The sequence below is a fragment of the Allobosea sp. TND4EK4 genome (assembly GCF_900156025.1).
Classification (GTDB): domain Bacteria; phylum Pseudomonadota; class Alphaproteobacteria; order Rhizobiales; family Beijerinckiaceae; genus Allobosea.
Genome location: NZ_FTMO01000010.1, coordinates 1 through 55,899 on the forward strand (window position 1 = coordinate 1; position 55,899 = coordinate 55,899).

55 protein-coding genes (1 of these 55 only partly in view) are annotated in these 55,899 nt (G+C 67.8%); 22 read left to right on the forward strand and 33 right to left on the reverse strand.

Annotated features, from left to right (window positions below; translation table 11 throughout):
• Positions 1-277 precede the first annotated feature (277 nt).
• The 15 genes from BW981_RS15500 to BW981_RS15570 form a co-directional block, all read right to left on the reverse strand.
• Positions 278-799, reverse strand: a complete 522-nt coding sequence (locus BW981_RS15500; RefSeq protein WP_076440809.1) for a hypothetical protein — start codon at positions 797-799, stop codon at positions 278-280.
• Between the two features lie 17 nt (positions 800-816).
• Positions 817-1,752, reverse strand: coding sequence for a nucleoside hydrolase (locus tag BW981_RS15505; RefSeq protein WP_076440811.1), 936 nt, complete (start codon positions 1,750-1,752; stop codon positions 817-819).
• Positions 1,753-1,754: 2 nt separating this feature from the next.
• On the reverse strand, positions 1,755-2,519 hold the full coding sequence (locus tag BW981_RS15510; RefSeq protein ID WP_076440813.1) for an ATP-binding cassette domain-containing protein: 765 nt from the start codon (positions 2,517-2,519) through the stop codon (positions 1,755-1,757).
• A gap of 135 nt (positions 2,520-2,654) precedes the next feature.
• On the reverse strand, positions 2,655-3,596 hold the full coding sequence (locus BW981_RS15515; protein ID WP_076440815.1) for a sugar ABC transporter substrate-binding protein: 942 nt from the start codon (positions 3,594-3,596) through the stop codon (positions 2,655-2,657).
• A 40-nt stretch (positions 3,597-3,636) separates the two neighbouring features.
• Entirely contained in the window at positions 3,637-4,593 is a 957-nt protein-coding gene (locus tag BW981_RS15520) for an ABC transporter permease (RefSeq protein WP_076440817.1), read from the reverse strand.
• A 5-nt stretch (positions 4,594-4,598) separates the two neighbouring features.
• Positions 4,599-5,378, reverse strand: a complete 780-nt coding sequence (locus tag BW981_RS15525) for an SDR family NAD(P)-dependent oxidoreductase (RefSeq protein WP_076440819.1) — start codon at positions 5,376-5,378, stop codon at positions 4,599-4,601.
• Complete coding sequence (locus tag BW981_RS15530; RefSeq protein WP_076440821.1) at positions 5,378-6,190, reverse strand: BtpA/SgcQ family protein; 813 nt, start codon at positions 6,188-6,190, stop codon at positions 5,378-5,380. The genes BW981_RS15525 and BW981_RS15530 overlap by 1 nt, the downstream gene beginning before the upstream one ends.
• Entirely contained in the window at positions 6,187-7,737 is a 1,551-nt protein-coding gene (locus BW981_RS15535) for a xylulokinase (protein ID WP_076440823.1), read from the reverse strand. The genes BW981_RS15530 and BW981_RS15535 overlap by 4 nt, the downstream gene beginning before the upstream one ends.
• Entirely contained in the window at positions 7,734-8,489 is a 756-nt protein-coding gene (locus tag BW981_RS15540; protein WP_076440825.1) for a GntR family transcriptional regulator, read from the reverse strand. Before BW981_RS15540 ends, BW981_RS15535 begins: the two co-directional genes overlap by 4 nt.
• A 212-nt stretch (positions 8,490-8,701) precedes the next feature.
• Complete coding sequence (gene hemC, locus BW981_RS15545; protein ID WP_348521410.1) at positions 8,702-9,673, reverse strand: hydroxymethylbilane synthase; 972 nt, start codon at positions 9,671-9,673, stop codon at positions 8,702-8,704.
• A gap of 93 nt (positions 9,674-9,766) precedes the next feature.
• A complete protein-coding gene (locus BW981_RS15550; protein ID WP_076440827.1) occupies positions 9,767-11,248 on the reverse strand; it encodes a M81 family metallopeptidase in 1,482 nt (493 codons plus the stop codon).
• 28 nt (positions 11,249-11,276) lie between these two features.
• Positions 11,277-12,122, reverse strand: coding sequence for an ABC transporter permease (locus tag BW981_RS15555; RefSeq protein ID WP_076440829.1), 846 nt, complete (start codon positions 12,120-12,122; stop codon positions 11,277-11,279).
• Positions 12,119-13,051 (reverse strand): ABC transporter permease, encoded by a 933-nt coding sequence (locus BW981_RS15560; RefSeq protein WP_076440831.1) that lies wholly within the window; start codon positions 13,049-13,051, stop codon positions 12,119-12,121. Before BW981_RS15560 ends, BW981_RS15555 begins: the two co-directional genes overlap by 4 nt.
• Positions 13,052-13,081: 30 nt before the next feature.
• Entirely contained in the window at positions 13,082-14,650 is a 1,569-nt protein-coding gene (locus BW981_RS15565) for an ABC transporter substrate-binding protein (protein WP_076440833.1), read from the reverse strand.
• 44 nt (positions 14,651-14,694) lie between these two features.
• The gene (locus BW981_RS15570; RefSeq protein ID WP_076440835.1) at positions 14,695-15,573 is read right to left on the reverse strand and encodes a MurR/RpiR family transcriptional regulator; all 879 of its coding nucleotides are present in this window, start codon (positions 15,571-15,573) and stop codon (positions 14,695-14,697) included.
• A gap of 133 nt (positions 15,574-15,706) precedes the next feature.
• Here BW981_RS15570 and BW981_RS15575 point away from each other — a divergent pair, with 133 nt between their 5' ends.
• The 7 genes from BW981_RS15575 to BW981_RS15605 all read left to right on the forward strand — a co-directional run bounded on the left by BW981_RS15575 (position 15,707) and on the right by BW981_RS15605 (position 22,505).
• Positions 15,707-16,978 (forward strand): NAD(P)/FAD-dependent oxidoreductase, encoded by a 1,272-nt coding sequence (locus tag BW981_RS15575; RefSeq protein ID WP_210188676.1) that lies wholly within the window; start codon positions 15,707-15,709, stop codon positions 16,976-16,978.
• 125 nt (positions 16,979-17,103) lie between these two features.
• Positions 17,104-18,240 (forward strand): ABC transporter substrate-binding protein, encoded by a 1,137-nt coding sequence (locus BW981_RS15580; protein WP_076440839.1) that lies wholly within the window; start codon positions 17,104-17,106, stop codon positions 18,238-18,240.
• A 58-nt stretch (positions 18,241-18,298) separates the two neighbouring features.
• A complete protein-coding gene (locus BW981_RS15585; RefSeq protein ID WP_076440841.1) occupies positions 18,299-19,177 on the forward strand; it encodes a branched-chain amino acid ABC transporter permease in 879 nt (292 codons plus the stop codon).
• On the forward strand, positions 19,177-20,157 hold the full coding sequence (locus tag BW981_RS15590) for a branched-chain amino acid ABC transporter permease (protein ID WP_076440844.1): 981 nt from the start codon (positions 19,177-19,179) through the stop codon (positions 20,155-20,157). Before BW981_RS15585 ends, BW981_RS15590 begins: the two co-directional genes overlap by 1 nt.
• Positions 20,154-20,900: an ABC transporter ATP-binding protein gene (locus BW981_RS15595; RefSeq protein ID WP_076440846.1), complete on the forward strand. Its 747-nt coding sequence runs from the start codon at positions 20,154-20,156 to the stop codon at positions 20,898-20,900. The genes BW981_RS15590 and BW981_RS15595 overlap by 4 nt, the downstream gene beginning before the upstream one ends.
• 3 nt (positions 20,901-20,903) lie before the next feature.
• The gene (locus BW981_RS15600) at positions 20,904-21,641 is read left to right on the forward strand and encodes an ABC transporter ATP-binding protein (RefSeq protein ID WP_076440848.1); all 738 of its coding nucleotides are present in this window, start codon (positions 20,904-20,906) and stop codon (positions 21,639-21,641) included.
• 312 nt (positions 21,642-21,953) lie between these two features.
• Complete coding sequence (locus BW981_RS15605; protein ID WP_076440850.1) at positions 21,954-22,505, forward strand: HdeA/HdeB family chaperone; 552 nt, start codon at positions 21,954-21,956, stop codon at positions 22,503-22,505.
• An 85-nt stretch (positions 22,506-22,590) separates the two neighbouring features.
• Here the strand turns inward: BW981_RS15605 and BW981_RS15610 are convergent, their stop codons facing one another.
• Positions 22,591-24,942: a tetratricopeptide repeat protein gene (locus tag BW981_RS15610; protein WP_175624145.1), complete on the reverse strand. Its 2,352-nt coding sequence runs from the start codon at positions 24,940-24,942 to the stop codon at positions 22,591-22,593.
• Positions 24,943-25,063: 121 nt separating this feature from the next.
• Here BW981_RS15610 and BW981_RS23120 point away from each other — a divergent pair, with 121 nt between their 5' ends.
• The 4 genes from BW981_RS23120 (at position 25,064) to BW981_RS15630 (ending at position 28,900) form a co-directional block, all read left to right on the forward strand.
• Positions 25,064-25,441, forward strand: coding sequence for a hypothetical protein (locus BW981_RS23120; RefSeq protein ID WP_083712400.1), 378 nt, complete (start codon positions 25,064-25,066; stop codon positions 25,439-25,441).
• Between the two features lie 34 nt (positions 25,442-25,475).
• Positions 25,476-26,276, forward strand: coding sequence for a hypothetical protein (locus BW981_RS15620; protein WP_076440854.1), 801 nt, complete (start codon positions 25,476-25,478; stop codon positions 26,274-26,276).
• A gap of 23 nt (positions 26,277-26,299) precedes the next feature.
• On the forward strand, positions 26,300-27,733 hold the full coding sequence (locus BW981_RS15625) for an arylsulfatase B (RefSeq protein ID WP_076440856.1): 1,434 nt from the start codon (positions 26,300-26,302) through the stop codon (positions 27,731-27,733).
• A 141-nt stretch (positions 27,734-27,874) separates the two neighbouring features.
• Positions 27,875-28,900: a helix-turn-helix transcriptional regulator gene (locus BW981_RS15630; protein ID WP_175624146.1), complete on the forward strand. Its 1,026-nt coding sequence runs from the start codon at positions 27,875-27,877 to the stop codon at positions 28,898-28,900.
• Between the two features lie 90 nt (positions 28,901-28,990).
• Here the strand turns inward: BW981_RS15630 and BW981_RS15635 are convergent, their stop codons facing one another.
• The 7 genes from BW981_RS15635 to BW981_RS15665 all read right to left on the reverse strand — a co-directional run bounded on the left by BW981_RS15635 (position 28,991) and on the right by BW981_RS15665 (position 35,890).
• Positions 28,991-29,992 (reverse strand): NAD(P)H-quinone oxidoreductase, encoded by a 1,002-nt coding sequence (locus tag BW981_RS15635; protein WP_139333798.1) that lies wholly within the window; start codon positions 29,990-29,992, stop codon positions 28,991-28,993.
• 205 nt (positions 29,993-30,197) lie between these two features.
• On the reverse strand, positions 30,198-30,608 hold the full coding sequence (locus BW981_RS15640) for a helix-turn-helix domain-containing protein (RefSeq protein WP_175624147.1): 411 nt from the start codon (positions 30,606-30,608) through the stop codon (positions 30,198-30,200).
• 89 nt (positions 30,609-30,697) lie between these two features.
• A complete protein-coding gene (locus BW981_RS15645) occupies positions 30,698-31,600 on the reverse strand; it encodes a polysaccharide deacetylase family protein (protein WP_076440865.1) in 903 nt (300 codons plus the stop codon).
• Positions 31,601-31,610: 10 nt separating this feature from the next.
• The gene (locus tag BW981_RS15650) at positions 31,611-33,323 is read right to left on the reverse strand and encodes a dipeptide ABC transporter ATP-binding protein (protein WP_076440867.1); all 1,713 of its coding nucleotides are present in this window, start codon (positions 33,321-33,323) and stop codon (positions 31,611-31,613) included.
• Positions 33,320-34,198, reverse strand: a complete 879-nt coding sequence (locus BW981_RS15655) for an ABC transporter permease (RefSeq protein WP_076440869.1) — start codon at positions 34,196-34,198, stop codon at positions 33,320-33,322. The genes BW981_RS15650 and BW981_RS15655 overlap by 4 nt, the downstream gene beginning before the upstream one ends.
• Entirely contained in the window at positions 34,195-35,169 is a 975-nt protein-coding gene (locus BW981_RS15660) for an ABC transporter permease (RefSeq protein ID WP_076440871.1), read from the reverse strand. Before BW981_RS15660 ends, BW981_RS15655 begins: the two co-directional genes overlap by 4 nt.
• 19 nt (positions 35,170-35,188) lie before the next feature.
• Complete coding sequence (locus tag BW981_RS15665) at positions 35,189-35,890, reverse strand: creatininase family protein (protein WP_076440873.1); 702 nt, start codon at positions 35,888-35,890, stop codon at positions 35,189-35,191.
• A gap of 134 nt (positions 35,891-36,024) precedes the next feature.
• Between BW981_RS15665 and BW981_RS15670 the strand changes: the two genes are divergently transcribed.
• The 4 genes from BW981_RS15670 (at position 36,025) to BW981_RS15685 (ending at position 40,004) form a co-directional block, all read left to right on the forward strand.
• Positions 36,025-36,576, forward strand: coding sequence for a MarR family winged helix-turn-helix transcriptional regulator (locus tag BW981_RS15670; protein WP_083712402.1), 552 nt, complete (start codon positions 36,025-36,027; stop codon positions 36,574-36,576).
• Positions 36,573-38,162: an ABC transporter substrate-binding protein gene (locus BW981_RS15675; RefSeq protein ID WP_076440875.1), complete on the forward strand. Its 1,590-nt coding sequence runs from the start codon at positions 36,573-36,575 to the stop codon at positions 38,160-38,162. Before BW981_RS15670 ends, BW981_RS15675 begins: the two co-directional genes overlap by 4 nt.
• Positions 38,163-38,238: 76 nt before the next feature.
• Positions 38,239-39,276 (forward strand): ketopantoate reductase family protein, encoded by a 1,038-nt coding sequence (locus tag BW981_RS15680; RefSeq protein WP_076440877.1) that lies wholly within the window; start codon positions 38,239-38,241, stop codon positions 39,274-39,276.
• A complete protein-coding gene (locus tag BW981_RS15685) occupies positions 39,249-40,004 on the forward strand; it encodes an SDR family NAD(P)-dependent oxidoreductase (RefSeq protein ID WP_076440879.1) in 756 nt (251 codons plus the stop codon). The genes BW981_RS15680 and BW981_RS15685 overlap by 28 nt, the downstream gene beginning before the upstream one ends.
• Before the next feature lie 141 nt (positions 40,005-40,145).
• On the opposite strand, the gene BW981_RS15690 is transcribed toward BW981_RS15685, so the two are convergent.
• The 10 genes from BW981_RS15690 to BW981_RS15735 form a co-directional block, all read right to left on the reverse strand.
• Positions 40,146-41,111, reverse strand: a complete 966-nt coding sequence (locus BW981_RS15690; RefSeq protein ID WP_076440881.1) for a 2-hydroxyacid dehydrogenase — start codon at positions 41,109-41,111, stop codon at positions 40,146-40,148.
• A gap of 47 nt (positions 41,112-41,158) precedes the next feature.
• On the reverse strand, positions 41,159-41,836 hold the full coding sequence (locus tag BW981_RS15695; protein WP_076440883.1) for an RraA family protein: 678 nt from the start codon (positions 41,834-41,836) through the stop codon (positions 41,159-41,161).
• Between the two features lie 10 nt (positions 41,837-41,846).
• Positions 41,847-42,635: an ABC transporter permease gene (locus BW981_RS15700; protein WP_076440885.1), complete on the reverse strand. Its 789-nt coding sequence runs from the start codon at positions 42,633-42,635 to the stop codon at positions 41,847-41,849.
• Positions 42,632-43,474 (reverse strand): ABC transporter permease, encoded by an 843-nt coding sequence (locus BW981_RS15705; RefSeq protein WP_076440887.1) that lies wholly within the window; start codon positions 43,472-43,474, stop codon positions 42,632-42,634. The genes BW981_RS15700 and BW981_RS15705 overlap by 4 nt, the downstream gene beginning before the upstream one ends.
• Positions 43,471-44,526, reverse strand: coding sequence for an ABC transporter ATP-binding protein (locus BW981_RS15710; RefSeq protein WP_076440889.1), 1,056 nt, complete (start codon positions 44,524-44,526; stop codon positions 43,471-43,473). Before BW981_RS15710 ends, BW981_RS15705 begins: the two co-directional genes overlap by 4 nt.
• Positions 44,527-44,538: 12 nt before the next feature.
• Entirely contained in the window at positions 44,539-45,597 is a 1,059-nt protein-coding gene (locus BW981_RS15715; RefSeq protein WP_076440891.1) for an extracellular solute-binding protein, read from the reverse strand.
• 71 nt (positions 45,598-45,668) lie between these two features.
• Entirely contained in the window at positions 45,669-46,496 is an 828-nt protein-coding gene (locus BW981_RS15720) for a creatininase family protein (RefSeq protein WP_076440893.1), read from the reverse strand.
• A gap of 45 nt (positions 46,497-46,541) precedes the next feature.
• Entirely contained in the window at positions 46,542-47,360 is an 819-nt protein-coding gene (locus BW981_RS15725; RefSeq protein ID WP_076440895.1) for an ABC transporter permease, read from the reverse strand.
• On the reverse strand, positions 47,357-48,310 hold the full coding sequence (locus tag BW981_RS15730; RefSeq protein ID WP_076440897.1) for an ABC transporter permease: 954 nt from the start codon (positions 48,308-48,310) through the stop codon (positions 47,357-47,359). Before BW981_RS15730 ends, BW981_RS15725 begins: the two co-directional genes overlap by 4 nt.
• Positions 48,307-49,854 (reverse strand): ABC transporter substrate-binding protein, encoded by a 1,548-nt coding sequence (locus BW981_RS15735; protein WP_076440899.1) that lies wholly within the window; start codon positions 49,852-49,854, stop codon positions 48,307-48,309. Before BW981_RS15735 ends, BW981_RS15730 begins: the two co-directional genes overlap by 4 nt.
• A 309-nt stretch (positions 49,855-50,163) precedes the next feature.
• Between BW981_RS15735 and BW981_RS15740 the strand changes: the two genes are divergently transcribed.
• The 7 genes from BW981_RS15740 to chvE all read left to right on the forward strand — a co-directional run.
• Complete coding sequence (locus BW981_RS15740; protein ID WP_210188677.1) at positions 50,164-50,841, forward strand: GntR family transcriptional regulator; 678 nt, start codon at positions 50,164-50,166, stop codon at positions 50,839-50,841.
• A 233-nt stretch (positions 50,842-51,074) separates the two neighbouring features.
• Complete coding sequence (locus BW981_RS15745; RefSeq protein ID WP_076440901.1) at positions 51,075-51,800, forward strand: FadR/GntR family transcriptional regulator; 726 nt, start codon at positions 51,075-51,077, stop codon at positions 51,798-51,800.
• Between the two features lie 48 nt (positions 51,801-51,848).
• Complete coding sequence (locus tag BW981_RS15750) at positions 51,849-52,781, forward strand: dihydrodipicolinate synthase family protein (protein ID WP_076440903.1); 933 nt, start codon at positions 51,849-51,851, stop codon at positions 52,779-52,781.
• Between the two features lie 3 nt (positions 52,782-52,784).
• On the forward strand, positions 52,785-53,711 hold the full coding sequence (locus BW981_RS15755; protein ID WP_076440905.1) for a Gfo/Idh/MocA family protein: 927 nt from the start codon (positions 52,785-52,787) through the stop codon (positions 53,709-53,711).
• 2 nt (positions 53,712-53,713) lie between these two features.
• A complete protein-coding gene (locus BW981_RS15760) occupies positions 53,714-54,805 on the forward strand; it encodes an aldose epimerase family protein (protein ID WP_076440907.1) in 1,092 nt (363 codons plus the stop codon).
• A 23-nt stretch (positions 54,806-54,828) separates the two neighbouring features.
• On the forward strand, positions 54,829-55,728 hold the full coding sequence (locus BW981_RS15765) for an SMP-30/gluconolactonase/LRE family protein (RefSeq protein ID WP_139333800.1): 900 nt from the start codon (positions 54,829-54,831) through the stop codon (positions 55,726-55,728).
• Positions 55,729-55,815: 87 nt separating this feature from the next.
• Positions 55,816-55,899: the beginning of a multiple monosaccharide ABC transporter substrate-binding protein gene (chvE, locus tag BW981_RS15770; RefSeq protein ID WP_076440909.1), read on the forward strand. 981 nt of this gene lie beyond the right edge of the window; the window shows 84 of its 1,065 coding nt (coding positions 1-84); the start codon lies at positions 55,816-55,818; the stop codon falls past the right edge of the window.

The following is a 55,899-nucleotide window of genomic DNA, read 5'->3' on the forward strand; positions in this document are numbered from 1 at the left end:
GCACTCAAATCCACGCTGGAAAAACAGGCCGCTTAGCGCCAGAAATCAAACTCAGGACTCTCCCTCAGACCGGAGGAGAAAAGGGTCTCAGGTCACCGATCTTGCATCCTGAGCCAACGCCGGTCGCAAATCGGCGGTCGCGCCGCGGAGACTCATCGGCTACGGCATTGCCTCTGCAGGACAGCAACGGCCGTGACGGATCGTCACCGATCATGCGGGCGGAACGCGGGTTTCCCATCGTATCGTTCCTGAGCGTATTTCCTTGAACCCCGCCGCCCTAACGACAGAAATCGGCGCAGCCGGCTTCCCAGAACGGGGCATCGGTGCGTGGAGCCGGGATGGACGGCCGCGGCTTGCCGCCGGGCAGGTCGGGCGGCGTCGGCACGACGAAGTCCCACCAGCCATGGGCGCATTGCGAGCGAAACGCCATCTGATCGGCGATGGAGGTACCTTCCTGCGCCAGTGCGGCCTCGAGCCCCTGGGCCGTGGCGGCGACGCGCGCATCATGGGCGTCGCTAGGATCGTTGGCGTAGTCGTGGAAGGCCTCGGTGAAGGCCTCCATCTCGCGGGCGATATGGGGCCAGTCGCCGCGGCCGAGATTCCAGGCATCCATCCATTCGCGCACGACCGTCTCGACGGCCTCCGCCTTCGGCCGGTCCTTGACCTTGCGGGTCGTGGTCAGCATGTGGCGCATCAGCTCGGCGCGGGCATGCAGGCGGCGGGCCTCGAACGCGGCCTCGCGCATGCGGGCGATCGCACTGGCGGCTTCCTGCTGCAGCGTCTCGACGAAATGGGGCATGACGATCTCCGTCGATCTCAGGGCAGCGTCGCGAAGCGGGCGATCATGCGCTCGAACAGCTCATGAGCCTGCACCGTCGCGACGACATGGGCGTTGGGCTGCCGCTTCAGCCGGCCGTTCCAGTCGATGGTGGTGCGGCCGCGCAGCGGGCCGGCGCCGGTCTCGACCTCGACGAAGCAGTCGCGCCCCGCAAACAGCTCGGGCCAGAGCAGGAAGGCGATGACGCACGGGTCGTGCATCGGGTGGCCGGCCGTGCCGAGCCCACCGGGGCGTGGGCGAGTCAGCATGCCGTGGACCGCCCGGCCGGTAGCCGTGCCGAGCGCCCCGATCCGCGCCACCTGTTCATGGCTGGCGATGGCCTGCAGCGTCACGCCGAGCCCGAACATCACGACCGGACGGCCCGAATCGAAGACGATGGCGGCGGCGTGCGGATCGACATGCACATTGAACTCGGCCGCCGGCGTCATGTTGCCGAGGCCGATCGCGCCGCCCATCAGCACGATTCGCTTTACTTTGGGCAGGATGTCGGGCGCCAGCCTGAACGCCAGAGCCAGATTGGTCAGCGGCCCGAGCGGGCAGAGCGTGATGCCGTCATCGGGTGCGGCGCGGCAGATGGCGATGATCGCCTCCACCGCATGACCGGCCGCCGGCTCGCTGCGAGGCGGCGGCAGCTCGGCGCCAGCGAGGCCATCCGGCCCGCAGACGAATTCGGCCGTCTCAAGCGGGAAGAGCAGCGGCCCCTCGGCACCGGCATGGACGGGCACGCCAGCCGCCTCGGCCCCGGCGAGATCGCGGATGCGCAGCGCGTTGGCGGTGGTCTGCGCCACCGGGACATTGCCGGCGACCGTGGTAATGGCGCGCAGATCGAGCCGGTCCGCGCTCGCGAAGGCGAGCAGCAGTGCGACGGCGTCGTCCTGCCCTGGATCGGTGTCGATGATGATGGCTTCGCGCATCGTCACGCCGCCTTGGCGTTGCCCGCCATGATCATATGCGCGATGTCGTCGGCCGTGAGGTCGCCCACCGGCCGGTCCACATATTTGCGGCCCGCGCCCATGATCACGACACGGTCGGCGAGCGCGACCACATCGCGCATGTTGTGGCTGATCAGGATGACGGTGCGCCGGTCGGCCTTGAGCTTGCGGATCAGGTCGAGCACCAGCGCGCTTTCCTTGACGCCGAGCGCCGCCGTCGGCTCGTCCATGATGATGATCTCGGCATTCCAGCGCAGGGCGCGCGAGATTGCCACCGCCTGGCGCTGGCCGCCCGAGAGCCGCTCGACCGGGCGCGTCATGTCGGTGACGGCGGCCGAAAGCTGCGAGAGGTAGCGCTGCGACTCGGAGATCATCCGCTTCTTGTCGAGGATGCGCAGGAAGGGCAGCAGGACCGGCCTCGTCAGCTCCGAGCCCATGAACACGTTCTGGGCGATGGAGAGCCGGGGGGCCAGCGCGAGGTCCTGGTAGATCGTGGCGACGCCCTGCTCCAGCGCATCATGCGGCGATGCGAAGGAGACCGGCTTGCCACGCATGCTCATCGCGCCCGCCGTCGGCTCCTCGGCGCCCGAGATCACCTTGATCAGGCTCGACTTGCCGGCGCCGTTGTCCCCGCAGATCGCGACGACCTCGCCCGGGAAGATGTCGAGATCGACCTCGCGCACGGCGACGACGGGGCCGTAAGCCTTGCCGATCCCGCGCAGGGAGAGGAGGGGGGTGGGGTCGCTCATGATCTGTCCGTCCGGCTACGGGGCCACGCGGCGTCAGTCTCGGGCGGAGCGAAGCTCCGACCCGAGAACCTCAGGCCGGGAAGGCGCTGTTTTCCGAGATGCTCGGGTCTTCGCCCGAGCATGACGCGGCTGGCTTCACTTCAGGAACTGCTGGACATTCGTTTTGTCGACCAGCACCGCGTCCGTGAACAGATACGGCCCGCTGGTGATGCTCTCCTTCGGCTTCTTGTCGACGACGATGGCCTGGATCGCGTCGACCGCCTGCTTGCCCATCTCCTCGAAGGGAATGGCGACGGTCGCCATGAAGGTCGAGGCCGGGTCGGCGATGCGGGCATAGGTCTCCTTGCCGCCATCGACCGAGACGAGCGGGATCTGCCCCTTCTTCACACCCTGGGCCTGCAGCAGGTCGTCGATGATGTAGGCCTGGCCGTCGAAGGAGGCCCAGATGCCGTTGATCTTGCCCTGGTTCTGCAGCAGTAGCGCCTGCATGCCGGCGCGGACGTCGTCGCGCCAGCTCTGGGTGCGCGCCATCGAGAACTTGCCGACATCCTTCACGGCCTGGTTCTCGGACAGCACGATGTCGAGCACCTTGCCCCGGATGCGCGAAGCGACGTTGAGGTCGAAACGGGCGGTGAGGATGTTGCCCTGATAGCCGAGCTGGCCGAGCAGATAGAGCGCGGCATCGGCGCTGATCTTGTACTCGTTGCTCTGGATGTCGAACAGCGCATGGGGGCTGGCGCCCGACTGGACGGTGATCACCGGGATCTTCGCATCCTTGGCGGCCTTGAACTGGGCGTCGGCCTCGACCGGCTTGCCCATGGCGATGATGATGGCATCGACCTTCTTGGCGATCAGCGCGTCGAACTGCTCGGCATGCTTGGGCAGCGCGCCCTCGGAGTTCAGCAGCGTCACGCCCCAGCCCTTGGCCTTGGCGGCGGCCGCGGCCGCATTGGCGACGCGCGCATGCGTCTCCGAGGAGAACTGGAAGCCGATGATGCCGACCTCGAAGGCCTGCGCCGAATGGCCGAGCCCGAGCAGCGCCGCGCCCACGACCAGCATTTTCCTGAACCCGAACATGATGATGTCTCCCCTCTTATTGTGATGGTCAGCGAAACCGTCAGACCTTGAACGCCGCCTTTTTCATCGCGCTGGCCGAGAATGCGACCGAGCCGATGATGATGACGCCGAGCACGATGTCCTGGATGTAATAGGGCGCGCCGAGCAGGACCAAGCCGTTGCCCAGCACCTTCAGCACCAGCGCGGCGAAGACCGTGCCGGGAATATTGGGCTTGCCCGGTTCGAACATGGTCATGCCGAGCAGAACGGCGGCGATCGCGTAGAGCAGGTAGTCGCCGGCCATGTTCGGTGCGGCCGAGGACAGGTTGGCCGCGAGCAGCGCCGCCATCAGACCCGCGAAGACACCGGACAGGAGCAGGCCGATGCGCTTCATGCGGGCAGTCGCGATGCCGGCGAGCCGCGCGGCCTCGTCAGCCTCTCCGGTCGCGACCATATGCGCGCCGGTGCGCGTCCATTTCACCAGCCCCCAGGCGAAGAGGGTGGCCGCCGTCATCCAGAGCACGAGATTGGGGATGCCGAAGGTGTAGCCGCGCGCCAGCCCGGTGAAGCCGACCGGCCAGCGCCCGACGAAAGCGACGCCCTGCGTGATCATGAAGGCGAGGCCCTTGGCGATGGCGGCGGTCCCCAGCGTCATGATCAGCGAGGGGATGCGCAGCACGGTGACGCCGTAGCCGTTCAGCCCGCCTAGCACGACGCCGACGCCGAGCGCCGCCGCAACCGCGACCGCCGGCGGATATTGCGCATGCACCATCCAGCCGCAGACCACCGCCGCCAGGCTCGCCATCTCCGCGATCGAGAGGTCGAGTTCCGCGACGGTGAAGGCGAGGGCAAAGCCGAGCGCGAGGATGGCGAGGAAGCTCGTATCCTTCAGCACGTTGACGATGTTGGTCGTGCTGGCGAAATTCGGCGCGAAGATCAGAAAGAACAGGATCAGCGCGAGCCCGGCCAAGGCCGTGCCGTAATGGCCGATCAGGCTGCGCGCATCGATTCGGCTCATGCCCGTCAGGCTCCCTTCGCGATGGTCGAGATCGGCGACAGGATCTCGATGCCGCCCGTGATCGGGATCAGCGCGCCGGTGACGAAGGCCGCGCCGGCTGAGAGCAGGAAGGCGATCACGGCAGCGACATCCTCCGGTTGGCCCAAACGCCCCAGCGGCGTGCGCACCGCGGCGCCCTCGACCAGCGCATTGAACTGCGCGGCGAAGCCACGACGCACCATTGGCGTATCGATGATGCCGGGCGCAACCGCATTCACGCGAATCCCATGCGGTCCGAGCTGCTGGGCCATGCCATAGGTGAGGGTCGCGACGCCGCCCTTGGCCGAGCCATAGGCGAGGTTGGCGCCGCCATTGGCATGGGCGATCGAGGAAATGTGGACGATCGCGCCGCCTTCGCCCTGAGCGATCATCCGGCGTGCGGCCGCCTTGGAGATGCGGAAGACGGCGGAGAGGTTGATGTCGACGAGCTTGTCCCACTCCTCATCGTCCATCTCCACCAGCGGCACGGGCCTGGAGGCGCCGGCCCCGGTGACGAGGTTGTCAAGGCGTCCGAAGCGCCCGGCCGCGAGGTCAATGCAGGCCTGGGCGAGATCGCGGTCGCGCACGTCGCCTGCGATCGTTTCGACCTCGCCGCCGCAGGACCGGACCTCCTCGGCAACGGCATCGAGCCCCTCCTGATCGAGACCCGAGAGCGCGAGACGGTGCCCCTGCCGCGCCAGCATGACGGCGAGAACCCCGCCGATACCACCCGAAGCGCCGGTGACGAGCGTGACGGGGCCGGCCATCAGGCCGCCTGCCTATGTTCATAGGCGCGCACCAGCGCCTGGGCGCGGCGCGGCTCGACCGGATTCAGCGTTTGGCGGTCGTATTTGATCGAGGTGCCGACGATGAAGATCTCGGCGGCCTCGGCGAGGCGCGCGATGTTCTCCTCCGAGACGCCGGTGCCGACCGCGACAGGTGTATCGGGCACCTGCCTGGCGACGCGCTCGATGACCGAGATATCGGCCTCCTTGCCGGCGGCCGGGCCGCCGACGCAGACGACATCCGCGAGGCCGATGAAGACCGCGCCCGAGGCCTGCTGCTCGACGGAGCGGGTATCGAGATTGATCGAGAAGCCGGGGGTGACGTTGCAGATGATGCGGATGTGCTCGGCGCCGAGATTGGCGCGCAGGCGCAGCGCGCGGGCGCCGTCCGGCGTCATCATGCCGATGTCGCCGGTCAGCGCGCCGGTCAGGAAGGCGCGCACGAAGCGCCCGCCGGTGGCATGGGCGACCGCGATCGAGGCCGGCGGGTCGATCAGCATGTTGACGCCGTGCGGCAGCGTGGTCTGCGCCTGGCATTCGGCGATCACCTCGGTCATCGCGGCGACAACCTCGATCGGCATGTTCGCCTCGTAGGGCATGTCCGATTCATTGGTGTAGAGCAGGGCGTGGAAGCCGGCCTCCTCGAGGATCTTCGACTCCTCCTTCGCCTGCTTCACGATCTTCCGCATGCCGCCGCTGCGGTCGTAGAGCGGAGTCCCCGGCAGGGCGAGGGTGTGGACGCAGCCGACCAGGAGATGGTCGCGGCCAAAATCGGTCTGGACGAGGGTCTTCATGCAGGTCGGTCCTTCGAGACGGGTGACATCGGGGCGCGGACACCCGGCAGGGCTCCGGCGCCGCGCGACAGGGCGGCAAGATCGGCCGAGATCGGCGCCAGCGCGGCCTCGCTGCGCCGATACAGCGCGAAGAGCGCTGCGTAGGCCGCCTTCCGGGACGGGTCCGGCGCGAAGCGCGCCGCGGGCCTGACCAGCGCGTCCTGCGCCTGGGCAAGCGAGGCGAAGCGGCCAAGTCCCGTCCAGGCCACGATGGCCGCTCCGAGAAGGCCCGGCTCCTTCGAGGCGCCGACCACGACGGGGCGCCCGCAGATATCCGCCTTGATCTGGCTCCAGACGGGATTGGCGGCCGCGCCGCCGCCGAACCGGATCTCACCGACGGGTACGCCCAGCGCCGCTTCCGCCCGATCGAGCACGATACGGTTGAGGAAGCCGACCCCTTCCAGCACGGCGAAGGCGACGTCCGTCGCGCCGTGCTGCCGGTTCAGACCGACCAGCGCGCCACGCAGCGATGGGTTCCAGTAGGGCACGCGCTCGCCCTGCAGATAGGGCAGGAACAGCAGAGGCTGCGGATGTCGCCGGCCGGCCAGAAGCGCGCCGATCTCGCGGCCGATCGCGCCGGCCTCTCCGCTGTTGCGTCCCAACAGCGAGAGCAGCCAGGAGACGGTGTCCGCGCCGTTCTGGCTGGGGCCGCCGATCTGCCAGAGCCCACGCCAATCGACCGTCAGCAACCCTTCGGCTTCGACAGGCTCGGGCCCGACGGCGCCCAGGACTTCGGTGGTGCCCGAGATGTTGTAGGCATAGCCCTCGCGCAGCGCTCCGAGGCCCGCGACCGCGACCCAGGTGTCGCTCGAGGAGCAGAACACGGGCACGCCGGCCAGCCGGTCGAGCGGTGCGGGCAAACCCCGGAGAACCGGGCCGACCGCGTCGGTCGGCTCGATCACGGCCGGCAGGATCGAAGGAGCGAGGCCGAGCGCAGCGAAGGGATCGATGCCGGCGGCCGGCTCGCGCGAGGCCATCAGCCGGGCCATCGAGACCGGATCGCCGGCCTGCCGGCCGGTCAGCCGGGCGTTGAGATAGTCCTTCGGCTCCAGCACGCAGGCGAGGGCACGGAAACAGGCTTCCTCCTCCTCGCGCAGCCAGGCAAGGCGCGCCAGCGGGTGGAAGGCATTGATCCGGCCGGTTTCGGGATGGGCGTCGGACAATTGTTCGCGCAGCCTTGCGGCAGCGGCCTCAGCGCGGCTGTCCTTCCAGGTCATGGCGGGTCGGAGCTGGTTCCCGTCGCGCCCGATGAAGACCTGCGTGCGGGTCACGCCGCAGATCGCAATGGCCTCGACAGCGCCGAACAGGTCGGGCTCGGCCTGCGCCAGACGACCTGCTGCGGCGACCAGGATGCGCCACCATTCGGTCGCGTCGATCTCCGACCAGCCCAGGCGGTCGGCCGCCATCGGCCCCAGGATCACCGTTTCGGCGCGCGTCGCGCCCTGCGCGTCGATCAGCGCCGCACGGAAACTGGTGCCGCCGAGGTCGCAGGCCAGGACGACGCTCACGACAAGGCTCCCGTGTTCTGTCCAGCCGATCCATCGGCCGCGGAGCTGTCGACAGAGCGGTGGAAGGTGAAGCGGTAGATGTCGCCACGGATCAGGTTGTCGCTGACCTCGATCACCGCGCCGGCGAGATCGCGGGCGATGCGCCGGGAGCGGAAGACGGCGGTGCCGGCTGCGATCTTCAGATGGTCGGCGGCGTCGGCGTCGATGGCGAGGGGCTCCAGCGTCTCCTCGACGGTCGCGACATGGATCGACCGGGATGCGGCGAGGTAGCGGTAGAGCGAGGTGTCCACGAGGTCCCGGGCCGAGACCTCGCCGAGAACCGAGGCGCCCAGGCGCGAGCGCTGCAGCACCGCCGGCTCGTCATCCAGGCAGCGGAGGCGCACGAGATCGACGATTCCCCGAGACGCGATGGCTTTGCCGAAGAGCGCGGCCTCGTCGGGCGTTGCCGTGCGGGCCGACAGCGACACCACCCGCGTCGTGGGCAGCCGGCCGGCCATCCGGGCCTCGCTGTGAAAATCGACGAGGCTGCCGAGATGCTTGGCGATATGCCGCGGCCGGTAGAAGGTGCCTTGGCCCTGCCGGCGTTCGATCAGGCCCTGGTCCTGCAACTGCTTCAGCGCGGCGCGGATCGTCGTGCGGCTCGCGCCATAGCGCTCGCAGAGCTCGTGTTCGGACGGAATCGCACGGGAAACGCCGCCTGCGGCCGCAAGGCCCAGTTCGAGGCTATGAGCGATTTCCTGGTAGCGAACCACGCGGCACCCTCGTCGAGAAGGGCGATGAAAGATACAAATTCAATACAAGTCAAGCCGCGGTTGGCCGGCAACCTCTGCTCGGTCGGCGGCCTTCCGATGCGTCCACATCTCAGCTGCCGGGTTTCGCGCTCATCTCGCCACGCCGCCTGCGATCGCAAGGTTCGCTTGCCGCCAGAGGTCGCTGATTAGGCCGAGCCTGGAGGAGGCGCTTGTCAGGACTGCGGTGTCTTGAGCTCGCTGAAGAAGCCCCGGTAGCTCGCTTCGAGGATTTTGGCGCCGCCGAGCTGCTTCAGCTTTTCGGCGACCGCTAGCCCCAGCTCCTTCGCCCGGCCCGCCGGCTCTTCCTGCGCCGCGACGACACGATCGGTGCCGTCGAGCGAGGTCACCTGGGCCTGCAGGCTCAGGCGGTCGCCCTGCCATTCGCAGAAGGCTCCCACCGGCAGGCTGCAGCCGGCCCCCAGTGCATGAAGCATCTCGCGCTCGGCATCGACCTCCGCCCGGGAGGTCGGGCATTCGATCGCGCGCAGGATCTCGCGAAGCTTGGTGTCTTCGGCGCGCGCCTCGATGCCCAGCGCGCCCTGTCCGACCGCGTAGGGAAAACGGCGCGGATCAAGGAAGTCCGATGTCCGCTCGCCGAGGCCCAGGCGCTCCAGGCCCGCATGAGCGAGAATGACGGCGTCGAGGCCGTCCTCGCCTTCGATCCGGGCCAGCCGCGGGCCGACATTGCCGCGGATCGGGACGACGCTGACGTCGGGACGCAGGCTCTGGATCTGGGCGCGGCGGCGCAACGACCCGGTTCCCACCTTCGCGCCCTGCGGCAGCGCGTCCAGCGTCGAACCACAGAGCACATCGCGCGGATCCTCGCGCCTGGGCACCGCGGCCAGCACGAGCCCGTCCCGCAGCAGGGTCGGCAGGTCCTTGAGGGAATGCACGACGAGATCGACCTCGCTGCGCAGCAGCTGCTCCTCATGCTCCGAGGTGAAGACGCCGATCATCTTGAACTGATGGAATTCCGAGACCCTGTCCCGGTCGGCGACGCTCGCCAGCGGGCGCAGCTCGAACTCGATCTCCGGGAACTTCTCCCGGATCGCGCCAATGACGAAGTTCGTCTGCGTCATGGCAAGAGGGCTGCGGCGTGTCCCGACACGAAGAAGCATGATTTTTTCGGCCTTTGGGCGCCGCATCCGCGCGGCGTTGCTGCCGTGTAGCAGCTACGCCATGGGCAAGAAAGTGCGGCGCTTTGCCTTTGCGGTGGCTGTGCGCCGCCGCCGGCCCTTTTACCGGTCGAGCGGGAAGATCGGCCGCCGGGCGCGCCGGTAAGGCAACTTGGAGAGGTCCGGCGTGCAGAGCGCCCCGCTGTCGCAGACGATGACCTTGCCGGCGATGGGCTCGAAGGCGGCGCGGAAATGCTGCATCGACTTCAGTCCGACGACACGCTTTTTGGCCGGGTCGATGCCGAAGGCACGGAACTGCTGGAGGTCGTTCATCTGCGCGCGGATGGTGGTGACGAGAATCTCGATCCCGCCGACGCGCAGCACGGCGCAGGGTCCCCAGCTCGACCGCAGCCCGCCCATCATCGGGCCGTCGCCGACATAGTCGCCGTCGCTGACGCTCACCAGCGTCCCGGTGAGCAAAAGCGGCCCGCCGCCGATCTGCGGATTGACCTTCCCGCCGAGCCTGACGGAGACCGTGGAGCCGGGCTGTGTCCTGCGCAGATCGGCGGCGACCTCGGGATCGACCATCGGGCCGAAGCAGGCGTCGTCGAGATCGGCCGCGATCATGGCCGCGAGCAGGCCGGTGGCGTCGCCATAGCCGCCACCGCCGGGGTTGTCGGCATAGTCGGCGATGATGAGCGGGCCGGAGGTCGCGACATAGGATGCCGCCTCGGCCACGGCCTGCTCCACGGAGAGGAAGTCCGTCACGGTGTCGAAGCGGCGGACCCACATATCCTCGGCCATTTCTTCGGCGAAGGCGCGGTGGCGCTCGATTTCGCCCTCGCAGGTGACCAGCACCGTCGGGCCCACCTCCGCGATGTCGGCATTGCCGAAGCCGCCATTGACGCTGACCGCGAAGACGCCCGGCTCCTGCTCATAGGCCTTGGCCCTGGCAATGCGCTCGACCATCGGGCCGATATCGGTCCGCCCGCCATTGACCTCCTCGAGCATCGGCCTGTCGGCGCGCAGCGTCACCGGGCTGATCTCGCCGGCCATGGTCCGCTGCAGGATGCCGGCCGCAAGGCGCCCGGTCTCGCGGATGTCGACATGCGGATAGGTCTTGTAGGAGACGACGATCTGGGCGAGCTCCGTCATCCTGCGGGTGACGTTGGCGTGGGGGTCGAGCGTCACGCCGATCGGGATCGCCGGGCCGAGGACCGCGCGCAACCGCGCCAGAAGCTCGCCTTCGCCGTCCTCGCAGAACTCGGTGACCATGGCGCCGTGCAGGCCGAGCAGGACGCCGTCGATCTGCCCCGCATGGGCCTTGGCCGCCGCGACGATGACGCCGGCGATGCGGTCGAAGGCATCGCGCGTCACCGGGCCGGAGGGCTGTGCGGCGGCGCTGATCGCGTGGATGATCCGCCAGCCGGCGGGACGGCCGATGTCGAGAAAGCCGGCGAGCGGCGTGTTCGCCGCGCCGCGCGCCGCGATCGCCGCTTCCCCTTCGCTGACGCCGCGATCCTCGAAGGCGGCATAATCGGCCGGGCAACGGCTGAAGGTGTTGCTCTCATGCGAGAACTCGGCGGTGAGCACGGTGAAGGTCATGGCATGGTCCCGGATGCGTCGGACGGCCTCAGCCGTCGCGAAGGGGGCGGCGGATATCGAGCGCCTCGATCAAGGCGTCGCCGAAGAGGTTGATGGCGATGACGGTCGTCGCGATGACGAGGCCGGGGAAGATGATGATCCAGGGGGCGATGAAGATCTGGGCCGTGCCCGAGCTCATCATTGCTCCCCAGCTCGGGACGGGCGGCTGCGCGCCGAGCCCGAAGAAGCCGAGTGTCGCCTCCAGCACGATGGCGTCCCCGGTTGCCAGCATGCCGGCGACGATGACCGGCGTCATCGCATTGGGCAGGAGGTGCAGGAACAGCACCCGCATCGGCCTCGCGCCGGCTGTCACGGCGGCATCGACGAAGAGCTCGCCCTTCAGCGCCATCACCTGAGCCCGCGTCAGGCGGGTGAACTGGGCGAGATAGGCGATGGCGATGGCGATGGCTGTCGAGTGCAGGCCGGGGCCGAGGATAGCGATCAGCAGCAGCGCCAGCAGGATTTCCGGAAACGACCAGGTCAGGTCGACGACCATCGTGACGATGCGGTCGAAGATGCCGCCGAAATAGCCGGCGGCCGCGCCCAGAGCCGCCCCCGCCAGCACCGACAGCGCAATCGACAGCACGCTGACGCTCAGCGATGTCCTGGCCCCCTGGATGATGCGCGAGAGCAGGTCGCGTCCGAACTCGTCGGTGCCGAGCCAATGGGCGGCCGAGGGCGGCGTGTTGGCGATGGAAAGCTTTTGCGCGGCGTAGTCATAGGGCGCGATCCAGGGGGCGAAGACCGCACAGAGGACAAGCGCGGCGAGGAACAGCGCGCAGAGCAGGCCGCGCGGCGAGCGGGCGATGCGGCCGATCAGAGAGGTCCGGTTCATCGGCCCCCCATTGCTTCGCGCAGCCGCGGATCGAGCGCCGCTTGTGCCAGATCGCCGAGCAGCGTGCCGAGCATCACCGCGATCGCCAGCATCAGGAGGCAGCCCTGCACCAGCGGATAGTCGCGCTGGCCGAGCGCGGTGATCAGCAGGGAGCCCAGGCCCGGACGGGCGAAGACATATTCGACCGTGACGGCGCCGCCGAGGATCCAGCCGATGCGCAGACCCAGGATGGTCATGACCGGCAGCATTGCCTGCTGCAGCACGTGACGAAGCTGGATGCGCCAGAACGGCAGGCCCTTGGCCTGCAGCACGCGCACGAAGTCGCGCCCCGCGATCTCGACCATGGCGGCGCGGGTGACGCGGGCGATCAGCGCCGTGCCGCCGGTGCCGATGGTGAGCGCCGGCAGCACCAGCGCATCCCAGCTTCTCGCCCCCGAGACCGGAAACCATTCGAACTGGACGGCGAATATCAGGATCATCAGCAGCGCCAGCCAGAAGCTCGGCAGCGTCGAGCCGAGCAGGATGAAGCCCATCACCGCCCGGTCGAACAGGCTGTCGCGGAAGGAGGCGGCGAGCACGCCGGTCGTGATCCCCACCAGCGTCGAGAAGGCGAGGGCGGTCAGGCCCAGCGCCAGGCTGTGGGGCAGGTTCTCGGCGATGAGGTGCGCCACAGGCTGGCGCATCACGATGGCCTCACCGAGATCGCCGGTCAGGATCTTGCCGAGCCAGCGCCCGTACTGCACCAGCAGCGGCTGGTCGAGGCCGTAGCGGGCGATCATCTGCGCCCGCTGCTCCGGCGTAGAGCCGACCTGGATCAGATGCTCCAGCGGGTCACCGGGCACGAGGTGGATGACCATGAAGATCACCAGCGAGACGGCGAGGAACACCGGCAAGAGCATGGCGAGCCGCCGGATCGCGAAGCGCAGCACAGGGTCCTCCCGCCTCCCGTCGCCTCCGCCTCAGTTGGCCGGGGCGATGTCGATGAGCGACTGGCTGGAGAAGCCGACGCCGCGGATCGTCTCCGGCATCGTCACGCGCTTGCCGTAGGCGAGGCTCTGCACCGGCTGGTAGATCGGCGCGAAGGCGTACCGCGACAGCACGTATTCATGGTATTTGGTGAAGTTCGCGACGCGCTCGTCCCAAGTCTTGGACTGGTTCATCGCCACGTCGTTGAGCCGCTCGGCTTCCGGATCGTTCAGCATCGACACGTTGGGATAGCCCAGCCGCTTGGCGCTGAAGAACCAGTCGATGATGTCGGCATTGGACCACTGATAGGAGCGCACGGCGAGCTGGTGCTCGGTCTTCTTGCGATATTGCGCGTTGATCGAGCCGGAATCGACGATGCTGATTTCGGCCTGCATGCCGACCGCCTTGAGCTGCGCCTGCACGATCTCGGCGAGGCGCTTGAACTCGGTGCCGTTCTGGGCCCAGAGCTTGACCTCCAGCCGCTTGCCGTCCTTGACGCGGATGCCGTCCGGCCCCGGCTTCCAGCCGGCCGCCTCGAACGCCTTTCTCGAGCGCTCGGGATCGTAGGAAATCTTGTATTTGGGGTCGACCTGCGCCTCCTTCAGCGTGGAGATCAGGAAGGTGTCCGCCACCGCGCCATTGCCGCCATAGAGGCTGGTCAGCACGTCCTTCTGGTTGACGGCGAAGACGGCTCCCTCGCGAACCTTGATATCGGTGAAGGGCTCGACGCTGGTGTTGACCGGCATGTAGACCACCTCGTTGCCGGGGATGGTCACGAGCTTCACCGCCTTGTCGGCCTGGATGCGCGGCAGGAAGTCGGTCGGGACGTTCACCAGCACGTCGGCGCCGCCGGTCTTGAGCTCGAGATAGGCCGTCGATTCCTCGCCGATCTCGCGGAAGGTCAGCTTCTTGAACTTGGCCGGCCCCTGGTTCTTCGACAGGTCTGAGGCCGATTTGTAATCGTCGTTGCGCACGAGGACGGTCTGCTGGCCGACCGTGAAAGACTGCATCTTGTAGGGCCCGGTGCCGACCGCCTCGGTCACGCCGAACTTGTCGCCCAGCGCTTCGTAGGATTTCGGCTCCGGAATGCACATGAAGGAGCTGGCGAGGTTGAACAGCAGGTTCGGGTCCGGCCGCTTCATCCGGAAGCGCACCGTCAGATCGTCGACGACCTCGACCTTGTCGATCGCCTCGACGGTGAAGGCGTTCTCCGTCCCCTTGAACTGGGGCACCCACCATTCGATCGTCTTGGCGTTGAAGGGCTCGCCATTGTGGAACTTGACGCCGGGCTTGAGCTTGAAGGTCCAGAGCATGCCGTCCGGGCTCGATTCCCAGGAACTGGCGAGTTGGCCATGGAAGCTCTGGTCGGCATCCTGCACGACGAGCCGATCATAGATCAGCGTCGTCGCCGTATTGAGCTTGGTCGCCTTGATCGGGTTGTAGGTCGGTGCGCCGACGAGGCGCGCGGTCATCACGAACGTCGCCTCCTGCGCAAGGGCCGTAGTCGTGGCGAGCGCCGTCAGGCCCAGCGCCAGGAGGCTCCCCTTCATCATCGTCTTCATCTCTTATCCCCTCTTGTTCGAGATGCTGCGAAAGCTGCGGCAGGTCAGGTGAGCGGCCCGGAGCCGTCGCCGACATGTCCCGTGAAGCGGCCATAGAGCGTCGCCATGCGGTCGAGGCGCCGCTCGACCTGCGGCCCCATCTCGACGAACACCGCATTGACCAGCAGCGTGCTGAGGCTCGCCATATGGGCGGTCGAATCCCAGAACTGGTTGAAGTCGGTCGAGACCACGAGCATCTCGTCCACCAGCCCCCGGCCCCAGTCGCAGAAGGAGTCGGTGACCAGCGTGGTCGGGATGCCGGCCTGCTTGGCCTGCTCGGCCAGGACCTTGGCCATGCGCGAATAGCGCCGCGCCTCGAAGATCACGAGGCAGCGGCCCTCCTCCTCGGAGAGCAGGACTTCGGAGAAGTTTCCCGCGGCGAGATCGACGAGGTGCACGCCATCGCGCAGATACTGGAGCTGGTTGGCGAGATACTGCGCCAGGCCGCGCTCGGTCTGGAAGCCGGTGACATAGACGCGCGGGGTCTGCGCCAGTCGGCGGGCGACGCGCTTCCATTCCTCGCTCTGCGCCAGTTCATAGAGCCGCACCAGCCCCGCGATCTCGAGCTGGAGGCTGCGCGCGATCTGGTCGTCGCCGGCGAGGCTGCGCTGCTGGAAGTCGCGCAGTCGGTCGCTGATCAGCCAGGGCCGGTCGCCGATCTCCTCGGCGAGGCTGGCCTTGAGGTCCTTCAGGCTCCGGTAGCCGAGCGTGCGGCAGAAGCGTCCGACGGTGGGCTCGCTGACTGCGACCTTCTCGGCCAGGCTCGCGGCGGTCTCGAAAGGCAGGCTCGCCATCTGCGCCAGCATGTAGCTCGCCAGCGCCTTGTCGGCCTTCGAGCCGGTGGCGAGGCAGGCCTGCAATCTCTGGCGTAGCGTCTGCGGCATCGGGCCTCCAACTGGCTCAATCAAGAAATCTTTCTGTCATTGAGTCAACGCATTTTTATTTTCTTGCAAAAAAGGCGGGTTACTGTTGGGTTGACCGGATCGCCTCCGGCCAAGGGACAGGCTTGCCTCGACGATGACGACAGCAGAACGAGCCGACGTGATGGTGCTGGGCGCCGGCATCATCGGCGTCAGCATCGCCCTTCATCTGCAGGAGCGCGGGCGCACGGTCATCCTCGTCGAGCGGGGCGAGCCGGGCGGCGAGACCAGCCACGGTAATGCCGGGCTGATCGAGCGCTCTTCGGTCGTGCCCTACGCCTTCCCGCGCGATCTGACGACGCTGGCCGCATTCGCCTCCAACCGTTCGATCGCCGTCCGCTACAGCCCTGCGACCTTGCTGCGCATGGCGCCCTGGCTTGCACGCTATTGGTGGAACTCGGCACCGGCGCGGCTCGGCAGCCTCGGCCGGTCGATCCTGCCGCTGATCGAGCGCAGCATCGCCGAGCACCAGCGCTGGACGCGCGACGCCGGTACGCAGGATCTGTTGCGCGAGGGCGGGTGGATCGACCTCTACCGCCGCAAGGCTGGGCTGGAGCAGGCGCTGCGCTCCGCCAAGGCGCTGGCCTGCCACGGGCTCGCCTATGACGTGCTCGGGCCGGGCGAGCTGGCGGCCCGCGAGCCGGGGCTCATGCAAGGCGCGGCGGAGGGCGCGATCCACTGGCGCGATCCGGTCACGGTCAGCGACCCCGGCGGGGTGACGCGTGCCTATGCGGCGCTGTTCGTCGCGCGAGGTGGCAGGCTCGCCCGGGGGGACGCGCTTTCGGCGCGGCAAGGCGATAAGGGCTGGCAGATCGAGGCGGACGGGCGCGACTGGCGCGCGGGCGACGCCGTGCTCGCCCTCGGGCCCTGGTCGAAGGAGTTCTACGAGCGTCTGGGCTATCGGTTTCCGCTCGGCTTCAAGCGCGGCTACCACATGCATTACGAGGTCGCGCCGGAGAGCGCGCCGCGCCACCCCATCTGCGATGCGCAGGCCGGTTTCGTGCTGACGCAGATGCAGCGCGGGGTGCGCCTGACGACGGGCATCGAGCTCGCCGACCGCGATGCGCGCTCCGACCCCTGGCAACTCGACCGGGCCGAGCAGGTCGCACGGCGCCTCATCCCGCTCGGGCGGCGCCTCGATGCCGAGCCCTGGCGCGGCGCTCGGCCCTGCCTGCCCGACATGCTCCCCGTGATCGGCCGGGCGCCGCGGCACCCGAACCTCTGGTTCGCCTTCGGCCATGCCCATCACGGTTTCACGCTGGGTCCCGCGACCGGGCGGCTGCTCGCCGAGGCCATGACCGGCGAGCCGACCTTCTGCGACATGACGCCTTTCGAGGCGGCCCGTTTTTCGCCGGGCCATCGCGCCTGATGACCGGGCTTACCGCCCTCCAGGCCAAAGCGCAGCGCTTCCGATAATCTCGCCCATCCGATGGCTGGCGCTCACGAGAGACGCCGTCTAAGAGCTGTCGCTATAAGAAGATTGGGAGGATCGTCATGAAGAGTTACGCAGTGTTGCTCGGCGTCGCTTTCGCGCTGTCGGCAGGTGCCCCGGCGCAGGCCGCCGATACCATCAAGCTCGGCATGGTGGCGGAACTGTCCGGTGCCGGCGCGCCGGCCGGAACCAACTGGCGCGACGGCGCCAAGCTCGCCGTTTCCGAGATCAACGCCGCCGGCGGCATCCTCGGCAAGAAGGTCGAGATGCCGGAGTTCGACACGCAGACCGATCCGCAGGTGTCCCGCGCGCTGGTGCAGAAGGCGATCGACGACGGCGTCGTCGCGATCATCGGCACGGTCTATTCGGGCTCGACCATGGTCAACATGCTGGTCGCCAAGCAGAACAGCATCCCGCAATTCGTCGGCTCCGAAGCGCCTGCCATCGTCGAGAAGGGCAATCCCTTCGTCTACCGCACCTCTTCGGGCGCGCAGAAGGGCGTGCCGGCGCTGACGCCCTATTTCAAGGATACGCTGAAGGCCAAGAAGGTCGGCGTGGCCTGGGTCAACAACGAGTTCGGCAAGGGCGGACGCACCGTCTTCCTCGCCGAGATGAAGAAGGCCGGCATCGAGGTGGTCGCCGACGTCGCCTCCGAGCAGGCGCAGACGGACTATGCCGCCGACATCGCCAAGCTGAAGAGCGCCGGCCCGGACGCCGTCTTCGTCTACATGAACCAGGAGGAATCCGCCCGCTTCCTGATCGAGGCCAGGAAGCAGGCGCTGCCGATGCCGCTCGTCGGCGAGGTGACGCTGACGGAGGCCAAGGTCATCGAGCTCGCCGGCCCGGCCGCGGAGGGCGCCATCGCCCATGTCGGCGTCACCGCCACGGCCACCGAGGTCCCCGGCATCGCGGCCTTCTCCAAGGCCTTCGAGGAGAGCTTCAAGCGCAAGCCGACCCATGATGCGATCAAGGGCTATGTCGGCGTCTGGGCGACGAAATACGTCACCGAGAAGGTCGGCAAGGTGGATGGCGAAGCCTTCGCCAAGGCGATGAGCGGGCTGTGCCTCAAGGTCGCCGACCATCCGAAGATGCTGCTCGACACCTGCTGGGACAATCGCGGGGAAATGTCCCGCCCCAGCTTCATGGTGCAGGTGAAGAACGGCGCGCCCGTCGTGATCGGCACCGTGCCGGCGAACTGAGGGCCTTCCTCTCCGGCCGCGGCAGCCGAAGCCGCGGCCTTTCGGGCGAGAAGACGCGATGTCCCAATTCCTGCAGGTCCTGCTCTCCGGCCTCGCGACCGGCGCCGTCTACGCGCTCGTCGCGATCGGCTTCACGCTCGTCTGGCAGGCCGCCCAGACGGTGAATTTCGCGCAGGGCGAGTTCGTCATGCTGCCCGCCTTCTTCGTGCTGGTCGGCATGAACTGGCTCGGCCTGTCCTTCTGGATCTCGCTTCTGTTCGGGCTTGCGGTGTCGGTGCTGCTGCTCGGCCTCGTCTTCAAGAAGCTGGTCGTCGAGCCGATCCTGCCTCATGGCGGCATCACGCTGATCATCGCGACGATGGCGCTCGGCATCCTGCTGAAGGAGAGCGCCAAGGAATTCTACGGCGCCGAGGCGCAGCCCTTCCCGGCGCTGTTTCCCGGCGATCCCATCAACATCCTCGGCGCCGCCGTCTCCCTGCGCGACCTGATGAATCTCGCGATCTCGCTGGGTGTCGTGATGCTGCTGACGCTCTTCCTCAACCGTACGCGCACCGGCCGCTGCATGCAGGCCACGGCGCAAAACCCGGGCGTCGCAGAAATCCTCGGCGTCGATGTCAAGCGGATGGTGCTCTACACCTTCCTGATCAACGCCGCGCTCGCCGCGCTGGCCTCATTCCTGATCACGCCGGTCTATCTCGCCAAGTTCTCCAACGGAGAGACGCTGGGGCTGATCGCCTTCATCGCGGCCATCGTCGGCGGCTTCAACCAGATTCGCGGCGCGCTCGTCGGCGGCCTGCTGATCGGCGTGCTCGACAATCTGACGGCGACCTATGTCACCGCGCAGTACCGTGCAGCCCTGCCGCTGATCCTGCTCATTGCGATCATCCTGCTGCGTCCGCAAGGCATCATGGGCACCTCCGAGGGGAGGACCGTCTGATGCGCGTTCCCTGGCGGCTGCTCGCGGTCCTGCTGCTGCTGGCTGCGGCGATCCTGATCCCGCTCGGCCAGAAGAACTATCTGATCTATGTGCTGACCTCCTGGCTGATCTTCTCGATCGCGGCGATGGGCCTGAACCTGACGCTCGGCTATGCCGGGCAGATCTCGCTGGCGCAGGCCTCCTTCATGGCGATCGGCGCCTATACGACGGCGCTGATGACCCTGGCCGGCTGGCACTGGCTGGTGGCGCTGCCGATCGGGCTCGTGCTGTGCTTCGTCGTGGGGCTCGTGCTCGGCTACCCTGCGCTGCGGGTGAAGGGCCATTTCCTCGCCTTCGTGACGCTGGCCTTCAACACGCTGGTCTTCCTCCTGCTGCGCAACGAGGAGTGGCTGACGGGCGGGACCTATGGCCTCTCCGGCATGCCGAGGCCGGATCTTGGCCTGTTCTCCACCGACAAGCAGCTCTCGTTCTATTACTTCACGCTCGGCGTCGCGGTCATCGCGGCCCTGGCCATGTGGGGCATCGTGCGCTCGCCCTGGGGGCGGGCCTTCAAGGCCTTGCGCGAGAACCCGGTGCGGGCGGAAAGCCTGGGCGTCGATACGCGGCGGGTGACGCTGCTCGCCTTCGCGATCGGCTCGGCCTATGGCGGGCTTGCGGGCGCGCTGGTCACGCCGCTCGTGCAGTTCATCGAGCCCGGCTCGTTCGGCCTCGCCCATTCGCTGCGCGTCCTGCTGATGGTCGTGGTCGGCGGCGCGGGCTCTTTCTTCGGGCCCTTTATCGGCGCGGCCGTGGTGATCCTGCTGCCCGAGGTGCTGCGCTTCACCGAGGGCTACTACCTCATCATCTATTCGGGCCTCGTCATCGTCATGCTGGTCTTCGTGCCCTCGGGCCTGATCGGCATCTGGGGCCGGCTGCGCGACAGGTTCCGGCCGCAGCGCCAGATGCGCGGCGACATGCCGGAGGGGGCGCGCCTGCCATGACCGGCCCGGTCCTCTCCGTCCGCAACATCGAGAAGAGCTTCGGCGGCATCCGCGCCGTGCGCGGCGTCTCCTTCGACGTGCGCAAGGGCGAGGTGCTGGGGCTGATCGGCCCCAACGGCTCGGGCAAGTCGACCCTGTTCAACTGCATCCTTGGGCAATTGCTGCCGGATGCCGGCGAAGTCTCGGTGAATGGCCGGCCGGTCTCGGGCCTGCGGGCTTCTCACCTCAACCGCCTCGGTGTCGGCCGCACCTTCCAGCAATTGTCGGTGTTTCCGAAGATGACGGTGCTCGACAACATCATCCTGGCCGGGCAGGAGCACCATGGCACGATGCTCTCGCGCCTGTTCGGGGCCCCGGATGCCGGGTTGACGCAGGAAGCGGAGCGCATGATCGCGTTCTTCCGCCTCAATCACCTGCGCGACGAGCTCGCCGGCTCGCTCTCCTACGGGCAGCAGAAGCTGGTCGATGCGGCGATGGCCTTCATGGCGGGCCCGAGCCTCGTGCTGCTCGACGAGCCGGCGGGCGGCGTCAACCTGACGATGCTGTCGCATTTCAAGGACCGGCTCGCCGCCTACAACGCCGAGCACGGGACGACCTTCGTGGTAATCGAGCACAACATGGAATTCGTGATGAGCCTGTGCACGCGCATCATCGTGCTCGCGGAAGGCGCGATCATCGCCGAGGGCACGCCCGAGGAGATCCGGTCGAACCCGACCGTCATCGACGCCTATCTCGGGGGCTGAGCCATGCTCGAACTCCGCGATGTCCATGGCGGCTACGGCAAGATCACCATCCTGAACGGGGTCTCCTTCGCCATTCCGAAGGCCTCGATCACCACCGTGATCGGCCCGAACGGCGCCGGCAAATCGACCGTGTTCAAGGCGATCTTCGGCCTTCTCGCCATCCAGTCCGGGCAGATCCTGCTGGAGGGGCAGGATGTCACGCGCCAGACGCCGCGCCAGATGATCGCCCGCGGGGTCACCTACGTGCCGCAGGGCCGCAACGTCGTCCCGCAGCTCTCGGTTTACCACAATCTGGAGCTGGGCGGCATCACGGCGCCCGATCAGGGCAAGGTCAAGGCCCGGATCGAGCAGGTGATGGACCAGTTCCCGATGCTGCGCGAATTCAAGGATCGCAAGGCGGTCGAATTGTCCGGCGGGCAGCAGAAGCAGCTCGAAGTCGCGCGCGCCCTGCTGCTCGACCCCAAGCTCATCCTGATCGACGAGCCCTCTATCGGCCTCTCGCCCAATCTCGTTCAGGAGGTGTTCCGCACCCTGACGCGCCTGCGCGACCAGGGCGTCTCGGTGCTGATGGTCGAGCAGAACGCCAAGGCCGCCCTCGCCATGTCCGATTACGGGCTCGTGCTCGAGCTCGGTCAGACGCGCCTGCACGACAGGGCCGACAAGCTGCTTGCCGACCCACGCGTGGGGCAGCTTTTCCTCGGCGGCCATGTCGCCGCCGCCGACGCGGCTGAAGGCGTCTAGTCCATCACCTCGGTGCCTGCGGCTGCCCGCCCGCCCGCTGTCGCGTGCAGCCGAGGCAGGCGAGGCGTCACCGCGGCAAGGTCCCGATGGCGAAGGGGCGAAATCACCAGGGTTGCAGAGCGGGGGTGGGCCGGGGGCGGGCTCCAGGCATCCGGCGGATCCAAAAAACCCGGCTTCCTTTGCGGCAGGCGTGTCGCCGGTCATCAGACCATCTCCGCGGAGCGAGCCGCTGGCACGAAATGGCAAGTCCCGGCGAAGGCTGGAGGCTAATCGCAAGGCGGGCCCTACCGCTTCTCAAGAGGATGCCGTTTCATGAAAATCTCGACCACCGGATGGAGCGCCGCTGCGCTGATCTGCGCCATCATGTTCGCCTCTGGTGCCTCGGCGCAGGTGCGTTACGACATGAGCAAGGCCACCTGCTCGGACTACGAGGCTATGGCGCCGGGGGCCAAGCGCGACTTTGCTGCCTGGATGAGCGGCTGGTTCAACGGCAAGGCCGGGCGGACCGAGATCAATCTTCAGGTCTACCATGCGAATATCACCACGATGCAGCAATGGTGCGCGTCCAACCGCTCCGCTCCCGTGATGTCGCTGATCGAAGCGGCGTCCCGCAATGCCAAGCCGAGCCAGGGCGGCCCGGCCTCGATCGACGTTGCGGCGATTTCCTGCGGGGACTTCCTCGGCACCGATCCCGAAGCCCAGCTGATCGTCACGGCCTGGACGGCGGGCTATGCCGCCGCGAACAGGAATGCCGCTGTGATCGACGCGAAGGGCTTCGCCAAGCAGGAAAAGGCCGTCCACACAGCCTGTGCCAAGAACAAGAAGCAGTTGCTGCTGACGGCCGTCGGCAAGAACTGGAAGTAGCAGCCCCGTTCCAGGGCGCGTGCCGCGCCGCCCTCCTACTCGAGGGGTGACGATCGAGCCGGGCCGGCCTTGATGCCGGCTCGGTTCATCTGCCGAGCCGGCCGGCGAGGTCCTTGAAGCGCGGGTCGTCGGGCCGCAGCGCAGCCAGGCGCCGGGCAAGATCGAGCGCCTGCGTTCTGTCCTGGCGCTGCAAGGCCTCCTGAAGCAGAGCCGACAAGATGTCGACGTCGGCCGGGTGACGCGTGGCTGCCGCGGCCAGCAGTCGGCTCGCCAGCTCCGGCTGGCCGAGCGATCGCAGCGCGACCGCATAGATGAAGGCAAAACGCGCATTGGCCGGGTCGGCCTCGGCGGCGGCCTTCAGGTCGATCAGCGCCTCCCGCGGCCTCTTCTGGCGGATCAGGGAGAGGCCGAGCGCATGACGCGCACCGGCTGAACCGGGGTCGACGGCGAGGACAGCCCGCAACACGCGCTCGGCATCGGTCTCGCGCCCCGTGCGGCGATAGAGGTCGGCGAGTTGTGCGGCAATGGCGGCTGCGGCGGGATCGAGCCTGAGCGCGGCGAGGTATTCGCTCTCGGCATCGGCGGGCCGCTGCTGCTTCAGCCGCAGCAGGGCACGGTTCGCGCGTGCCTCGGGCCGGTCGAGATCGATCGCCAGGGCCGCTTCGAACTCGGCGATGGCAGCCGACAGCGCCTCGCGCAGGTGCTGCGGCAGCGTCTCGAAAGACAGGTCCGCGAGCAGGTAGCCTGCGGCGATCCGCACCAGCCTGACCGGATCCGCCAGGAGCGGCAGGGCGATCCGCCGTCGCTCGGCCGGCTGGCCTTCGAGATGTCGCAGCGCTGTGGCCCGCACCACGGGATCGGGGTCGTCCAGCGCCCTGGTGACGGCGCGTTCGCTCGCTGCGGCGGGCCATGAGGATAGCTCTTCCACCGCGGTGGCTCGGGCCGGTGCCGGCACAAGGTTGTCGGTGGCCAGGCGTTGCAAGGTGTCGCGGGAGGACGGATCGCCGGTTCGCGAGCGATGGAAAGCGTCAGCATAGGTCTGAAAACCCTTGCGCTGCGGGCCGTGCCAGCGCTCCACCGCCGCCGCAGCCCAGTTCGCCGGCTTGTCGGCATGGCAGGCGGAGCAGGTGTTCGGGACACCCAGGGCCGCGCTGAGGTCCGGCCGTGGAGTGCGGAAGGAATGATCGTGGCGGCGGTCGACCTGCATGTAGGTCCGCGCCGGCATGTGGCAGCCGATGCAGTCCGGCGCGCCCGGACCGGGCGCGTGGCCGGTGTGGCCGATCGCGGCGAACCGCTCGGGCTGATGGCATTGGGCGCAGATCGCTGCCCCCTCGGCCCTGACCTTTCCGGAATGCGGCTCATGGCAGTCGCTGCAAACGACGCCCTTGGCGTACATCAGGCTCTGCTTGAAGGCGTGGTCGTTGAAGACCTCGTCCTTCATCTGCCCATCGTCCTCGAACAGGCCGGCGGCCAGGGTAACGGGGCTGTGCGTCTGGGCGATGGGCTGGCCCGGACGCCAGTCCGTGCCGATCTGCCCGCGCCTGGAATGGCAGCGCGCGCAGGTCTCGACCTCGTCTCCCGGCGGGCGGGCCACACCTGCGGCCGGGCTGCCCGTCCCTGGGTCCGGCGACCAGTCCGGCGCGGGGCGCCGGTGGGCGAGGGCGGCGAAACCCCTCGTCGCGTTCCCGCCATCCGCGCCCGCCCTCGCCCAGGCGATATGGCCGCTGCCGGCACCGTGGCAGCCCTCGCAGCCGACTCCGAGTTCGGACCAGCGGGTCCGGAAGCTGTCGGCCTGCGCGTCATAGCCCTTGCGCAGGTCGGTGGTGTGGCACTCGGCGCACATATGGTTCCAGTTCTGCTGGAGCCTGGTCCAGTAGCGGCTGTCAGCCGGGCCGATCGGCTCGTCGCCATAGACCAGGAACCAGCGCTGCCCGCCTTCGGTCGCCGGCCGGGTATCCCAGGCCCAGGGCAGGGTCTGGATGCGCCCGTCCGGGAAGGTCACCAGATACTGCTGCAGGGGCTCCCAGCCGAGGCTGTGACTGATGGTGAAGACCGCCTGCTTGCCATCGCTGCCCGCTGTCTCGACGAGATAGGCGCCGCCTTCGCGGAAGAACCGGGCACGGATGCCAGCCGCTTCGGCCGACCGGCCTGCGAAGTCGCCCCGCATCGTCTCCGGACGGGCATGATCCATGGCGTGGGCGTGATGGGATGCCGCCCAGGATGCCGCCTGCGACGCGTGGCAGCCGGCACAGGCCTGGGAACCGACATGGACAGGCGCGCCGGCCCCCTGTGCTACCGTCGTGATCGGAGCGCCGGACTTGACCCAGGCCGTCGCCAGAAAGGCTATGGTCACCAGCGCCATGACCGGCGCCAGGAAACGCCATTCGATATCGCTTCTGGTCGAATTGCGCCCCATTTCGGCCGGATAGCACGGCACGGACCGCGTGTCGTGCCGGCCGCAATCAGGAACGCGCGCAGCGGTTTGGCGCGAAATGGCAAGTCTTGAGCGCCGCTCGCCGCTAGGAATCGGGCTCGCACTGCACCCGCCACGGCCTTCGATGACATATAGCCTCTCGCCCAAGCGATCCGGCATCCTGCTGCTCGCAGCCATCACTTTTTCAGGGCCGCCCGCTGCCGATATCGCGGTTGCGCAGGCCGTCTATCCCCGCGCGCACCACCGCGCTGTCCGGCACGCGCCGCCTCGGACGGTCCATCATCATCGCACCGTCGTCGTCGCGCCGGTCAGGCCCGTGCCGGCGGTGCGGCCCTGGTATTGGGGCCGGGTCGTGGCCGGCGTGACCATCGGCACGATCATCACGGTGGCCGCCGTCAACAGCGTGCCGAAGGCGCCGTCACCGGAGCTCTGCTGGAACTGGTCCGATTCCAGCAAGACGCGCGGTTACTGGAACTATTGCGTCGCGCCCAAGCAACCCTGATGGAATGACTTTACGGCATACAAGGTTCGATCGAATGATCCTGCGCATCTCTCGCATCCGGCACGCCGGCTTGGCACTCGCCGCTCTGCTTCCGGCCGGTCTCGCCCAGGCGGCGGACCTGCCGTCGACGAAGCTCGAGCCGGCGCCGCCCATGCCGGTGCCGCCGAGCTTCACCTTCACCGCGGCCGCATATCTCTGGGCGACCGGGCTGCAGGGCCGTCTGCGGACCCTGCCGCCGCTGCCGGCGGCCAGGGTTTCGATCGGCTTCGACCAGGTCATGAAGAATTTCGACGGCGGGATCATGGGCGCCGGCGAGCTGAAATACGACCGCTACCTGATGTTCTTCGACCTCATCGCCTCGAAGATCTCACCGAACAAGACGGTTTATCCCGTCGGTTACCCGGCCGGGGTGAAGGTCGATAGCGGCTCCTTCATCGGGCTGGCCGCCGGCGGCTACCGCCTGATCGACGCCCCTGCCTACAGTCTCGACGCCTTCGCCGGCATTCGCGGCTTCGCGATGAAGAACACGCTGCGCGTGCAGCTTATGCCGGCGACATTGAAGCTCGCCGAAAGCGAGCAGTGGGTCGACGGCGTCCTCGGCGCGCGGCTCAAGGTCAACATGACCAAGTCGTTCTACGCCACGACGATCGGCTTCGTCGGCAAGGGCGGCTCCCGTTACGAATGGGACGTCTTCGGCGGGCTCGGCTACGCCTTCACCGACAAGGTCTCGGCTTTCGCCGGTTACCGCGCAATGAAGGTCAGCTATCGCAACGGCAACTTCGTCTACAACGCGCTTCAGCAGGGCCCGGTGCTCGGCGTGAACGCCAGCTTCTGACCGCATCGACAGGACACGCTCCGATGTTTCGTTCCCTCCGTTCAGCCTGCGTCGCCCTCGCGCTGCTCGTTCCTGCCGCGGCCATGGCGCAGTCCGCCCAGAAGCCGACCGCCCAGAAGCCGAATATCCTCTATATCGTCGCCGACGACCTGGGCTGGGCCGATGTCGGCTTCCACGGCTCGGAGATCAGCACGCCGACGATCGACCAACTCGCCAATGAAGGCGCGGCGCTCGACCAGTTCTACGTCCAGCCGATGTGTACGCCGACGCGCGCCGCGCTGCTGACCGGCCGCTACCCCATGCGCTACGGGCTGCAGAGCTTCGTCATCCTGCCCGAACAGACTTACGGCATCCCGCTCGACGAGAAATTGCTGCCGCAATTGCTGAAGGAGGCCGGCTACGACACGGCCATCATCGGAAAGTGGCATCTCGGCCATGCCGACCGCAAGCTCTGGCCGAGCCAGCGCGGGTTCGACTACCAATATGGCGGCCTGATCGGCGAGATCGATTACAACACGCACAAGATCCAGGGCGTGACCGACTGGTATCGCAACGAGAAGAAGGTGGACGAGCCGGGATACGTCACCACCCTGCTGGGCAAGGACGCGGTGCGCTACATCCAGGCTCATGATACCGCCAGGCCGATGTTCATGTATCTCGCCTTCACGGCGCCTCACACGCCATTCCAGGCGCCGAAGGAGTATGTCGATCGCTTCAAGTCGATCGGCGACCCGAACCGCCGCACCTATGCCGCGATGGTCAACGCCATGGACGACCAGATCAAGGCCGTCCTCGCCGCCCTGCAGAAGAAGGGCATGCGCGAGAATACGCTGATCGTCTTCCACAGCGACAATGGCGGAACGCGTTCGGCAACTTTTGCAGGACAGATCCATACCGAAGGAAAGCTCCCGGCGAGCAACGCGCCGTTCCGGGACGGCAAGGGCTCGCTCTACGAGGGCGGCACCCGCGCGGTCGCACTGGCCAACTGGCCGGGCCATATCAAGGCGGGCAAGGTCGATCAGCCGCTGCATGTCGTCGACATGCTGCCGACGCTCGTCGCCCGTGCCGGGGCCAGCACTGCGGGGACCAAGCCGCTCGACGGCAGCGATGTCTGGCAGACGATCAGCACGGGCGCGCCGTCGCCGCGCAAGGAGATCGTCTACAATATCGAGATGTTCCGCGGCGCCGTCCGTCAGGGCGACTGGAAGCTGTTCTGGCGCACTACGCTGCCTTCTCAGGTTGAGCTCTACAACATCGCCAAGGATCCCGGCGAGACGAAGAACCTCGCCGCAGAGAATCAGCCGATCGTCGCCGAACTGCAAAAGCGCATCGACGATCTCGCCAAGGAGATGAAGCCCTCGCTGTTCTTCCAGGCGACGTTCAAGTCCTATCTCGGCCGCAACGCCCCCGCTCCGGCCTTCCCCAACGACGATGCCTTCTTCACCCAGGGAGACTGACGGCGAGCGCCCGGCTGACCAGCGAAACAACGCTGTGAAATTTACTTTGCATCCCTGTCCGGATGAACGATGATGAATGCCTGCCTCTGCGTCAGCGGAGGCAGGCATTCATGCGACGGCATGGGCCGGGGGGCCGCCAGAATGTCACGCGCCGTAGCTCGTGCGGCCTTGCTTCATATGCTGCCGGATTATCTGGCGTCGGCCGGCGTCAGTCCCGACAGCATTTTCCGACAGGCCGGGATGAGCCTGGACGACGTGGCTTCGGCAGCCGTCGTCTCGCGATCGCAGATCCATCACGCTCTGGCGCTGTCGGCGCGCTGCGTCGGGATCGCCGAAGTCGGGTTGTTGCTCGCCCGATCCGCCGATCCGGCCAAGCTCGGTCCGATCGGCAAGGTCCTGGCGACGGCGAGGGGAGCGACGGCCGAAGCCTGTCTGCAGGCACAGATCGATCTGATGCCGACCATGCAGTCGCATGTGTCCATCGCGCTGTTGAAACGCGACACTGAGATGATCTGGACCCATCGGCTCGTCGGTGACGATGAGACCGCATGGCTTCTTAACGAGGGAGCGGTCGCCTTCAATGTTGGCATGCTGCGCAACCTCATGGGTGCTGACTGGGCCCCGGAGCATGTGAGCTTTCCTCACGCCTGCAAGGGCCTGCGCAGGAGCTATGAAGACCACTTCCAGGCGCCCGTGAGTTTCGGAGACCAGGGCGAAGCGCGTATCCACATGGCGCGCTCCCCGCTGTCCAGGCCTCTTCAGAGGGCGAGCCACCCCGACCGTGAGCGGGACGTCGGCCCTGCCAGCACCGGGCCTGTCACGACCATTCGGCGAGGTGCCAGCGATATCGAGAGCGCGGTCGAGCGGATGATCGACGCGACGCTGGCCGATCGGCCGGTGACCCTGCAGATGGCTGCGCGCATTCTCGGCCTGTCTCCCCGCACCTTGCAACGGCGACTCGATGACAATGGCCGGCCCTTCGAGCAACTCCTCGACGACCGGCGGCGGGTCTTGGCGATGAGCTGGCTCAAGGATGGAGGGACGAGTGTCACCGGCGTCGCGATGCGACTCGGCTACTCGGACGTTGCGCATTTCAACCGCGCATTTCGGCGCTGGGAGGGACGATCGCCGATGGGCTTTCGAAGGGCGAGCAAGGCTCTCGCCTGAAGCCCACGAGAGAGCCGGCACCAATGGACCGGCGCGCCTCCGGGAGCCTCGCAGCCTGGCGAGCGATGTCCTTGCCCGGCAGCGGGTGGGTTACGAATCAATCTCCAGGATGATCTTCCCGAGATGAGCGCTCGATTCCATCAGCGCATGCGCCTCCCGCGCGCGCTCGAGCGGGAAGGTGGCGTGGACGATCGGCTTGACCGCGCCAGCTTCCAGCAGCGGCCAGACATGGCGGCGCAACTCCTCGGCGATCTGCGTCTTCAACGCGACGGAGCGGGCTCGCAGGGTCGAGCCGGTGATGGTAAGCCGGCGCAGCATTACGTTCATCAGGTCGAGATCGACCTTGCTGGTCTGCAGGAATGCGATCTGCACGAGCCGCCCCTCGACGGCCAGGATGTTGAGATTGCGCTGGACATAGGGACCGCCGACCATGTCGAGCACGACGTCCACTCCCTTGCCGCCGGTCAGCCGCTTGGCCTCCGCGACGAAGTCCTGCGCCCGGTAATCGATGGCTTCGTCGGCGCCGAGCGACAGGCAAAAGGCGCATTTCTCGGCCGAGCCGGCGGTTGCATAGACCGTCGCACCGGCCTCCTTGGCGAGCTGGATCGCGGTCGATCCGATGCCGCTGGAGCCGCCATGGACCAGGATCGTCTCGCCCTTGCGCAGCCGGCCGCGCGTGAAGACGTTGTCGTAGACCGTGAAGTAAGTCTCCGGCAGGCCACCGGCTTCGACGAGCGAGAGGGGCTTGGGCACCGGCAGGCAGAGTGCGTCGTCCGCGACGGCGTATTCGGCATAGCCTCCGCTGATCACAAGCGCGCACACAGCTTCGCCGATCCGGCTCTGCGGAACGCCGTTGCCGACGGCGACGACATGGCCGGCGATCTCGAGACCCGGGACAGCAGTCGCGCCCGGCGGCGGCGGGTAGCCCCCGGCCCGCTGAAGGCAGTCCGGCCGGTTCACGCCAGCGGCCGCGACCTTGATCAGGACCTGGCCGTCACCTGGGCTGGGAACCGGTGCGGTTTCGATCTCGATCACTTCGGGGCCGCCCGCGCCGGAAAAGCGGACCTGCTTCATCGTCTGCGGCCAAGTCATCGTCATCACTCCCATCAGCGGCATCGTGCTGGAACGTTGGGCAGCCTGCAAGGATCCGTCTTGCCTGAAGTGAGGCGTCTTGCCTGAAGTGAGGCGCTCGGCTCGCAGCGAGGCGATGGCGATATCGTCCCGAGCTGCCGCCGCATGTTTCGGAGCATACGTGCAGGTCCCCGTGTGCGGGCGGTCGGCTTGGCGGCCGGTCCGCTTACTCGGCCAATTCGTCCGAAAAATTCTTGGCCACCAGCTCCACCAGCGCGACCGCGTGGCCCCGCGCCTTGCGCGACCGGATGCGCGAAAAGGCCTGGTCCAGCCGTGCCGCGTCGCTCAGCGAGGCCGGCTGCGTTCCGTAGGGCGCCGGTTGCTCGGCGAAGCCCGCCGCGCCCGCGGCATGGCCGGTGAGCCCTTCGAAGAAATAGGCCACGTCGACGCCGAGGCGCCGGGAGAGCAGGAAGAGCGCTTCTGCGCTCAGGCGGACGGCGCCGCTCTCGTATTTCTGCGCCTGCTGGTAGGTCACGTCGAGGATCGCACCGAGCTCGGTCTGGTTAAGCCCCAGCTTCTCCCTCAGGAGCCGCAGCCGCGCGCCGATATGCCTGTTGATGGGGCTGGTGTCCTTCATCGCCCGCATTCCCCCTGCGTTGTCTCAGGCCTCCCTGACCGCCGGGTCGCATCGACACTGTCGCAGTCCCGGACCCGACGTCGCGCACCCTAGAGGCCGGCCTCCTCTTTCACATAGGCCGCGATCTCGGCATGGGTCGCGAACCAGCAGTCGCCCTTGGCCTTTGCCAGCCGGACCAGTTCCTCGACGATCCAGAAGCGCGAGCGGTACGTGATGACATGCGGATGCATGGTCAGCAGGAAGAGGCCGCCTTCAGCGTAGGCGCCCTCGAATTCGCGCCGGAAGATGTCGAACACCGCTTCCGGCGACGTGTAGGGGCGCAGGGCCTGGAAGCGGTTCATGCTCAGATAGGGCGCGTCGTCGCGGATCCATTCGACCGGCAATTCGACGATGCCCGTCGGCTCGCCCTTCTCGACGATCTCGTAGGGGTCGTCATCGGCGAAGAGGGAGGAATCGTAGAGCAGCCCGAGTTCGCGCTCGATCGACAGAGTCACATCCGAGAAATCCCAGGACGGTGTGCGCATGCCCACCGGACGGATGCCGGTCACTTTTTCCAGCGTGTCCGCGGAGCGCAGGTGCAGCTCGCGCTCGTCGGCGGGCGGCACGGCCGTGTTCACCTCGTGGATCCAACCATGGAGGCCGATCTCGTGGCCCTCGGCGACGATGCGGCGCTGCTCGTCAGGGTAGAGCAGGGCGGTGACGGCCGGGACGAAGAAGCTCGCAGGGATGTCCTGCCGCTTGAGGAGGTCGAGGATGCGCGGGATGCCGACGCGGTTGCCGTACTGCCCCCAGGAGAGGCGGCCGACCGATTTGCCGCCGTCGCGCAGTTCGTTGGTCTCGTGGTCGACGTCGAAGGAGAGAGCCACGGCGCATCGGGCGCCGTTCTTCCATCTGGCCGGCTTGAGGTTGCGCCCGGCCCGCACCTGCTCGACCTTGCCGCGCCAGATGTCCTCGGGCCATTGCCAGGGAAGAAGCTCGTCCGGACGGGTCATGCGGCTCTCCTCAATTCGTCACCGGGGCCGGCAGGACCGGCACGGCGGCGAGCAGGCGCTTGGTGTAGTCGTGCTGCGGGTGATCGTAGATCGCGCCGGCGGGGCCGCTTTCCACGATCTGGCCGCGATACATGATCGCGACGCGGTCGCAGAGATGGCGCACCACCGAAAGGTCGTGCGAGATGAAGATCAGCGTCAGGTCGAGCTCCTGCCGCAGGCGGATCAGCAGGTTGATGATCTGCGCCTGGATCGAGACGTCGAGCGAGGCCACCGGCTCGTCGCAGACCACGACATCGGGCTGCATCGCCAGGGCGCGGGCGATGGCGACGCGCTGGCGCTGGCCGCCCGAGAACTGGTGCGGGTAGCGCACCGCGAAGCTCGGGTCGAGACCGACCGCCGCCAGCCACTGCGCGACATAGGCCTTGGCGCCGGCGCGATCGACGAGCCCATGGGCGAGCGGGCCCTCGGCGATGCTGTCGCCGACCGTCATGCGCGGGTTCAGCGAGGCAAAGGGGTCCTGGAAGATGGTCTGGACCTGGGTCGTGATCTTGTGCGGATTGCCGCCGCTGCTCATCACCGGCGCCCCGGCGATCCGGACGCTGCCGCTGTCGGGCGCATAGATGCCGGCGGCGATGCGCCCCAGCGTCGACTTGCCCGACCCGGATTCGCCAACGAGCCCCAGGGCCTCGCCGCGCTTGAGTTCGAGCGTCACCCCGCCGACGGCCTGAACCGCGGCTGGCGGCCTGGAAAGCCCGGCCTTCTGCGCGAGCTTGCGGAACAAGCCGGGCGTCTGGCTGAAGCGCTTCGCGACATGATCGATCACGACGTAATGCGTCGCATTAGCAACTGGCGTGGTCTCAGCGCGAGGCTTGCGCGGCGGCGGCGCGACATCGGCGCCGATCCCGCCAGCCAGCAGGGTGCCCGGCGCGGCCCGCGAGGGCAGGGCGTCCAGCAGCGCGCGGGTATAGGGGTGCTCCGGCCGGGTGAGGACGGCGAGCGTCGGCCCTGCCTCGACGATCTTGCCGTGGCGCATGACGCAGACATGGTCAGCGAGCGCGGAGACGACGGCGAGATCGTGGCTGATCCAGATCAGCGAGGTGCCGAGCTCCGCGACCAGCTCCTTCATCTCCGAGAGGATCTCGGCCTGCACCGAGACGTCGAGCGCCGTGGTCGGCTCGTCGCAGATGATGAGCCTCGGCCGGTGCAGCAGGGCGATGGCGATGGCCACGCGCTGGCGCATGCCGCCGGAGAACTGGTGCGGATAGAAGTCGACCTTGCCCTCGGGGTCGGGAATGCGAACCTGGGCGAGGGCCGCGACGGCGCGCCGGCGCGCCTCGCCTCCCGAGACCGTCTCGTGGGCTTCCAGAGCCAGCCGGATCTGCGTTCCGATGGTCAGCATCGGGTTCAGCGTCATCATCGGGTCCTGGAAGACCATCGCGATCTGCCGCCCGCGGATCTTGCGCAATTCGGCGCCGGACAGGCCGACGAGCTCGCGGCCCTCCAGCGTCACCGACGAGCCGGGCTCGACGCGTCCGGGCGCGTCGATCAAACCGATGATGGAGAAGCCGGTGATGCTCTTACCGGAGCCGGACTCGCCGACGAGGCCCATCACCTGCCCGCGCTTCAGCGCGAAGGACACCCCGTCCACCGCCTTCACCACCCCGGCGCGGGTGTGGAAATAGGTGGCGAGGTTCGAGACCTGGAGAAGAGGCGTCTCGCTCATCGCTTCAGCCTCGGGTTGACCTGATCGCGGATGCGGTCGCCGACGAGGTTGATCGCGACAATGAGGATGATCAGGGCGATGCCGGGGTAGAACGAGATCCAGTAGCGGCCAGAGAGCATGTACTGGAAGCCGTTGGCGATCAGCATGCCGAGCGAGGGCTCGGTCACCGGCAGTCCGACGCCGAGGAAGGAGAGCGTCGCCTCCAGCGCGATGGCATTGGCGACCTGCACGGTGGCGACCACGATCAATGGCGGCAGGCAGTTGGGGAAGATGTGGCGCCAGACCACGCGCCAGCCCGGCAGCGGGGTCGAGAGCACGGCCTCGACATAGTCCTTGCCGCGTTCGGCCGAGGCCGCGCCATGGGCGGCACGGGCGAAGTACGCGTATTGCGCGGCGGCGAGCGCCGCGATGAGCTGCAGCTTGCCCTGGCCGAGCAGGGCCGAGAGCACCAGCGCCAGAAGTATTGCCGGGAAGGCGAGCTGGAGGTCGATGACGCGCATGATGAAGGCTTCCCAGCGCCCGCCGATATAGGCGGCGCCGATGCCGAGCGTCACGCCGAGCGCGAAGGCGAAGGCGCCCGCCACCAGGCCCATCTCCAGCGAGATGCGCAGTCCGTAGAGGATGGCGGAGAGCAGGTCGCGCCCCTGCGCGTCGGTGCCCAGCCAGTGTGTATAGCCGCCCTCGCCGACGAAACCCGGCGCACGGCGCGCATCGGAGAGGGCAAGATTGGCGAGGTCATACGGGTCCTGCGGGGCGACGAGCGGCGCCAGCACCGCGATGCCGATCATCAGCACGACGACCGCGAGCGCCACGACCGCGACCTTGCTCTCGCAAAACTCGGCCCAGAAGCGGGCGGCGGGGGAGGCATCCTTCATCGGGCACCTCCTTTGCGCAGGCGCGGATCGAGCCCGACATAGGCGAGGTCGACCAGGAAGTTGATGGCGATGAAAACGAAGGAGACGAGCATCAGATAGGCGACCATCACCGGCCGGTCGAGCGACTGGATCGAGTCGATGATGAGCTTACCGATGCCGGGCCAGGAGAAGATCGTCTCGGTGACGACCGCAAAGGCCAGTGTCGAGGCGAATTCCAGGCCGAAGACGGTGACGAGCGGGATCGCGATCAGCCGCAGCACATGGCGGCGCAACACGGTCCATTCCGAAAGGCCGGCGGCGCGCGCGAACTTCACCGTGTCCGACAGCATCGCCTCGCGGGTGCCGGCGCGGGCGAGGCGCGTCATCAAGGCGAGCTTGAACAAGGAGAGGTTGAGCGCCGGCAGCAACAGGTGGTTCAGCCCGTCCAGCGTCAGGAAGCTCCAGGGCACGCCGAACAGGCTCACCGTCTCGCCGCGCCCTCCGGCCGGCAGCCATTGCAACTGCACCGCGAAGGCCATGATCAGCACGAGGCCGATCCAGAAGGTCGGCACCGAGAAGCCGAGGATCGACAGCGTCATGATCGCCCGCGCCGGCAGGCTGTTCGGGCGGTATCCGGCATAGATGCCGGCGGGAATGCCGACCAACGCCGCGCCGCAGACGGCGGCGAGCGTCAGCTCAAGCGTGGCCGGCAGGCGTGACAGGATCAGATCCATCACCGGGATGCCGAAGACGAAGGAGCGCCCGAAATCGCCGTGCAGCACGCGGCCGAGGAAGGTGAAATACTGCTGCCACAGGGGCTGGTCGAGGCCGTAGCGGGCAATGGTCTGAAGGCGCAGTTCCTGGCTGACATCGGGGCCGATCAGCACGTCGATCGGGTTACCGATCGCATAGACGCCGACGAAGACAAGTGCCGACATGACGAGCATGACGACGAGCGACTGCGCCAGCCGGACGGCGACATGGCCTAGCATGCCGGGTGCTCCGGGCGCGTCACGGCCAGTTTTCCGTCATCGCGGCGCGGGTTTCCTCGACGCCGACCTTCCAGACATGCAGCATCTCGTCGTCGGGCCTCTGGTAGAGGCCGTGGAAATTGCCATCGCCGAGGATCGCGCGGCGCTTGGCCGGGCTCGCCGCCTGATACTCCGCGGCGTTGAAGGGTGCCTTCAGCGTGTCAGGCATGGCGACGCCGGCAAGCCGGGTCCAGGGGAAGTTCTCCATCCAGGACGCATGCGAGGCGGCGGGGTCGATCGCCTTCACCGCTGCCTGGAATTGCGGCGCCGCCCACCAGTTGTGCAGGCGGATGCTCGCATCGGGGTGGCCATCCAGCCACTCGGTGGCGAAGTTCAGAGCCGGTGAATTGCCGCCATGGCCGTTGACCAGCACGATGCGGCGAAAGCCCGAGCGGTAAAAACCGTCGAAGATGTCGCCGAGGAGCGCCGCATAGGTGCTCATCTTCAGCGAGATGCTGCCGGGGAAATTCAGGAAGCCCGGCGTCAGCCCATAGGCGAGAACCGGAAAAACGGGGATGCCGAGCGGCTCGGCTGCCTCGCGGGCGACGCGCTCGGAGAGGATGACGTCGGTGGCGAGGCTCAAATAGGCGTGCTGCTCGACGCTGCCGAGCGGCAGGACGCAGCGGTCGTCCCGCCTGGCCTGCTCCTCGATCTGCATCCAGTTCATCTCGGCGACCAGCACGGCGCGATCCTTGCTTAAGGCGGAAATACGGTGATCAATAGCGATGCCACCGCGCTGGCGAATGACCGGCACGCCATCCTTGACTTCAACCTCCCGGAGCGTCAAGTTCCATTTGGAACCAAACGGGGGACCGCATGGCGCGCTCGCCGACATCGTTGTCACAGGTGGATCCCGTGCGTGTCGAGGCGCTGACCGCGCTCGATCCGCTGATCGTGACCAAGCTGTGGGACAATCCCTGCTGGCTCTCGTTTCGGCTGAATTTCGTCGCCTTCCGCTTCAACGATCCGGTCTATCGCTGGATCGAGACCCGCTACGGGCTGGTGCGGCCTGATTTCGTGGCGCTCTATGCGGTGGGCCTGCGCGAGGGCGTCGCCGCCAAGAACATCGTCGCCTCGGCCGGCCTGCCGAAGAACACGCTGTCGCGCGCGATCCAGAAGCTGCTGCAAAGGCGCCTTCTCAAACGCGAGAGCGACCCGACCGATCTGCGCAGCTATGTGCTGCACCTGACGCCGGCCGGCCGCCAGATCTTCGACGAGACGATGCCGCTGATGCAGCAGCAGCAGAAGGCCATGCTCGCCTGCCTCAGCGACGACGAACAGCGCCAGCTCTGCGCGCTGATGGACAAGATGGTCATCGCCTCGCCGGCCTGGCCGCATGAACTCGAACGAGAGGGGACCACCACATGACCATCGCCCGCAGCTTCCGCCTTGCCGCCTTCGCGGCGTTCCTCGGCGCCGCCGTCTCCACCGGCGCGCTCGCCCAGACGCTTACCATCGGCGTGCGCGCCGGGCCGGAATCGATCGATCCGCACTACACCGCGACCGGCACCCATGCCGAGGCGCTGAAGCATGTCTTCGACACGCTGATCTGGTCGGGCGACCAGCTCCAGCTCGAGCCGCGGCTGGCGACGAGCTGGAAGGCGATCGAGCCCAGCGTCTGGGAGTTCAAGCTGCGCCCCGGCGTGAAATTCCATGACGGCTCGGACTTCACCGCCGAGGACGTCAAGTTCTCGATCGAGCGCATTCCGACCGTCGCCGGCCCCAACCCGACGACGATCTATGTCCGCCGCGTCAAGGAGGTGAAGATCATCGATCCGCTCACCGTCCAGGTCGTTACCGACGGGCCGGCGCCGAACCTGCCGAACGACTTCATCCGGCTCTTCATCGTCTCGCACAAGGCGGCGGCCGGCCTGACCAAGGACAATGCGAACGAGGCTTTCAACACCGGCAAGGCGGCGATCGGCACCGGGCCTTACAAGTTCGTCTCGTGGACCCCGAAGGACCAGCTCGTGCTCGACCGCTTCGACGGCTATTGGGGCGAAAAGCAGCCTTGGGCCAAGGTTCTGCGCAAGGAGCTGCCCAACGACGCCGCCCGCGTCGCGCAGCTCAAGGCGGGTCAGGTCGATATCATCGTGCGCGCCCCGGCCTCGGACGTGCCGACGCTGAAGCGCGATCCGAAGCTCACCGTGGCGACGGTCGACAGCGTCTATCTGTTCAACCTGGAGCTCGACCTGCGCGACAAGGCTCCGCAGGTGACGGCCAAGGACGGTTCGGCCCTGCCGAAGAACCCGCTGCAGGACGCCAAGGTGCGCGAGGCGATCGACACCGCCATCGACCGGCCGACCCTGGTCGAGATCGCGATGGAAGGGCTGGGCGCCACCGCCAACCAGCTCGTCACCCCGACCATCGCGGGCTTCAACAAGTCGCTTCCGGCGCTCAAGCCGGATGTCGCCAAGGCCAGGAAGCTGATGGAGGAGGCCGGCTACGCCAATGGCTTCAAGGTGACCTTCTCCTTCACCAACGACCGCCTGCCCGGCGACCGCCAGGTCGGCACCTCGATCGCGCAGATGCTGGCGCGCATCGGCATCGAAGTGGTCGCGAATGCCCAGCCGGGCGCGGTGTTCTTCCCGGCCCGCGCCCGCGCCGAATACTCGATGGCGATGTCCGGCTGGGGCACGCTGACGGGCGAGGCGAACTACACCCTGTCCTCGCTGGTCCATTCCAACGATCCGGCCAAGAAGCTCGGCGCCTTCAACCTGCTCGGCTATAAGAACGCCGAGGTCGACAAGCTGATCGAGGATGCCGGCATCGAGATGGACGAGGCCAAGCGCAACAAGATGCTCTCGGACGTCGCCGCGATCGTCGCCAAGGAGCGCCCGCGCCTGTCCATCGCCTCGGTCGGCTCGGCCTGGGCGATGCAGAAGGACAAGGTGACGATCAAGCCGCGCGTCGACGAGGACACGCTGGCGATGGACATCAAGCCCGCGAAGTAACGCACGGCCGGGAAGGCCATCCCTTGCGGGCGCCGTGATCCGGCGCCCGTTTCATCATCCGGGGCATGAGACGGCCATGAGCGAACCGATCCTGATCTGGGGCGCAGGCGCCATCGGCGGCACGCTCGGTGCCTATTGGGCGCGCGCGGGCGTGCCGGTTCTGATGGTCGACATCGTGCCGGGCCATGTCGAGGCCTGCCGCACAAGCGGGCTTTCGATCTCGGGCCCGGTCGAGACATTCCGGCAGGTCGTGCCGGCGGTGACGCCGCAGGAGTTGAGCGGCACCTATTCGCGCATCGTGCTCGCGGTGAAGGCGGGTGCGACCGAGGCGGCGCTGGCGCAGCTGAAGCGGCATCTCGCCGAGGACGGCTATGTGCTCTCGGCCCAGAACGGCCTGAACGAACTTGCGATTTCGCGCGAGGTCGGCGCGGCGCGCACCATGGGCTGCTTCGTCAATTTCGGAGCGGACTGGCTCGGCGACGGCGAGATCCTCTACGGCAATCGCGGCGCCGTCGTCGTGGGCGAACTCGACGGTGCCAGAACCGAGCGCGTGGCCGAGATGCACCGGCTGCTCAAGCTGTTCGATCCCGCTTCCATCCTGACCGACAACATCTTCGGCTATCTCTGGGGCAAGCTCGCCTATGGCGCGATGCTGTTCGGCACGGCGCTGACAGAGGATTCGATGTCGGCGAACTTCGCCGATCCGCAGCGGCTTCCGGTCTGGCTCGCGCTGGGGCGGGAGGTTGGCGCGGTCGCCGCGGCGCGCGGCGTGACCTCGCTCGGATTCGGGCAGTTCGATCCCATGGTGTTCGCACCCGGGGCCCCCGAAGGCCCGCAGATCGACACCATCGCCTGGCTGGCCGGCTACACCTCGCAGACCGCCAAGACGCATTCCGGCATCTGGCGCGATCTTGCCGTGCGCAAGCGCAAGACCGAGGTCGATCCTCAGATCGGCGTCATCGCCACCCTCGGCCGCGAGGCCGGCGTCGCGACGCCCGTGATCGAGACGCTGGTCTCGCTCATCCACGACATCGAGGAAGGCCGTCGCCCGATGGCCTTCGAGACGCTGAAGGCTCTGGTCGACACATGCACAACCGCTTCGACGGCCGCGTAGCCCTCGTCACTGGCGCCGCTCAGGGTATTGGCCGCGCCATCGCCACCGCGCTGGTGGAAGCCGGCGCCAGCGTCCATCTTGCCGATATCGATGCGGCCGGCGTAAGTGCGACGGCAGCCGAGATCGGCGCGACAGCGCATGCCGCCGATCTCGGCTCGCCGGAAGCGGCGCAGGCGCTGGTCCGGGAGATCGTTGAGACCGATGACGGGCTCGATCTGCTCGTCCATGCGGCGGGCGGCGTGCGCGGACAGGTCGGCCGGCCGATCGAGGAGATTTCCGAGGAGGACTGGCGCGTCATCTTCGCGGCCAATGTCGATGCCGCCTTCTTCCTCGCGCAGGCCGCCGCCCCGGTGATGCGCAAGGCGCGTTATGGCCGCATCGTCACCATCTCGTCCGGCGCCGGGCTGCGCCCGAGTCTCACCGGCATCCAGGCCTATGCCAGCGCCAAGCACGCGCTGGTGGGGCTCACCAAGCAGCTCGCCTGGGAGTTCGGGCCGCACGGCATCACCGTGAACTCGGTGGCGCCAGGCTTCGTGCGCTCGAACCCCGCGACCGAGCGGCAATGGGAGAGCTATGGACCCGAAGGGCAGAAGCGGCTCATCGACGGCATCCATACCCGCCGCCTCGGCACGCCGCAGGATATCGCCCATGCGGCGCTGTTCTTCCTCGGCGAGCAGGCAGGCTGGGTGACCGGTCAGGTGCTCTCGGTGGATGGCGGGCGGTCTTAGATCGTGATCGGAACCTCGCCGTCGTCCCGGGCTTGACCCGGGACCCATTCCGGAACCGTTCAGGCGTGGATCCCGGGTCTCCGCTTCGCTTCACCCGGGATGACACGCGCTCTCTTCAAGACCAGCGGTGGTTTCAACGCATTACACCACCAGATCGAGCGGCGGCACGGGCTCGCCGCGCGAGACGTGCTGCATGTTGGCGAACATGCGCTTCACGGTAGGCGCGAAATTGTCGGCCGCCATGGCGGCGAGGTGCGGCGTCACCACCAGATTGTCGAGCGTCAGAAGTTCGCTCTCCGGCGGCAGCGGCTCGACCGCGTAAACGTCCATCGCCGCGCCGGCGATCTCCCGTGCCCGCAGCGCATCGACCAGATCCGCCTCGTTGACGACACCGCCTCTAGCGCAGTTGACCAGGACGGCGGTCTTCTTCATCGCCTTGAAGGCGGCGGCGTCGATGAGGTTCGTGGTCTCCGGCGTCAGCGGGCAGTGGAGCGAGACGACGTCGGCCTGGCTCAGGATTTCGGCCATCGTCGCGTGGCGGACGCCGAGTTCCGCCTCCTCGGCGGCGCTGAGCGGGGTGCGCTTCGAATAGAGGATCGTGCAGCCGAAGCCCTTCAGCAGCCTGGCGACGTTCTTGCCGATGGCGCCGAAGCCGACGACGCCGACCGTCTTGCCCGAGAGCATGTAGGTGTCGCCCGGCAGCTTGCCGGTGGCCCAGTGGCCCTTCTTCAGCTCCTCATGGCCATAGGCGATGAAGCGCAGCGAGGACAGCATCAGGCCGAGCGTGAATTCAGCCACGGGCAGAGCGTTGGAGCCGGTGGTGCGTGCCACCTTGATGCCGAGCTCCCTGGCGGTGTCGATGTCGATATTGTCGTAGCCGACGCCCCATTTGTGCAGGAGCTTCAGCTTCTTGCCGGCGCGCAGGACATCGCCCGAGACGGGCACCTGCCCGGCGATGGCGTAATCGGCCTCGGCGATGATCTCCTTCATGTGCTCGTCGCCGCGGGCGGTGCCGTGTGTCAGCACGAAGCCCTCGGGCAGCAACTCGCGCAGGCGGTCGGCGCGCTGGGGCGTCGTCATATCGAGCAGAACGATGGTCTCGGGCATTGTCGGTGTTCCGGTGTGAAGAAGCGTCGGACGAGGAGAGGGCCGGCTCAGCCGTTCTGGGCCAGCGCGTCGAGCACCATCCTGGTGGCGCCGGAGATATCGCCGAGCTTCTCGCCGGCCTTGACGCGGTCCTGCGTCTTCTCGCCGCGCTCCTGGCGCGCGATGGCGGCGTCGGCGATGGCCTCGGCCTCGTCACGGGGCAGCACCAGCACGCCGGATTCATCGGCGAGGATGACGTCGCCCGCCTTCACCGGCACGTTGCCGCAGGAGATGGGGTGGTTGAGCGTGCCGCCGAGATTGTAGAGGCGGGTGGTGATCGGCGACATGCCGCGGCACCACATCGGGAAATCGGAATCCTGGATCTCGGTGAGGTCCGTGCAGGGCCCGTCGACGATGCCGCCGGCCGCGCCGGCAGCCTTGGCCGCGACGGTGACGCCGCCGCCCCAGCAGGCGTGCTTGTCGTCACCGAGGCGGTCGACGACCAGGATGTCGCCGGGGCGCAGCAGGCCGAGGGTGTGGTGCAGCAGCGTCGAATCCTGCCCGGGGATCGCGAGCGTCACCGCGACGCCGGCGATGCGCTTGGTGCGCAGCAGCGGCTGGATGCCGCGATCCATGAAACCCCAGTGCTGGGAATGGCCGACGGTCGCGGTCTCGACCTTGAGCAGCTTCTCGACCAGTGCCGCGGGAAGCGGCTCGGGCATGGGGGCGATGCGATAGTCGGGCATATCTCTTCTCCTATTTGCCGACGGCGCGGGCGACGCCGACAAGGCGTTCGACCGCGACGACGACGATCAGCGTGGCGATGATGAGGACGACGGACAAGGCCGCGATCAGCGGGTCGGTGCGGCCTTCGACATAGCGCACCATCTCGACCGGCAGCGTGGAGGCGCGCGGGCCGGAGATGAACAGCGAGATCACCGTCTCGTCGAAGGAGAGCAGGAAGGAGAGGCAGGCGCAGGCGATGAGCCCCGGCGCCGCCAGCGGCAGCGTGACACGCCGCACGACCCGCCAGGGCGTGGCGCCGAGGGTGGCGGCCGCCGCCTCGATGTCGTGGGGAAGATTGGCGAGCGCCGTCGTCATCATCCGGATGACGAAGGGCACCGTCACCGTCATGTGGCCGAGCACGAGGCCGGGCAGCGTCGCGGTCAGCCGCAGCGGCGTGAAGAAGAGCAGCAAGGCGAGACCGGTAATCAGCGTCGGCAGCAGGAGCGGGGCGAGGAAGAAGCCGGTCAGCGCGTCCTTGCCGCGGAACTCGCCCTTCGCGAGAGCCAGCGCCGCCGGCACGCCGACCAGCAGCGAACACAAGGTGACCACGGATGCGACCTGCACGCTCAGCCACAGCGATGCCAGCAGCGGGCCGTGATGCCCGAGCGCCTGGAACCAGCGCAGCGAATAGCCCGAAGGCGGGAACAGGATGAAATTGTCGGCTGAGAAGGCGAGCGCGAAGACGACGACGATCGGCGCCAGGATCAGCGCATAGACGATGCCCGCCAGCGTCGAGAGGAGAGGGCCGGCGCCGTTCATCGCCTGAGCCTCCGGGCGAGGAGATTTGACAGGGCGAGAAGCACCAGCAGCAGGGCGAGCGTGTAGAGCGCCAGAACGGCCGCGACCGGCCAGTTGGTGTTGGTCGTCGCCTGCTCGAAGATCTCCGTCGCGAGCACGAAGACGCGGCCGCCGCCGAGAAGCTTCGGCGTGATGTAGGCCGACATGGAGAGGACGAAGCCAAGGCCCGCCGCCAGCACGATGGCGGGCAGGCTGAGCGGCAGCGTCACGCGCAGGAAGGTGCGGGCCGGCGAGGCCCCGAGCGAGCGGGAAGCCTCTTCCAGCGTGCGGTCGAGCTGGCCGAAGCCGGCGAGCAGCGCCAGGATCATGTAGGGCATGATGCTCTCGGCGAGGCCGATGGTGACGCCCGTCCAGTTGAAGACCAGTTTCAGCGGCGCCGAGATCAGCCCGAGCGATTGCAGCAGCCCGTTGACGAGGCCGCGGTCGCCGAGGATCGCGAGCCAGCCGAAGACGCGCACCACGCCTGAGATCAGCATCGGCAGGATCGCGATGACGGCGAGGATGCCGCGCCAGCGCGAGGTGGTGCGGAAGAGGAAGAGCGAGAGCGGATAGGATAAGGCGAGCGCGATCGTCGTCGCCGTCGCCGAGAGCCAGAGCGAGTTCCAGGTCAGCTCGAAGGTGAAGCCGTCCGCGAAGGTCTCCGTCGCGGTCTTCAGCGACATGGCCTCGACCATCGCCCCGGTCGGGCCGACCTCGTTGAAGGCGTTGCGCAGCAACAGCAGCGTCGGCCAAGCATAGATGCCCAGCACGAAGAGCCCGGCCGGGAGCAGCAGCCAGGGCAGCCGGCGCGTCGCGCTCATGGCGCCTCGCGCGCGAAGACGCGGCTCTCAGTGGCGGGCCAGACCACGGCGACCTCGCTGCCCTCCGCCGGAGCCGGCGAGCCCGAGGGCATCTCGACCGTGAGCTGCCCTCCCGCGCCCTCGATCAGCACCTCGACATGATCGCCGACGAAGACGCTGCGCAGGACGCGGCCGGACACACGGGCGGTATCAGGCCCGGCAGGCTCGGAAACCGGCACGATGCGCATGCGCTGCGGCCTGACAAAGACGTCGAAGGAGCCGTCCGCCGGTGCCGCGAGCGCCAGAGTCTCGTTCCAGAGCCGCACCTGTCCGTCCGGGCCGCGTTCGGCCGGCAGGGCATTGGCGCGGCCGACGAATTCGGCGACGAAGCGGGTGGCCGGCTTTTCGTAGATCTCTTCCGGGGCGCCGATCTGGGCGATGCGGCCGCGATGCATCACCGCAATCCGGTCGCACATCGTCAGCGCCTCGACCTGGTCATGGGTGACGAAGAGCGTGGTGATGCCGAGCGCCCGCTGGATCGAGCGGATCTCGTGGCGCATCGCGTCGCGCAGCTTGGCATCGAGATTCGACAGCGACTCGTCGAGCAGCAGCACGGACGGGTGGATGACCAGCGCTCGCGCCAGCGCCACCCGCTGCTGCTGGCCGCCCGAGAGCTCGCGCGGCCGGCGCGCGTCCAGCCCCGAGAGCCGCACCAGCGCCAGCGCCTCCTCGACCTGCCGGGCGATCTCGGCCTTGGGACGGCCGCGCTCCTCCAGCCCGAAGGCGACGTTGCGCGCGACCGAGAGGTGCGGGAACAGCGCATAGGACTGGAAGACATAGCCCATATTGCGCCTGTGGGCCGGCAGGCGGGTGATCTCGGCCCCATCGATCCGGATCGTGCCCCTGTCGGGCTCGATCAGCCCGGCCAGCATCCGCAGCGTCGTCGTCTTGCCGCAGCCGGAGGGGCCGAGCAGCGCGACGGCCTCGCCCTTGGCGACGCTCAATGAGACGTCGTCCACGGCAGTGGCGTTGCCGAAGCGCTTCTGCAGGCCGGCGAGTTCGAGATAGCTCATCGATCCGGCCGTTCAGCGACCCGCCTGGGCGATGACTTCACGCCGCCAGCGGTTGTTCCACTGGTCGCGGACCTTGAGGATGTCGTTCCAGTCCACCCCGATCATGCGGGCGCGGTTCTCGGGCGAGGCCGCGGTGCGGGCGGCCGCCTTGGGGTCGATCTGCGCCTTCCCGTTCGCCGGCGCGTAGAACATGCGCTCGGTGAAGGCCTTCTGCGCCGGCTGGGACAGGGCGTGCTTGATGAAGGCGGCCGCCGCGGCACGGTTCTTGGAGCCGGCCGTGAGGTTGATGGTGTTGATCTGGAAGACCGAGCCTTCCGGCGGCAGCAGCGAAACGAGCTTGCCGTTCGACTGGTCGCCGTAGATCTGCGAGCGTGCGTTCCAGCCAGTCGCCACCTTCACCACGCCGTTGAGGATCAGGGAGTAGCCGTCCGGATTGGGCTCGAAGGTGTTGACCGAAGGGGCGAGCGCCCTGAGCTTCTTCATCGCCGCGTCGATGGATTTGCGATAGTCGCCGCCCTCCATCTTCTCGACCATCGCCGTCAGTGCCAGCCCCTGGATGTTCGGCGGGGCCGCGAGCGCGATCTGGCCCTTGAGATCGGGGCGCCAGAGGTCGGCGAGCTTCGTCAGCGGCGGGGTCAGCGCGGAATCATAGACCAGCACGAGGTTGTCGAAGGTCACGGCCGGACCGTATTCTCCGCCGGCGGCACGCGCCTCGGGCAGCAATTCGTCAAGCACCGGGAATTCGGCCGGCGTCAGCTTGTCGAACAGGCCTTCGATGTTGCCGATGGTCGAGGTGGTGACGTCCATGATGGTGACGTCGACCTGAGGATCGGCCTTCTGCGCCCGGATGGTGCCAACCATCTGCGCCGAGCTGCCACCCGGTGCGTAATTCACCTTCACGCCCGGATGGGCGGCCATGAAGGGCTCGATCACCGTCTTGGTGTAGTTGTCCTGGAAGATGCCCGAATAGGACATCAGCGTGATCTGCCCGCTCAGGGACTGTGCGCGCAGCACGGCGGGCATCGCGATGGTGGCAAGGCCGGTCTTGAGGATGAGGCGGCGGGTCGGCATCGGGATTCTCCTGCAGCGACGACAGCGGGCGAAGTGGCCTGCCGCGGACATGCCGCGGCAGGCCAAGTGGATCAGGCCGGGATCTTGCTGGCGAAATGCGCGATGAAGCGGGCGCAGATGTCGGTCAGCTTCTCGGTGAGCTGGGCACCCGTCTCCGCCGAGCACAGGCGCGGATCGCCCTTGGCGACGCCGAGATTGTAGACCTCGTCATATTCGTTGGGCATCGCGACCTCATGGCCGTCGAAGCTCGCCGTGCCCAGACCCGTGAAGGGCAGGCCGAGCACCGGGTCCTTCTTCAGCGGCTTGCCCTCGGGAATCAAGTCCTTGCGGATCAGCTCGGGGAAGAGGTGCAGGCCGATGGAGGTCAGCGGGTCCGAGCCATGGCCGGCGACGGCGGCGGCCTTGTCGGCTCCGCCGAGGATGCCCGGCAGCAGCCCGTAGCCGATGCGCCAGAGATAAAGGCTCGGCAGCACGATCTCCTCGCGCAGATAGAGGTCGCGGGCGACCTCGGCGATCGGGCCGACATTGCCGCCATGGCCGTTGATGACGATGACGCGGGTCAGGCCGTTCCGGTGCAGGGATTCGACCATCTCGGCGATGACCTGAGTCAGCGTTGCCTGCGAGATGGCGATGCCGCCCTTCATCGAGCCGAACCAGTCATTGCCGCCGAAGGGCAGGACGGGGGCGACGAGGGTGCGCGTGCCGGCCTTGCTGGCGCGGATGGCGGCGAGCTCGGCGATCTTCTCGGCCAGCAGGTAGTCGCCCATCGGCGCATGCGGGCCCTGGTCCTCATGGCTGCCCATCGGCAGCAGGATGACCGGGTTGGCGTCGAGGATCTGGCGGGCTTCGCCGCCGGTGATGGTGCCCATATGGACCAGCGGTTCGGTCTTGGCTGCCATGATGCGTCGTCCTTCCTTCAAGCTCGTCGGTAATTGCAGGCTGGTTCAGTGGTCCGTGGTGCGCGGGTCGAGCCAGTCGCGCAGCGCGTCGCAAAGCAGGTTCATCGCGAGGATGGTGAGGGTCAGCGCCGCGCAGGGCCAGAGCAGCAGCAGCGGCGCCTGCTCCATGGTGGCGCGCGCGCCGCGGATCATCAGGCCCCAGGAGGGGGCGGGGGGCACGACGCCGAGGCCTAGGAAGGAGAGGCCGCTTTCCAGCACCACCGCCGCCGCGACCGCCAGCGAGAACTGGACCAGCAACGGGCCGGCGATGTTCGGCAGCACGGTGCGGAACAGGATGCGGCTCGGCCGGGCGCCCAGGGCGCGGGCGGCCTCGACATATTCGCGCCCCTTCACCGCCAGCACCTCAGCATAGGTGACGCGGGCGAAGCCGGGCACATAGAGCACCGAGAGCACGAGGATGAGCGTGGCGGCGCCGGGGCCAAGCAGCGTGACCACCAGCAAAGCGAGCAGCACCGGCGGGAAGCACATGATGATCTCGACGCCGCGCACCGTGAAGGACGCGCTCCAGCTGCGGCTCCAGCCGCCGATCAGACCCAGCGTCACGCCGACCAGCCCGGCGAAGAGCGCCGAGGCGAAGGCGACCGAGAGGCTCGTCCGCGCGCCCCAGATCAGGCGCGAAAGGACGTCCCGGCCGAATTCGTCGCGGCCGAGCCAGGAGCCCGGCATCGGGCCCGCGAGCCGGCGCGCAATGTCCTGACGGATCGGATCCGGCATCGGCAGCAGCGGCGCCGCGACCGCCAGCAGCAGGATGAGCGCGACGAAGGCCCCGGGGATCGCAAGCCTGGCGAGACCGCGGCGCTTCATGACTGCACCCGGGGATCGATCGCGGCGTGCACAAGCTCGACCACGAGGTTGATCAGGAGGAACAGAACCGAGATCGTCAGCACGATGCCGACGACCATCGGGTAGTCGCGGCCCTCGACCGCGCGCAGCAGCGGCGTCGACAGGCCGGGCCAGTTGAAGACGTATTCGACGAGGACGGTGCCGCCGAGCAGCGTGCCCATCTGGAGACCCAGCACGGTCACCACCGGGTTCATGGCGTTGCGCAGGACATGAACCGCGAGCACGCGGCCCGGCGAAAGCCCCTTAGCGCGGGCGGTGCGGACATAATCATGGGCGAGCGCATCGAGCGTGGCAGCCCGCGTCATGCGGAAGAGCACGGCCGCCAGCCCCTTGGCGATGGCGACGGCCGGGAGAGCGAGCAGCTTGAGATGCTGCGCGGGATCCTGCGCGAAGGGCGTGAAGCCGCCCGCCGGCATCAGCCGCAAGGTCTGAGCGAAGAGCAGCACCAGCAGCGTGCCGACGACGAAGACCGGGACGGCGAGAAGAAGCGCCGTCACCCAGGAGGCGGCCCGGTCGAAGATGCCGCCGCGATGGATCGCGGCATAGACGCCGGCCGGAATGCCGAAGATGACGGCGATCAGCGTCCCGGCGATGATCAGCTCCAGCGTGCGGGGCAGCCTGAGCGCGATCTCCTGCAGCACGGGATAGTCATCGACCAGCGAATTTCCGAGATCGCCCCGGACCAGTCCCGCGAGGAAGCGGCCATATTGCGTCATGATCGACTGATCGAGGCCGAGGCGCTCCCTGAGCTCCGCCACGGCAGCAGGGTCGGGCATCGCGCCCGAGGTCGAGAGCAGCAGCTCGGCGGGGTCTCCCGGCACCATGTGCAGCGCCATGAAGACGATGGTGGCGACAAGCCAGGCCGTCAGGATGGTCAGCAGGACCCGCCGTGTGAGCCAGGCCGCGCTCATGCGAAGAAGGTCTGCTCGAGCATGTTGCCTGAGGAGTTGGACAGCGCTCCCGGCAGGTTGACGAAGCCGGAGACGTTCTTGGCCATGCCATAGCCCTGCTGGCGCCATGCGAGGCCGACGAGCGGCACCTCCTCCAGTGCCGCCGCCTGCATCTCCTTGTAGATCGCGACGCGCTTGGCCTGGTCGAACTCGGCGCGACCCTTCGCCAGAGCCGCGATGGTGCGCGGGGCATCGACCTTGAAGGAGCGGCCATGCGTCGGCGAGAGCGAGGTGTCGAGCACCACGCTCAGGCCGTCGGGATCGTTGTTGTCGGCCGAGACGCCGTGGATCGCCATGTCGTACTGGCCGCGCGTGCCGCGGCTGACGCGGGTCGACCAGTCGGGCAGCTGGAGCTCGCACTGGATGCCGACCTCGGCCAGATGCTGCTGCACGACCTCCGCCGTGTCCTTGTGCATGCCGAACTGGGCGGTGGCGAGCAGCGTCGACTGGAAGCCGTTGGCGAAGCCGGCCTCGGCCAGCAGCGCCTTGGCGCGCGCCGGATCGTAGTTCCAGCCATGGGCGAGCTTGTCGTCGTACCAAGGCGTGCCCTCGACGATCGGCACCCCTTCCAGCGGCTTGCCGCGGCCGAAGAAGGCGACCTTGACGATGTCCTCGCGGCGGATCGCATGGGCAATGGCGCGGCGCACACGCGGGTCGTTGAAGGGCGGCTTGGTGCCGTTGAAGAGCACGTCCATGAACGGGCCCTCCTGAGTGTCGAGCTTCAATCGCTGATCGGCCTCGACGGCGGCCATCGACTGCCAGGGCACGTATTCGATCATGTCGACGTCGCCGGACATCAGGGCGGCGTTGCGCAGGTTCTCATCGGCATAGACGATGAACTTGATGCCCTTCACCTTCGGCATGCCGGGCTTGTAGAACTTGTCGAAGGGCGCGACCTCGATGGACGAGCCACGCTCCTGACCGACGAGGCGGAAGGGACCGGCGCCGATCGGCTCGTTGGCCTGCGATTTCCGCCAGATGATGAAGGTGTTGTAGTTGCCGAACCAGCTCGGCAGCGTCGCCTGCGGCTCCTTGGTATAGAGCTTCACCGTCGCGGGGTCGGGGATCTCGATCCGCTCGATCTGCTGGAACTGGGTGCGCATATAGGCGGTCGATTTCTCGCCGGCGATCTGCTCGATCGACCATTTCACGTCGTCGGCGGTGACCGGCTCGCCGTTCTGGAAGACGCAGCCCTTCCGCAGCTTGAAGACCCAGGCCCCGTCCGCTTCATGCGCCCAGGATTCGGCGAGCTCGCCGCGCAGGTTTCCGTCCGGCCCATAGGAGACGAGGCTGCGGTGGAGCAGCATCTTGACCGTGCCCGCCGAGGCGCCGGTCGAGACCCAGGGCTGGAGGTTCGGCGGGAAGGCGGAGAGGCCGTAGCGGATGATGCCGGCCGAAGCCTGGGCGCGGGCCGCGCGGCCCAGCATGGGGGAGACGAGGATCGGGGCAGCAAGGAGAGGAGAGACCAGACCCGCACCAAGGAGAGAACGCCGGGAGATGCTCATCGTCTGATCCTCTGCTGCTGGTCGCCGTTGTCAGGCTGCGGCGGCTGTCGGCCGCGGGTGCAGGGACGAGCGTACATCGATAGCAAGGATGATGCCGCGACAGGCTCCCGCGCGGCGGCCCTCGGGCCTCCCGCGACAGCTCCGCTCCTGCGCAATCATCTTCGACAACGGCACGATTCGTTCCCGGGCGTGGGTCGCGCAACCGTCTCTGGACGCGCGCCCCGCTTCTGATGCATCATGTATACGTGGCGGATTTTTGGGAGTCTACCACCAAAGTCGCAAGGCGCGGCAAGACGGGGCGAGGCGGCCATGGCGATGATCGACCAGCAGGACGACGCCGGTAGCGAGCGCGGGCGCCCGACGCGCGAGCGCGTCTATCTTTATGTGCGCGAGCAGATTCTGCGCGGCCGTTTCGCCGGAGGTTCCTTCGTCGAGGAGGAGGAAATTTCGTCGGCCCTCGGCGTCTCGCGCACGCCGGTGCGCGAAGCGTTCCACCGCCTCGAGGCCGAGCGCTTCATCGATCTGCTGCCGCGGCGCGGCGCGCTGGTCCGGCAGGTCACGGCACAGGAACTCCTCGACCTCTACGAGGCGCGGCGGATGATCGAGGGGCATGCCATCCAGCGGATCTGCCGGGAGGAGATCCCGATCCCGCCGCAGATGGCGACGATCCTTCATGCGATCGAGGCGCTGCCGCAGGACGACTACTTCGAGCGGATCGAACTCAACCGGCGCTTCCATTTCGTGATGGTGGCGGCGGTCGGGAACGTGGTGCTGTCGGAACTCTACCAGTCCCTCGGCGCAAGGCAGCAGCGTGTCGCGATGACGGCGATCAGCACCGACCCCACCCGGACGGCGCGGATCAGCCGCGAGCACCAGGCGCTGCTCTCCGCCCTGTCCCTCTGGGACGAGGCCGGGGCGCTTGCCATCCTCGAGCAGCATCTGAGGCCGATCGTCGGCGTGGTTTCCCGTCTGCCGCACGCTCCCTGACAGAATGGGCCCGGCACCTGATGCGCCGCCCGCGAGACCCGGGATGCGAGCCGCCCGATCAATAGTCAAACAATATGACTATTCACGACGCCGGGACTGTGTAACAGTCGCGATGGAAGCGCTCGCAGAAGCGCAGTGATCCATCGGAGAGGCGCCCATGTCGATACCGAGCATCGCCAGAAAGAGCGGCGTCATCGTTTCACGGCCGGCCGCATGAGCCCGGTGCCGGCGCCATGACCTCGCGCATCGTCTCCATTCCCGCCCGGCGCGGCCAGTCGAACCATGCCGAGATCGCGCGCAGCATCGGGATCGACATCATCACCGGGCGTTATGGCGAGGGCGCCAAGCTGCCCGGCGACGCCGAGCTGACGCTCGCCTTCCGCGTTTCGCGGCCGGTTCTGCGCGAGGCGGTGAAGACCCTCGTCGCGAAAGGGCTGCTCAGCACCAAGGCCCGGGTGGGCACGGTGGTGCGCCCCCGCTCATCCTGGAACATGTTCGATCCCGATATCCTCGCCTGGCATCTCGACGCCGGCGTCGACCGGAGCTTCCTTGTCGCCATCGCAGAGATCAGGCAGGCGATCGAGCCGCGGGCCGCGAGCCTTGCCGCGCAGCGCCGGACGGACGCCGACCTGAAGGCGATGCAGGCGGCGGTCGACCGGATGTGGCGCGAGGCCGAGCACCAGACCTCGGCCTTTGCCGAGGCGGATGTCGCGCTGCATGTCGCGGTGGCGAACGCCGCCGGCAATCCCTTCATGCGCTCGATCGGCGCCATGATCGAGGCGGCGCTGCGGGCGTCGTTCCAGCTCAGTGCGCCGGGCGATCCCAAGGACTACGCGTTCACGGTCGAATCGCACCAGCGCATCGTCGACGCCATCGCGGCGGGCGACCCCGCCACCGCCGCCGACGCCATGACGCATGTGATCGTCTACGGCTTGCGGCGCCACGGCCCCGTCGCCTGACGGCCAGACTGAACGGCCCGAACGGGCTTTCGACACAGGGAAACGCCTATGACGACCTCGACCACCGCGCCCCGCTACAAGGGGGTCTTCCCCGTCGCCCCGACCGTGTTCGATGCGGAAGGGCGCCTCGACCTCGAAGGGCAGAAGCGGGCGATCGATTTCATGATCGATGCCGGCTCGCATGGCCTGTGCATCCTGGCCAATTTCTCCGAGCAGTTCGTGCTGACCGACGAGGAGCGCGAGCGCGTGATGGAAACGGTGCTGGCGCATGTCGGCGGCCGCGTGCCCGTCATCGTCACCACGACGCATTTCTCGACGGCGATCTGCGCCGAGCGCTCGCGCCGGGCGCAGGACCTGGGCGCAGCCATGGTGATGGTGATGCCGCCCTATCACGGTGCCACCTTCCGCGTGCCGGAGGGCTCGATCTACGATTTCTACCGCGGCGTCTCGGATGCGATCTCGATCCCGATCATGGTGCAGGACGCGCCTGTCGCCGGCACGCCGCTGTCCGTACCGTTCCTGGCGCGAATGGCCCGCGAGATCGAGAACCTGGCCTATTTCAAGGTCGAGGTGCCGCAGGCGGCCGCCAAGCTGCGGGCGCTGCTCGAGGCGGGCGGCGATGCGATCGAGGGTCCGTGGGACGGGGAGGAGGCGATCACGCTGATGGCCGATCTCGATGCCGGCGCGACCGGCGCCATGACGGGCGGTGGCTATCCGGACGGCATCCGCCAGATCACCGACCCCTACTTCGCGGGAGACCGCGAGGCGGCGATGGCCGCCTATGAGCGCTGGCTGCCATTGATCAATTACGAGAACCGGCAATGCGGGCTCGCGGCCTGCAAGGTGCTGATGAAGGAAGGCGGCGTGATCGCGCATGAAACGGTGCGTGCGCCCTTGCCGGTGATGCATCCGGCGACCCGGGCCGGCCTGATCGAGATCGCCCGGCGGCTCGACCCCGTCGTGCTGCGCTGGGGGCGCTGAGAGGTGGCGGCCCTGCGCCTGGCTATCGTCGGGCTCGGCAAGATCGCGCGCGACCAGCATCTGCCGGCCATCGCGGCGACTGAAGGCGCCGAACTCGTCGCCGTGGCCAGCCGCAATGCGAGCCTCGAAGGCGTGGCGCATTTTGCCACGCTGGAGGAACTGCTCGCCAGCGATCTGCCCGTCGATGCGGTCGCGCTCTGCACGCCGCCCCAGGTGCGGCGGGCTCAGGCGGCCTTGGCGCTCGCCGCCGGCAAGCATGTGCTGCTGGAAAAGCCGCCCGGCGCGACCGTGAGCGAGCTTTCGCCGCTCATTGCGGCGGCCGCACAGGCGGGACTGACGCTGTTCGCGACCTGGCATTCGCGTTTCGCTCCGGCCGTCGAGCCTGCGCGCGTCTTCCTGGCACAGCACAGGCCGCGCTCGGTCGCGGTCACCTGGAAGGAGGATGTCAGGGTCTGGCATCCGGGGCAGGGCTGGATCTTCGAGCCGGGGGGACTCGGCGTCTTCGACCCAGGCATCAATGCCTTGTCGATTCTGACGGCGATCCTGCCGGAGCCGGTCTTCGTCACCGCGGCCGATCTCGCTTTCCCGTCCAACCGGCAGGCGCCGATCGCGGCCGATCTCACGCTCGCGACGCCGTCCGGGTTGCCGCTCACGGCCGCATTCGACTTCCGGCAGACGGGCGAGCAGAGCTGGGACATCCGGGTCGAAACCGATGGCGGGATGCTGCTGATGTCCGGTGGCGGCGCCAGACTCTTCCATGACGGGCGCAGCCTGATCGACGAGCCAGAGCGCGAATATCCCGGCCTCTACCGGCGTTTCGTCGGACTGGTCGGCGCGGGCCGTTCCGAGGTCGATCTTGCGCCGCTGGCGCTCGTCGCAGACGCCTTCCTGCTGGGCCGGCGCCGCAGCGTCGATGCGTTCGAGGGCTGAGCATGGACGCGAGGGTGCGCCTTTGCCGCGACATCTTCGGCCGGATGCCGGACGACAGGCCCGTCGAGCGCATCACCTTGCGAGGGACGGCCGGCTTCGAGGTCGCGGTCATCACCTGGGGTGCGAGCGTGCAGGCGCTGCATGTGCCTGACCGGCATGGCGAGCCGGCCGATATCGTGCTCGGCTTCGATACGCTGGCACCCTATCTCGCCTCGCGAAGCTTCTTCGGAGCGACGGTCGGGCGTTACGCCAACCGCATCGCCGACGCCGCCTTCATGCTGGACGGAACCCGTTGCCGATTGCCCCCCAATGACGGCGCGAACTGCCTGCATGGCGGGGCCGCCGGCTTCGATCATGCGCTCTGGACGGTGGAGGATGCAGGCGACGGCCCCGAGCCCTTCGTGACGCTGGGCCATGTCAGCCCGGACGACGACCAGGGTTTTCCGGGCAGGCTGACGACGCGGCTGACCTATCGGGTGGTGAACGGGCATTCGCTCGCCGTCACATTCGAGGCCGTGACCGACCGCCCGACCGTCGTCAACCTGACCCATCACGGCTTCTTCAATCTCGCCGGTGCCGCAGCCGGCGAGAGCATTCTCGACCACGAGCTGACGATCCTCGCCGACAGCTTCCTGCCGGTGGACGCCGGACTCATCCCGAACGGCGCCCCTGCGCCGGTCGCCGGCACGCCTTTCGACTTCCGCGACGGCGCCCGTATCGGTGCGCGCATCCGCGAGGCCGACGCGCAACTGCGTTTCGGCCTTGGCTACGACCATTGCTATTGCCTTCACAATGCCCGGGAGGGCGATGTCCGCCTCGTTGCTCGCGTCCTGCACCGTGAAAGCGGCCGCGGCTTGGAGCTGATGACCGACCAGCCCGGCCTGCAGCTCTATACCGGCAACAGGCTGGATGGGACTGTGGCCGGCAAGCATGGGCGCCTGCATCGGCAATCGGACGCCTTCTGCCTGGAGCCGCAAGGCTTTCCGGATGCGCCGAACCGGCCGGATTTTCCCCCCTCGCGCCTCGATCCGGGCGGGACCTACCGGCATCGCTCCGTCTTCCGTTTCTTCACGGCTCGAGAGGGCGCCCGATGACTCAGCCCGTGCCGCCGGCCCCGATGTCCCCCCCGCCGCTGGAGCATCTGCCGCTGAGGCTTCTCGACATGACGCCCTGCCATCTCGGCGAAGGGCCGACCTATGATCCGGCGAGCGGCACCGCCTGGTGGTTCGACATCCTCGAGCGGCGACTCTTCGAGGCCGATCTGGCGAACTTCGCCGTCAAGCTCCATGAGCTGCCGGTGATGGCGAGCGCGCTGGCCGGCGTGGGCGACGGGAGGCAACTCCTCGTCGCGGAAGACGGCCTTTATCTGCGCGACCGGAGCAATGGAGCGCTTTCTCTCTACCGGGAGCTGCCTGCGGCGGAGGTTCCCTTCCGCTCGAACGATGCCCGGGTGCATCCGAGCGGGACGCTCTGGTTCTCGACCATGGGGCGCAAGGCCGAGGCCGGGCAGGCGGTCATCTGGGCGCTGTCCGGCGGGCGGATCCAAAGGCTGTTCGACGGCCTCACCATTCCCAACGCGATCTGCTTCTCGCCCGATGGTACGGCGGGCTATTTCGCGGATACGCGGGCGAAGAAGCTGATGCGCGTCCCGCTTGATGCTGCGACGGGCCTGCCGCTGGCCGCACCGGAGACTCTGCTGCGGCATGAGGGGCCGGGCGGGCTCGACGGGGCGGTGACGGATGCGGAAGGCACGATCTGGTGCGCCCACTGGGGCGGGGGCTGCGTCGTCGCCTACAGCCCTTCGGGCGAAGCGCTGCGCCGGATCGCGGTGCCGGCGCGACAGCCGAGCTGCCCCGTCTTCGTCGGCCCGGACTTCCGCCAGCTTCTCGTCACCTCAGCCTTTGAGGGCATGGACGAGGCGGCGAGGGCAGGCGATCCTCACCACGGACGCACCGTCCTGATCGACCTCGGGATCACGGGCAAGGCCGAGCCCCGGGTCACGCTGGAGGCGCCGTGACAGCAGAGCTCCGCAGACGACCGCCCTGACGCTCAAGTGGGCGGCGAAACAATCAAAAGACCCAAGGAAAGAACAGGGAGACTCCAGATGAAACGCCTGACGACATTCCTTTCCGCCCTCGCGCTCGGCGCCGTCGCGCTGACCGGCGCGGCCTCGGCCCAGAGCAAGCCG

Excerpts from the sequence above, each read along its gene's own strand:
- BW981_RS15500 (WP_076440809.1), bottom strand. The coding sequence starts at position 799 with ATGCCCCATTTCGTCGAGACGCTGCAGCAGGAAGCCGCCAGTGCGATC.
- BW981_RS15505 (WP_076440811.1), bottom strand. The coding sequence starts at position 1,752 with ATGCGCGAAGCCATCATCATCGACACCGATCCAGGGCAGGACGACGCC.
- BW981_RS15510 (WP_076440813.1), bottom strand. The coding sequence starts at position 2,519 with ATGAGCGACCCCACCCCCCTCCTCTCCCTGCGCGGGATCGGCAAGGCT.
- BW981_RS15515 (WP_076440815.1), bottom strand. The coding sequence starts at position 3,596 with ATGTTCGGGTTCAGGAAAATGCTGGTCGTGGGCGCGGCGCTGCTCGGG.
- BW981_RS15520 (WP_076440817.1), bottom strand. The coding sequence starts at position 4,593 with ATGAGCCGAATCGATGCGCGCAGCCTGATCGGCCATTACGGCACGGCC.
- BW981_RS15525 (WP_076440819.1), bottom strand. The coding sequence starts at position 5,378 with ATGGCCGGCCCCGTCACGCTCGTCACCGGCGCTTCGGGTGGTATCGGC.
- BW981_RS15530 (WP_076440821.1), bottom strand. The coding sequence starts at position 6,190 with ATGAAGACCCTCGTCCAGACCGATTTTGGCCGCGACCATCTCCTGGTC.
- hemC (WP_348521410.1), bottom strand. The coding sequence starts at position 9,673 with ATGCGGCGCCCAAAGGCCGAAAAAATCATGCTTCTTCGTGTCGGGACA.
- BW981_RS15550 (WP_076440827.1), bottom strand. The coding sequence starts at position 11,248 with ATGACCTTCACCGTGCTCACCGCCGAGTTCTCGCATGAGAGCAACACC.
- BW981_RS15555 (WP_076440829.1), bottom strand. The coding sequence starts at position 12,122 with ATGAACCGGACCTCTCTGATCGGCCGCATCGCCCGCTCGCCGCGCGGC.
- BW981_RS15565 (WP_076440833.1), bottom strand. The coding sequence starts at position 14,650 with ATGAAGACGATGATGAAGGGGAGCCTCCTGGCGCTGGGCCTGACGGCG.
- BW981_RS15570 (WP_076440835.1), bottom strand. The coding sequence starts at position 15,573 with ATGCCGCAGACGCTACGCCAGAGATTGCAGGCCTGCCTCGCCACCGGC.
- BW981_RS15575 (WP_210188676.1), top strand. The coding sequence starts at position 15,707 with ATGACGACAGCAGAACGAGCCGACGTGATGGTGCTGGGCGCCGGCATC.
- BW981_RS15580 (WP_076440839.1), top strand. The coding sequence starts at position 17,104 with ATGAAGAGTTACGCAGTGTTGCTCGGCGTCGCTTTCGCGCTGTCGGCA.
- BW981_RS15585 (WP_076440841.1), top strand. The coding sequence starts at position 18,299 with ATGTCCCAATTCCTGCAGGTCCTGCTCTCCGGCCTCGCGACCGGCGCC.
- BW981_RS15590 (WP_076440844.1), top strand. The coding sequence starts at position 19,177 with ATGCGCGTTCCCTGGCGGCTGCTCGCGGTCCTGCTGCTGCTGGCTGCG.
- BW981_RS15595 (WP_076440846.1), top strand. The coding sequence starts at position 20,154 with ATGACCGGCCCGGTCCTCTCCGTCCGCAACATCGAGAAGAGCTTCGGC.
- BW981_RS15600 (WP_076440848.1), top strand. The coding sequence starts at position 20,904 with ATGCTCGAACTCCGCGATGTCCATGGCGGCTACGGCAAGATCACCATC.
- BW981_RS15605 (WP_076440850.1), top strand. The coding sequence starts at position 21,954 with ATGAAAATCTCGACCACCGGATGGAGCGCCGCTGCGCTGATCTGCGCC.
- BW981_RS23120 (WP_083712400.1), top strand. The coding sequence starts at position 25,064 with ATGACATATAGCCTCTCGCCCAAGCGATCCGGCATCCTGCTGCTCGCA.
- BW981_RS15620 (WP_076440854.1), top strand. The coding sequence starts at position 25,476 with ATGATCCTGCGCATCTCTCGCATCCGGCACGCCGGCTTGGCACTCGCC.
- BW981_RS15625 (WP_076440856.1), top strand. The coding sequence starts at position 26,300 with ATGTTTCGTTCCCTCCGTTCAGCCTGCGTCGCCCTCGCGCTGCTCGTT.
- BW981_RS15630 (WP_175624146.1), top strand. The coding sequence starts at position 27,875 with ATGTCACGCGCCGTAGCTCGTGCGGCCTTGCTTCATATGCTGCCGGAT.
- BW981_RS15635 (WP_139333798.1), bottom strand. The coding sequence starts at position 29,992 with ATGACTTGGCCGCAGACGATGAAGCAGGTCCGCTTTTCCGGCGCGGGC.
- BW981_RS15640 (WP_175624147.1), bottom strand. The coding sequence starts at position 30,608 with ATGAAGGACACCAGCCCCATCAACAGGCATATCGGCGCGCGGCTGCGG.
- BW981_RS15645 (WP_076440865.1), bottom strand. The coding sequence starts at position 31,600 with ATGACCCGTCCGGACGAGCTTCTTCCCTGGCAATGGCCCGAGGACATC.
- BW981_RS15650 (WP_076440867.1), bottom strand. The coding sequence starts at position 33,323 with ATGAGCGAGACGCCTCTTCTCCAGGTCTCGAACCTCGCCACCTATTTC.
- BW981_RS15655 (WP_076440869.1), bottom strand. The coding sequence starts at position 34,198 with ATGAAGGATGCCTCCCCCGCCGCCCGCTTCTGGGCCGAGTTTTGCGAG.
- BW981_RS15660 (WP_076440871.1), bottom strand. The coding sequence starts at position 35,169 with ATGCTAGGCCATGTCGCCGTCCGGCTGGCGCAGTCGCTCGTCGTCATG.
- BW981_RS15670 (WP_083712402.1), top strand. The coding sequence starts at position 36,025 with ATGGCGCGCTCGCCGACATCGTTGTCACAGGTGGATCCCGTGCGTGTC.
- BW981_RS15675 (WP_076440875.1), top strand. The coding sequence starts at position 36,573 with ATGACCATCGCCCGCAGCTTCCGCCTTGCCGCCTTCGCGGCGTTCCTC.
- BW981_RS15680 (WP_076440877.1), top strand. The coding sequence starts at position 38,239 with ATGAGCGAACCGATCCTGATCTGGGGCGCAGGCGCCATCGGCGGCACG.
- BW981_RS15685 (WP_076440879.1), top strand. The coding sequence starts at position 39,249 with ATGCACAACCGCTTCGACGGCCGCGTAGCCCTCGTCACTGGCGCCGCT.
- BW981_RS15690 (WP_076440881.1), bottom strand. The coding sequence starts at position 41,111 with ATGCCCGAGACCATCGTTCTGCTCGATATGACGACGCCCCAGCGCGCC.
- BW981_RS15695 (WP_076440883.1), bottom strand. The coding sequence starts at position 41,836 with ATGCCCGACTATCGCATCGCCCCCATGCCCGAGCCGCTTCCCGCGGCA.
- BW981_RS15700 (WP_076440885.1), bottom strand. The coding sequence starts at position 42,635 with ATGAACGGCGCCGGCCCTCTCCTCTCGACGCTGGCGGGCATCGTCTAT.
- BW981_RS15705 (WP_076440887.1), bottom strand. The coding sequence starts at position 43,474 with ATGAGCGCGACGCGCCGGCTGCCCTGGCTGCTGCTCCCGGCCGGGCTC.
- BW981_RS15710 (WP_076440889.1), bottom strand. The coding sequence starts at position 44,526 with ATGAGCTATCTCGAACTCGCCGGCCTGCAGAAGCGCTTCGGCAACGCC.
- BW981_RS15715 (WP_076440891.1), bottom strand. The coding sequence starts at position 45,597 with ATGCCGACCCGCCGCCTCATCCTCAAGACCGGCCTTGCCACCATCGCG.
- BW981_RS15720 (WP_076440893.1), bottom strand. The coding sequence starts at position 46,496 with ATGGCAGCCAAGACCGAACCGCTGGTCCATATGGGCACCATCACCGGC.
- BW981_RS15725 (WP_076440895.1), bottom strand. The coding sequence starts at position 47,360 with ATGAAGCGCCGCGGTCTCGCCAGGCTTGCGATCCCCGGGGCCTTCGTC.
- BW981_RS15730 (WP_076440897.1), bottom strand. The coding sequence starts at position 48,310 with ATGAGCGCGGCCTGGCTCACACGGCGGGTCCTGCTGACCATCCTGACG.
- BW981_RS15735 (WP_076440899.1), bottom strand. The coding sequence starts at position 49,854 with ATGAGCATCTCCCGGCGTTCTCTCCTTGGTGCGGGTCTGGTCTCTCCT.
- BW981_RS15740 (WP_210188677.1), top strand. The coding sequence starts at position 50,164 with ATGGCGATGATCGACCAGCAGGACGACGCCGGTAGCGAGCGCGGGCGC.
- BW981_RS15745 (WP_076440901.1), top strand. The coding sequence starts at position 51,075 with ATGACCTCGCGCATCGTCTCCATTCCCGCCCGGCGCGGCCAGTCGAAC.
- BW981_RS15750 (WP_076440903.1), top strand. The coding sequence starts at position 51,849 with ATGACGACCTCGACCACCGCGCCCCGCTACAAGGGGGTCTTCCCCGTC.
- BW981_RS15760 (WP_076440907.1), top strand. The coding sequence starts at position 53,714 with ATGGACGCGAGGGTGCGCCTTTGCCGCGACATCTTCGGCCGGATGCCG.
- BW981_RS15765 (WP_139333800.1), top strand. The coding sequence starts at position 54,829 with ATGTCCCCCCCGCCGCTGGAGCATCTGCCGCTGAGGCTTCTCGACATG.